This window comes from Streptomyces winkii (assembly GCF_032248595.1).
Classification (GTDB): Bacteria; Actinomycetota; Actinomycetes; order Streptomycetales; family Streptomycetaceae; genus Streptomyces; species Streptomyces winkii.
Genome location: NZ_JASTTH010000002.1, coordinates 288,358 through 344,625, shown reverse-complemented (window position 1 = coordinate 344,625; position 56,268 = coordinate 288,358). Strand labels below are relative to the sequence as shown.

The window sequence follows — 56,268 nt, the reverse complement described above, 5'->3', positions numbered from 1 at the left end:
ACGGCGCCGAGTTGTTCGCCCCGGTGCAGGACGACGACGCGGTCGCCCTACCGCTGCTGATCCCGATGACGCAGCAGAGCTTCGACGAGGAGGGCATCTTCGTCACCCGCGTCGAACCGGGCGAGCCGTGGCCCGGTGTGAAGCCGTCGTGGGAGATCGCGGCCGAAGTCGTCGCCGGCGCCGCTGCGTTGGCGGTCCTGGCCGCGCTCGCGCCGTGGCCCGGGGACGCGGCGGAGACGGCCTGCTTCGACGGTACGCGGGTGAAGGGGACCCACGTCCCGCGTCCGCTGCCCGCGCACGCGACGGAGAAGAACACGGCGCGCACGCAGTACGAAAGCGTCGTGGAGCACATCCGCAGGCTCAACGACGAGGCCGTGAAGTCGGAGCGCAAGGCCGACGAGCAGACCCGCAGCACGGTGCGCAGGGTCGTCTATCTGGGTGCGACGGTGCCGTCCGACCCGGAGGAGGCCATCGACAACGGCGCGGTCCCCGAGCTGCGTGGGCTGCTGCTGGCCCAGCGCAGGCTGAACGAGGAGGCGGTCGAGGACCGCGAGAACCGCGTGCGCCTGTACGTCGACGTCCGCGACACCGGGCGGAACTTCGCGGACGCGGAGGCCGAGGCCCGCCGCGTCGTGAAGGAGGCGGAGCGGTACAAGGACAGCGAGGACCACAGGACGGTCGTCGGTGCCGTCGGCTTCACCGAGAGCCGCAGCGAGACGCGCAGGGCCGCGGCCGTGCTCGACGAGGGACAGGTACCGGTCATCGGCACGACCGCCACCGCCGACGCGATGCGGCGCGCCCCGGAGAGCGGCAAGGCGCTGACGTACTACCGGCCCATGTCCCCGAGCAACAGCCGGGAATCGCGGATCGCCGCGTCCTTCGCGCGCTCCGAGCGGGTCGTCGCCGACGACGGCGGACGCTGCGACTACGCACGGCGCGCGCTGGTGATCGAGGAGCCCGGCGACCTGTTCAGCTCCGAGCTGAGCGGGAAGTTCGCCCGGGAGTTCGGCCCGGGCGCGGAGCGCCTGCCCCTTTCGGAGAGCGGAGGAGGAGGCGGCTACACCCCCGTCGGACTGGCCAAGACCGTCTGCGAACGGATCGAGCGGGAGCCGCGCACGATCGTCTACTGGGCGGCGCGCGTACGGAACTTCTCCGCGTTCGTGAACGCCTACGGCCCCGACTCCGGCTGCGGCGGACTCCCGGAGAAGCTCACGGTGCTCGGCAGCAATGAACTCACCAGCACGGCGCTGCGCGGCAAGTACAAGGAGCCGTGGCTGCGTCTGTATCACAGCGTGCACGTGCTGCCGGAGAAGCACCCGGACTCGGGCGGCCAGGCGGACCGGCTCTTCCGCGACTACGTCGACAACTACACGGCGCAGGACCCCTGGCTCAACGACGGCCATGTGGCCCTCGCACACGACGCGTTGAAGGTGCTCTCGACGGCGGCCGACGACGCGTACTCCTCGACCGGCACCGCCTACACGGACCTAGTGAAGTCCAAACTGGACGAGGAGATCACATTCCAGGGCGCGAGCGGCGCGATCCGCTTCCCCGAACTGCACGGGTCGCGGCCGCCGCTCGACAAGGCCCTCACGATCCTCCACGTCACCGCGAAGGGGCCCGAAGTGGCCCTGCACTGCGGCGCGTTCAAGGAGAACGAGCCCCCGGTGACCCGCTGGGGCCCGAACGGCGAACACACCTGCCCGACGGACGGCTGACCGGCCGGGCACGCCTATCCGCCGCTCAACCCGCCCCCTGGAGCGCGGCGTTGGCGAGCATCGCGCGAAGGCCCGCGGTGTCGAAGGCGGTGAGCCTCCCGGCGCCGTACTGCGTCGTGAAGCCGCCGTTGGGTGAGCACATCACCGGTTTGACGCCGCCGGGCCCCGCGACGCACTCGTACCGCCCGACGGTGCCGTCGCCGTCGAGATCGCGGTTCGGGTGGTCGAGTCCGAGCGTGTGCAGCATCTCGTGCACGAACGTGTTGCGGAGTTTGTGCGCGGGGATGTGCCAGGTGCCGTCGAAGTACTCGCTGTCCATCGTCACGACGCCGCCCGCCGCGACGCCGTCCTCGGGGTACGGGCAGGGCATGCCGCGGCTGTAACCGCCGCGCCCCATGGGGCGGTACGTCTGCGTGTACTGGATGTGGCCCCACGACGGGCATCCGGCAGGGTCGACGCTCTCGACGCCGCCGACGGTGATCCGCACCCCGGCCGCCCTCAACTGCGCGACGGCGCCCGTCAGATGCGGGGTGTAGCGCCTCTTCAGCTCCGCCGAGGCGAACGTGACCGTGTACGGGCGCGAGGGGCTGACCGAGGTCACCCCGAGGCGCGCGGCCACCTGGAATCCGGTGCCCCTGACAGTCAGCCGGGCGGCGTGGGCGGGGGTCACGCCGAACGCACAGGTGACGACGAGTGCGGCGCCGACGGCTATGCCGGTCCTCAGCATGTGACTCCTGTGAAGTTGTACGGGAGGCTTTTCGCCTGGTTTCATCCCGATCGGTTGATTGCTGCCCACCAGGGGTGCGGCCCATGCGCGTACGGCTGCGGACGCGGGCCCCGTGCGGACGCCGACGGCCCGCGCCGTACCCGCGGACAGCCGTGCATGGCGGGTGGGATGCCGGGTACATCCGTATATTCGAAGCAATGACCGGCAGGGGGAAACGGCAGGGGCCAGTGACGGGATCGGAGATCGACTACGCCGCTCTCTTCGCAGCCATGCCCAGCCCGAAGCTGGTGCTCGACCCGAAGCTGACCATCCGGGACGCCAACCGCGCGTATCTGCGGGCGACCGGGCGGTCCCGGGACGACCTCGTCGGCAAGTACCTCTTCGACGCCTTTCCGCCCAACCCCTCGGACCCGGAGAACGACGGCCCCGAGAAGCTGGCCTCGTCGCTGTGCAGGGTGCTGGAGCTGCGAAGAACCGACACGATGGCGCTGCTGAAGTACGACATCCCCGTCGCCGGCCGCCCCGGCACGTTCCAGGAGCGGTGGTGGTCGCCGCTCAACACACCGGTCCTGGCACCGGACGGTTCGGTCGCCTGGATCATTCACCGGGCCGAGGACGTGACGGCGTTCATCCACGAGCGGGGTTCGCTCGGGACCCTCGACGAGGAGAGGAACGTCCGGCACCGCAGCGCGGAGGCGGAGCTCTACGCCCGCAGCCAGGAGCTCCAGAAGCTCAACGACGAGCTGCGGCTCGCGCACGCCCGCGAGAGCCGGGTCGCGCTCACGCTCCAGGAGGCGATGCTCCACTCCCCCGACCTTCCCCGCCCCGGAGTGGCGGTGCGCTATCTGCCAGCCGTGGGGACGCTCAACGTCTGCGGCGACTGGTACGACGTCACCGACGTGCCCGACGCGGGGTTCACGGCCGCGGTCGGAGACGTCGTCGGCCACGGCCTGGAGGCGGCCGGTGTGATGGGCATGCTGCGCAGCGCCCTGAGCGCCGCCATGCGCGCCACGGCCAGTCCCGCCACGGCACTTCAGATCCTGGGGCTCTACGCGAACTCCGTGCAGGGAGCGCAGTCCGCGACCGCCGTCAAGGTCAGGGTCGACACGGACGAGCAGACGATCACCTACAGCAGCGCCGGGCACCTGCCTCCCGTCCTGCTGCACTCCGCGGGCGACTGCGAGCTGCTCGACCAGGCGACCGACCCGCCGCTGGCCACGCGCTCCGAGAACGAACCCCGGCCGGAGGCTCGGGTGCGCTACGGCGCCGGGGACTGCCTCGTGCTCTACACGGACGGCCTGGTGGAGCGTCGGTACGAGGACATCGACGAGGGCATCGCGCGCCTGACCTCGACACTCGTACGCAGCGCGGGCCGCGGCGCGGAGCAGGTCGCCGACGACGTACTGTCCGGGCTCGGCGTCAGCGAGGGCGCCGCGGACGACATCGCGCTGGTCGTCGTCGACCTCTGAGCGCGGTTCGGGATTCCGTGGCGCTCGCCCGGTCCTCAGCGGGTCGGCCGCTCCAGCAGTGCCGGAGCGGATCCGGCGGGCAGGCCGACCAGTGCCTCGGCCTCTCCGGGCGGGTACGGGGTGGGGCCGTGCCATTCGAGGACGAGCACCGTGGCGTCGTCGCTCAGGCGGCCCCGGTGGTAGTCGAGGTGGTGGCGGATGAGGCGCCGCAGCGTCTCGGGGACGGGCAGGCCGTCGGCGTGATGCCTGATGAGGAAGTCCGTGAAGCGCTCGAGGCCGAACTCCTCGCCGTCGGGGTTGCGTGCCTCGGTGATGCCGTCCGTGTAGAGCAGCAGCCGGTCGCCGGGCTCCAGTTGCTCGCGGCAGAGCGCCGGGGCGATGCCCAGCCCCGTACCCATGGGAGGCGCGGGTGAGCATGCGAGGGGGACGGCGAAGCGGCCGCCGCGGATGACGACGGGCGGGTAGTGGCCGCGGCTGATCCAGGTGAGCCGCCCGGTGCCGACGTCGAGGTCGGCGAAGATGCCCGTGGCGTAGCGGCTGTGCTCGAACTGGTCGATGAGCGCCTTCTCGACCCCGTTCGCCGTCTCCACGAGGTCGCTGCCCTGACGGCGGTGGTTGCGGCACGCGGCGACCGCGAGGTTCGCCGTCAGCCCGGCGGCGGTGTCGTGACCCATCGCGTCGATGATGCACAGGTGGGCGATGTCGTCGGCGAAGGCGTAGTCGAAGGCATCGCCGCTGACCTGGTACGCGGGCTCCATGAGCGCGCTGACGACGAGCCTGTCCGTCGCGAAGGTGCGCGGCGGCATCAGGCGCCACTCCATCTCGGCGGCGACGTTCATGCGGCGCCGCCGCACCAGGCGTGCGTACGCGTCGCTCGTGCCGCGCTTGGTGACCAGCAGCAGCGCGACCAGACCGGCCAGATCACGCATGTCCTGGAAGTCGGCCTCTTCCGCGTCCGGGTCGCGGCCAGCGCCGGGGCCCGGACCGCCGTCGGAGCGGGAGCGCGAGCCGGAACCGGTCTCCGGGCCCGAGCCGGAACCTGAGTCCGGGCCCGGGGCGCTGTCCGAATCCGGACCGGAATCCGGGCCCGAACCCGAACCGGCATCCGAACCCGCACCGGAGCCAGGCCCGGCACCCGAGCCGGGACCGCCGGTCGTGATCCGCATCAGCCCGACCCGCTCGGTGCCGTTCAGCACCGGAACCCACCACTGGCCGCCGCTCGCGGAGGTGGGCAGGATCTCGCCGAGCTGGAACGCGCGCCCGGGAGCCGTACCGTCGATCTGCAACTCTGCGGGGCGGTCGCCGGGCAGCCTGCCGCCGTCGGCTCCCTCGCCGGTCATCAGCGTCAGCACCGTCTGCTGGATGTCGGACAGGTACAGCAGCACCTCCGACCAGCCGTAGCGCCTGGCCTGCTCGCTCAGCACGCCCGGTACCTGCGTCAGCGTGCTCAGATGGCTGGCGGAGATGAGCCCGCCGAGCATCTTGGCCCGGTCGGATGCCCTGGCCATAGCACATCCTCCTTCGGCCGCCCGCGCCGTGAGAGACCGGCGAGGCCCGGCGAGGCCGGACGACTCGCCTCCGTCGGTTCCGGATCTGCTCGGTGCGAGCGTTCGCCTCCGCGCGAGCGCGGCCTTTCCTCAAGGCTGCACCTCTCCCCCGGGGTCCGCCAACGCGGACCGGGTCCCATGTGTCCCCGGGGAGCCCCGAGGCCCCGTGTGCGCCCTGCCCCTCGTACGCCATACGCTGCTCGGCGTCGGTTCCGCTCGCGAACCGGCTCGCCCGCCCCGTCCGTGCGTTCCGACGGCCCGACCGCGTCACCAGGAGATCCGCCGTGCTTGTGCTGCTGCCACCGTCCGAGGGGAAGGCCGACGGAGGCAGGGGGCGCCCCTTCGACCCCGGCGCGCTGTCGCTGCCCGGCCTCGGCCCGGCACGGGAGGAAGTGCTGGAGGAGCTCGTCGGTCTCTGCTGCGCCGACGAGGAGAAGGCCCGTGACGTCCTGGGCCTGAGCGAGGGGCTGCGCGGCGAGGTCGCCAGGAACGCCCGGCTGCGCTCGGCCCCCGCGCGCCCCGCCGGCGAGATCTACACCGGCGTCCTCTACGACGCACTCGGCCTGGCCACGCTCAGCCCGGCGGCGAAGCGGCGGGCCGCGAGGTCGCTGCTCGTCTTCTCCGGACTGTGGGGCGCGGTCGGGATCAAGGACCGCATCCCGTCGTACCGCTGCCCGGGCGGGGTGCGGCTGCCGGGCCTCGGCGCGCTCAGCACGCACTGGCGGGAGCCGCTGGCGGCCGTACTCCCGGAGGCGGCGGGAACGGGACCGGTGCTCGACCTGCGCTCGACGGCGTACGCGCAGATGTGGCGCCCCAAGGGCGAGTTGGCCGAACGTACGGTCACGGTGCGGGTGCTCCAGTCGGCCGTCGTGGACGGCGTCGAGAAGCGCACCGTCGTCAGCCACTTCAACAAGGCGACGAAGGGACGGATCGTGCGCGCCCTGCTGGAGGACGGCGCGGCGCCGGGCACTCCGGCGGCGCTGGTGGAGGCGGTGCGCGGGCTCGGCTACGTCGTGGAGGAGCCCGCCGCCGGGCGGAAGCCGGGGAAGCCGCGGGCGCTGGACGTGGTGGTCTCGGAGCTGTAGCCGCGCGCACGGGCCTCCTCCGAGTCGAATTGCGGCGTCTGCAACGTGCGTTGCGTACGGCGGTCGGACGAGGAGAGGATGCGCGCATGGCTCCCGCACGCCCCGCCTCCCCGTCGCCCTCGTCCTCCCCCTCGCCGTCGCCCTCGTCCTCGCCGTCCCCATCTCCGTCGACGCCGTCGCAGCAGACGCCCGGCGGCTCGCTGCTCGGTCTGGCTCCCGTGATCCCCGTCGTCGTGCTCGACGACCCCGCGGACGCGGTGCCCCTCGCCCGTGCCCTGGTCGCGGGCGGGCTGCCCGTCGTCGAGGTGACGCTGCGGACCTCGGCGGCCCGCGAGGCGATCCGGGCCGTCGCCGCCGAGGTGCCCGAGGCGGTGGTCGGTGCGGGCACGGTGCTCACGCCCGAGCAGGCGGAGGAGGCCGTGGACGCGGGCGCCCGCTTTCTGGTCAGCCCCGGGTGGACGGACCGTCTGCTGGAGGCGATGCTCGGCTGCGACGTGCCCGTGCTGCCGGGCGTCTCGACGGCGTCGGAGGTGATCGCCCTGCTGGAACGCGGGATCACGGAGATGAAGTTCTTCCCCGCGGAGGCGGCGGGCGGCATCCCGTACCTCAAGGCCCTCGCCTCGCCGCTCCCGCGGGCGCGCTTCTGCCCGACGGGCGGCATCGACGAGGCCAGGGCGCCGGGCTATCTGGCCCTGCCCAACGTCGGCTGTGTGGGCGGCACTTGGATGGTGCCGGGCGACGCGATCGCCGAGCGGGACTGGCCCCGCGTCCAGCGCCTCGCCGAAGGCGCCGCCGCGCTGGGGCACTGAGGGCGCTGAGGCCACTGAGGCGTCCAGGCACCGGGGGCCGTGCGGCAGTCCGGACGACGGACGCCGGACCGGGCCCGGACCGGACACCACACGCTCGCCGGGCGGACGCCCACTTCACGGGTGGCACGGCCTATGCCGGGCGGCCCGCTGTGCCTGGCCGCGGCCGGCGCCGGGTCACCACCGGGCGACGAGGGGCGTGTCCGGTCCGCGCTGCCGCCAGGCTTCGGCGAGACGGCCGAGGCGGGCCGCCGCCGCGATGCCGCGCACAGTCGCGATCTTGCCGCCGGCGATGTCGAAGGTCACGGCGCCGACGACCTGGTCGCCGACCACGAAGAGGACGGCGGGGGCACCGTTGACGAGCGCGTAGTGGAGGGCGGGCGTGCCCCCGGCGAGCCGCCGTTTAGCGGGTGTGGGCTTGAAGCCGGCCCGCGCGACGGCGGCGATGCGCTGCGGGGTGTCGAACTGAAGCAGCTTCTCCCTCCGGCCGGCGCCGTCGGAGATCGCGATCGCGTCGTCGGTGAGCAGCGCCACCAGCCGTTCGGTGCGGCCCGAGGAGGCCGCGGCGAGGAACTCCTCGACGATCCTGCGCGCGGAAGCGACGTCGACTTCGCCGCCGCGGCGGCCCGCGGCGGTGATGCGGCGCCGGGCCCGGTGGAGGTGCTGCTGGCTCGCGGCCTCGGTGATGTCGAGTATCCCGGCGATCTCGGCGTGGCCGTACGAGAACGCTTCACGCAGGACATAGACGGCCCGCTCGACGGGTGACAGGCGCTCCATGAGAGTCAGCACGGCCAGGGAGACCGATTCGCGCTGCTCGATGGTGTCGGCCGGATCGAGCATCGGGTCGCCGTCGAGGAGCGGTTCGGGCAGCCAGGCGCCGGCGGAGCGTTCGCGGCGGGCCTGTGCCGAGCGGAGCCGGTCCAGGCACAGGTTGGTGACGACCTTGGTCAGCCATGCTTCCGGAACCCTGATCCGCTGCCGGTCGGCGGCCTGCCAGTGCAGGAACGCGTCCTGCACGGCGTCTTCCGCGTCGGCGGCGGAGCCCGTCAGCCGGTACGCCAGCGAGGCCAGCCGGTTCCGGCTGGCCTCGAACCGGCTGGTGTCGAAGCCGTCGGTGGCGGTGCCGTCCACGCGGATCACCCTAGGCGGACTCTGGGCGCCTACGCGACGGCCTGCTCGGCGACGGCTTCCTCCAGGGACCCGGGCCCGGCGGCGGTCAGGCGGCGCCGGCGCTTCGGCAGGCCGAAGGTCGGGTGCGAGCAGGCCCACAGCGACGTCCTGAGGATGCCCGCCTTGAGCCGCGCGGCCTTCCGGCCGCCCGTGTACATCGGCTTTGCCTGCCCTTCTCCATCGACCACCTGCAAGATCCCGTCCCGCCGCCCGAGGCTGATGTGGTTGCCCAGGTACGCCAGCTTGGTGTTCGCGGTCCTGCGGCCGGTCAGGCGTCCCACGATCGCGGCCGTGGCCTGCCTTCCGGTGCAGCCGGCCGAAGCACAGGACATCGGCAGCGGCCGGCCGCTGTCGCCGACGGCCCAGGCGCTGTCGCCGACGGCGTAGACGTCCGGGTGCGAGACCGACCTCATGGTGCGATCGACGACGATCCGGCCGTCCCCGGTGACCTCCAGCCCGCCGGCGGCGGCGATGGGGCTGACCGCGAACCCGGCCGTCCACACGGTCGCGTCGGACGCCAGGACGGTGCCGTCGGCGCACAGCACCCTCGCCGCCTCGACGGCTTCGACCTCGGTGTGCTCCACGACCGTGACGCCCAGCCGGTCGCAGGCCCGGCGCAGGTGACCGCGGGCTCCGGCGGAGAGCCGGGCGCCCAGCTCTCCGCGGGCGACCAGCGTCACCGACAGGCCGGGCCGGGACTCGGCGATCTCGGTGGCGGTCTCGGTGCCGGTCAAGCCGTCGCCGACGACCAGCACACTGCCGCCCTCGCCCAGACTGTCCAGGCGCTCGCGCAGGCGCAGAGCCGAGGGCCGGCCGGTGACGTCGAAGGCCTGCTCGGCGACGCCGGGGACGCCGTGGTCGGCGACGTGGCTGCCGAGCGCGTAGACAAGCGTGTCGTAGCGGAGTTCGCCGCCCCCGTCGGCGTCGGCCACGGCGACGACCCGGCGTTCCGGGTCGACGGCGGTGACCCGGGCCAGGCGCAGCCGTATCCCCGTGCCCGCGAAGACATCGGCGAGCTGTGGAGCCTCGATCTCCTGACCGGCCGCCAACTGGTGCAGCCGCAGCCGCTGGACGAAGTCCGGCTCGGCGTTGACCACGGTGATCCTGGTGTCCGCCGGGGACAGCCGGCGGGCCAGGGTTCCGGCCACGTGGGCCCCGGCATAGCCGGCGCCGAGGACGACGATGTGGTGCTTCATGTGACGCTCCCGTCGAGTCGCTTGCTCCCGGTGACTGAGCGGAACAGCGACCCGATTGCTGACAGGAACCGCATGTGACGTGGGTCACGGAGCGCTGGGAGCGTCGCCGGAGGCGTCAGGCATCGCGCCCGCCGATCCGCGCCGTGCTGAAGACGGGCCCCGGCCCGGCGTCAGCGCGTCAACGCAGATGCCCCGTGTCGTTCAGCAGCCGCAGCGACGCGTTGCCGTCCGCGTAGTACGCGATCGCCGAGAGGCAGGCCGCCGACAGCTCCATCCGGAAGAGCGCGACGGGCGGTGCTTCGAGCGCCAGCCGTACGAGCGTCTTGACGGGCGTGACGTGGGTGACGAGCAGCACCGTCCTGCCCGGGTAGCGGGCCAGCAGCCTGTCCCGCGTCACGGCGACGCGATCGGCGACCGTCGCGAAGCTCTCGCCGCCGCCGGTCGGCCGGGCCTCGGTCGAGTCGAGCCACTTCTCCAGGTCGTCGGGGAAGCGCTCGCGCACCTCGGCGAAGGTGAGGCCCTCCCAGGCGCCGAAGTCGGCCTCCCGCAGGCCCGCGTCGACGCGGACCTTCAGCCCGGTGCGTTCCGCGACGGCCGACGCCGTCTCCTGGCAGCGGCGCATCGGGGAGCTGACGACGGCCTGGAGCGTTCCGCGCGCGGCCAGCGCCTCCGCCGCCGCGTACGCCTGGCGCCAGCCCGCCGGGGAGAGTTCGGGGTCGGTGCCGCCGCTCCCCGAGAAGCGCTTCTCCGGGGTGAGCGCGGTCTCGCCGTGCCGCAGCAGTACGAAGGTGGTGGGCGCGCCGAGGTCCGGGCCCCAACCGCTGTGCGGCGCGGCCAGTTCGGCGGCGTTGTCGCTGACGGGCACTCCCGTGCCGGAGCCGCCATCCGCACCCGGCCCGGCCGCACGGGCCGCCTCTGCGGACTGCGCGTCAAGCTCGGCCGTCGAGGCGCCGGCCGACCACGCCTCGCCCCGTTTGCCCGCGTCCATCGCCTCGTTGGCGAGCCGGTCGGCGTGCTTGTTCTCGGCGCGGGGGATCCACTCGTAACCCCGCACGGCACCCGGCGGGAAGACCGCCTGCGCCTCCGCGGCGAGCGGCCGCATGTCCGGGTGCTTGATCTTCCAGCGCCCCGACATCTGCTCCACGACGAGCTTGGAGTCCATGCGCACCCGGACCGACGCGTGCGGGTCCAGCTCGTACGCCGCGCGCAGCCCCGCGATCAGGCCCCTGTACTCGGCGACGTTGTTCGTCGCGATGCCGATGAACTCGGCCGTCTCCCGCAGGACTTCGCCGCTTCCGGCGTCCCGCACGACCGCGCCGTACCCGGCCGGTCCCGGGTTGCCGCGCGAGCCGCCGTCCGCCTCGACGACGAAGCCGCGACCGCCCCGTCCGCCGCCCCCGGCCCCCATCAGAGCCCGGACTCGGGCGTACGGACCAGGACGCGGCGGCAGTTCTCGCAGCGCAGTACGGCGTCCTCCGGGGCCGAACGCACGTCGTTGAGCTCGGTGATGTTCAGCTCCAACTGGCAGCCCTCGCAACGCCGTTGGTACAGCCGCGCGGCGCCGACGCCGCCCTGCTGCTCGCGGATCTTCTCGTACAGCTTCAGCAGTTCCGCGGGCACAGCCGCGGCCGCGGACTCGCGCTCCGCGCGCACCGTGCCCGCCTCGCTGTCGAGTTCGCTCAGCGCCGCGTCCCGCCGTACGACCGCGTCCTCGGCCTTCGCCTGTACGGCGTCGACGCGCTGGGCCAGCTCGGCCGCCCGCTCGGTGGCGGCCTCGTGCCGCTCCATGACCTCCAGGACCACGTCCTCGAGGTCTCCCTGCCGCCTCGCGAGCGAGGCGATCTCGCTCTGGAGGTTCTCCAGGTCCTTCGGGTTGGTGACCTGACCGGAGTCGAGGCGCTTCTGGTCGCGGGCGGCACGCTGGCGCACCTGGTCGACGTCCGACTCGGCCTTGGTCTGCTCGCGAGCGGTGTCGCTCTCCTCCGTGCGGGAGGCGACGAGCAGATCGCGCAGCTGCGCGAGATCAGCCTCCAGCGACTGGATCTCCTCGTGCTCGGGCAGGTTCTTGCGCTTGTGTGCGAGCTGATTCAGTCGCGTGTCCAGTGCCTGGACGTCCAGCAGTCGGATCTGATCGGCGGGCGCGGCGTTCAGTTGGGGGCTCCCGTGGTGATGTCGTTGACGGCGCTGCGGTGGGAATCGGACGGAGCTGGACCGCGGCCGGTTGCCGAACCGTACCCGGCCGCTTCCGCGGTGGCACCGCCACCTCCGGGGTCGGCGTCGTGCGACGCGGCGTGTGCGGTCCAGGGATCGGTGACCGTACGCGAGACGTGCGTGCGCAGGCCCCAGCCGTGCCGGTCGGAGATCTCGTCGAGCTGTGCGGCGGCCTGCTCGCACCACGGCCACTCGGTGGCGAAGTGCGCGGCGTCCAGCAGCGCGAGCGGCGAGTGCTCGCGCGCCTCGGAGGCCGGGTGGTGGCGCAGATCGGCTGTCAGATACGCGTCTGCGCCGGCGGCGCGCACCTCGTCGAAGAGCCCGTCGCCGGAGCCTCCGCAGACGGCGACCGTACGGATCGTACGGTCCGGGTCGCCGGCCGCACGGATGCCCTGAGCCGTCACCGGCAGCCGGGCCGCGGCCCACTCCGTCAGCTCCGACAGCCGCATGGGGCGCGGCGGTTCGCAGACGCGGCCCAGCCCGCGGCGGCCCCCGGAGTCGGACGGATCCGGCACCAGCGGCCGGAGCACCCGCAGATCGAGCGCGCCGGCGAGGGCGTCGGAGACGCCGGGATCGGCGGTGTCGGCGTTGGTGTGCGCGACGTGCAGGGCGACGCCGTGCCGGATGAGCGTGTGCACCACGCGGCCCTTGAAGGTGTCGGCCGCGACGGTCGTCGTGCCCCGCAGATACAGCGGGTGGTGCGTGACGAGCAGTTGGGCTCCAAGCGCCACGGCCTCGTCCGCGATCTCCTGCACGGGGTCGACGGCGAAGAGGACACGGTCGACGCGGGCCTCCGGGCTGCCGACGTCACCGCAGACGGTGCCGACGGCGTCCCACTGCTCCGCCCGCTCGCGCGGCCAGAGGGCGTCGAGCGCGGCGATGACTTCGGAGAGGGCTGGCACGGATGAAAGGCTACCTTCCGCGCCGGGCGGGCCGCCCGGTCACCGTCCCGCCGCCGCGCGAGGGCCCCACGGCGGGCGTCGCACGACTCCTCTGCACGCGCCGCGCGGTGCGCGTTCGGGCCGGATTCCGGCCCCGCCGCAATGCGTGTCCAGCACACGCACTCGGGGTCGCGCAGGCAATTCGCACATCCGCCACTCATCCGCGTGAAGGGTCCGAACTCGCATTGTTCGGGCGGCAGTCGACACCTAGGTTCCTCACTGGAGGTGATCGACCCATGACTGCCTGTGCCCCCGAGACCATCGTGGCGGACAGCCGGACGGCAAGGCACTCCACGTTCACGATCGCGGCCGACGGCGCCTACGCGGCACGGCTCAACGCGTCCGCGGAGGACGGCTGGTTCCCCGAGCGCTGGACTCTCGACGGCCCCGAGCCGTATGCGGTCCCGCTCCCCGGCGCCCGCCCGGAGCAGACCGACAGCCAGGTGCTGCCGCTGACCGACGGAAGGGTCCTGATCGCCCGCCGCGAGAGCGGCAGCCACAAGCTCGCCCTGCTCTACCCGACGGGGCCGGGCACCGGCGAACTCTGCCTGGGCGCGGTCGAGTCCGAGCGGCTCACGCTGCTGCCTCCCGCTCCGTGCGGGCGGCGGGCGTACGCGCTCACGGTGGGCGAACACTCCACGGGCGTATGGCTGGTGGCGGGCAGCGGCGACGGATCGCCGCAGCTCGTCGCCGAGGTTCCGGGCCGCTGCGGGGGCGGTGCCTGGCTGGACCGCGAGGGCAGGCTGCTCGCCGTCGACCGTACGGACACGGGGGGCACCGGCCGCACCAAGACCGTCGCCGTCGACCTGGGCCGCGGGGGCGAGGTGAGCCCGCTGCTCCAGATCACCGACGAGAGCGACGACCGGCTGCTGCTCGCCGATGCCGACAGCGGCCTGCTGATCGTGCGGTCGAACGCGCCCGGTGAATTCCGGCTGGGCTGGGGGGTGCTGGGCTCCCACCGGCCGGTGCGCTTCCCCGAGTCGCTGCATCCCGAGGGGGCGCTGCTCACGCCCTTCGCCGTGCAGCCGGGGCAGATGCTGCTGCCCGAGAGCTGCGCGGTCGCCCTGCACGGGCAGACGACGGGCGCGCGGGCGGGCGGTGCCTGGCTGGGCGTATGGCGGCCGATGCAGCGGGAGTTGCGGCGCTTCCGTGCTCCCGGCGGCTGGCTGCCCGGCAAGGGCGTCTGGACGCGCGAGGGCGAGCTGCGGCTGCCCTGCGCCACCGCGCATGCGCCGTGCGGGCTGGCGCGGCTGCGGATGCGCGGGAAACAGCCGGACGCCGAGGCGGGCGCGACGGTCACCGGCACCGGCACGGGCGAAAGCCTCGGCGCCGGCGTGGACTTCGGCGCGGCCGTGGGGGCTCGTTCGGGCGCGGAGGCGCACTCCGGCGCGGAAGCCGCCGCCGCGGCGGAAGGCCGTACGGCGGAGACGGGCGCGGGTGCGGGCTCCGGCGCCGCGCCCGGGGATGCGGACGGCTCGGCCGCGGAGCGGCAGGCCGGTCCGGAGGCCGCGCATGCCCCGGTCGAGCCGCGGCGCGAGGCCGGGCGGTCCGGCAGTGCAGGGAAAGGCGAAGGCGAGGCTCCGTCGCACGTAGACGGTTCGCCCGCGCTGCCGCCCGGGGCCGCACCCTCCCCGGGCCTCCCGCCGGGGGCCGCCGCTACGGGCGGTGTTCCGGCGAACGGCGCCGCACCGGAGGGGCTTCAGGGCGACCGGGTTCCGGCGGAGGGAGCCGTGCGGGAGCCCCAAGAAGCCGCTGCCGCACGGGCGTTGCCGCCCACGCTTCCGGAGGGCGCCGCACCCGCCGTGCCGCCGGGGGCGCTGCCCGCCGAGGTTCCGCCCGCGCGGGAGGCGGCCCTTCGGCTGCCCGCACAGGTGCCGGCCGCGCGGGCCCAGGCACAAGGAAGCGCCCGGCCCGACCCAGCCACCGCAGAAGCAGCGGCCGTTGGGAGCGCCCCGGTCGCCGTGGACCCGGCGGCGACCACCGCAGAGCCGCGGCAGCCCTCCGCCGACGTCCCGTCAACTCCCGCGCCACGCCCGCCTGTCGGGGTCACCGAACCATGCGTGCGGCGCAAGCCGGTGCCGCTCCAGGACGCCCCGCTCGCCACCGCGCTGCATGACGCCGCGGTTCGCGCGAGGCCGGCATGAGCGGGCCGACATCGGGCAGGAGACCGCATCGAGCAGGCCAAGTACCCGTCATGAGACTCTGATCGGGTACCAAGCAGCGAAGTGATCCACGGAGTTCCCCGCGATGTCCGAGACCAAGACCGGGACAGAAACGCGAAGCAGCCAGGCGTCGAACGGCTCAGGCAGGCACAGAGGGCAGGCCGCCGGTTCGGACGAGTCCGGTCAGCACGCCCACGGCCGTCACCGGCGCCCCGCTCAGCAGAGCGAGTCGGAGTGACCGTGAGCTGAAGGCGGCGGGGCGCCGTCAGACGTGTGCGACGACGGCGTCGGTCAGCACCGGGGCGTCGCCCCGTTCCACTGCGGAGACGGACAGCCGCACACGCCCCTCCCCCTCCTGCTCTCGCTCTGACCACATCCGTACGCGCAGCGTCTCGCCGGGGAAGACGACCCCCGCGAAGCGTGTGCTGTACCGCGTCACGCGCGTCACGTCCCCGCCGAGCACCGTGTCGACGACGGCCTTGAGCACCATCCCGTACGAGCAGAGCCCGTGCAGGATCGGCCTGTCGAAGCCCGCGAGCGCCGCGAACTCGGGATCGGCGTGCAGCGGATTCCAGTCGCCGGAGAGCCGGTAGAGCAGCGCCTGGTCCTCGCGCACGCCGACGCGCACCTCGTGGTCGGCGGCCCGCTCCGGGGTCCCGTGTGCCGGCGACGGGCCGCGGTCGCCGCCGAAGCCGCCCTCGCCCCGCACATACAGCTGGGCCTCCGACGTCCACAACGGGCCGTCCCCGTCCGCCGCTTCGGTGCGCAGCACGATGACGGCCGCCTTCCCCTTGTCGTGGACCGCGGCGACCGAGGACGTCTGCGTCGCGCTGCCGTCGACGGGAACGGGCCTGTGTACCTCGATGCTCTGACCGCCGTGCAGCACGGCGGCGAGATCCACGTCGATGCCGGGCGCCGACAGGCCGTCCAGCACCCCGGCCCCGCCGCCCGCCACGGTCGCGAAGCTCGGCAGCACGTGCAGCCTGCTCTCCAGCGTGTAGCGCAGCTCCTGCGGGTCGGTCGCGGGGACGCCCGCCCCGATCCCGAGGTGGTACAGCTGAACGTCCTTGTGTCCCCAGGTGATCCGGGTGCTGCTGGGCTCGGCGGACAGCGCCCGCCCGACGTCGATCGGCATCGCTCGTCAGCTCCTTCCCACCCGGGGGAGGATAGCCACCGGCTGCCGCGTGGCCGCGTACGACGCCGGGCCGGTACGTGCGGCGGCCCGGCACCCGCGTTCCAGGCGCCCCTACACAATCGTGGCCGAAGGGTGAAGACTGCGGTGTCCAGGGGAAGTTGGGAATCGGCCCGTACGGGAACCGGCCCGTACTACGGCCCGCACTCAGGGGGAGTCATGGACGGTGAGGGAGCCCGCCCGCACGGCAGGGGCGAGATCGACACGAGCGTCCCGCACTCGGCACGCATCTGGAACTACTGGCTCGGAGGCAAGGACAACTACCCGGCCGACCGCGAGGCCGGGGAGCAGTACCGCCTGGCGTTCCCGGGCATCGACCAACTCGCGCGCGCCTCCCGCTACTTCCTCGTCCGCACCATCCGCCATCTGACGAGGGAGGCCGGAGTCCGGCAGTTCCTCGACGTCGGTACGGGCCTGCCCACCGTCGACAACACGCACGAGGTCGCGCAGCGGGAGGCGCCGGACGCCCGCATCGTCTACGTCGACAACGACCCGCTCGTGCTCGTGCACGCCCATGCGCTGCTCACGAGTTCGCCCGAGGGCAGGACGGCCTATATCGAGGCCGATCTCCGCGACCCCGCGACGGTGATCGCCGGTGCACGCGAGACGCTCGACTTCACCCGCCCGGTCGCGCTCATCCTCAGCGGCGTGCTCGGCCACGTCGGCGACCACGCGGAAGCGTGCGGGATCATCACGAGCCTCATGTCGCAGCTCCCGTCCGGCAGTTATCTCTCCCACAACGACGGCGTCGACGAGAACCCGGACACCAACGCGGCGCAGGACGACTACAACGACTCCGGCGCGGTGCCCTACGTCCTGCGCTCGCCCGAGCAGATCCGCGCCTACTTCGACGGGCTGGAGCTCGTGCCTCCCGGCGTGGTGCGCATCAACCGCTGGCGTCCAGACGTCGGCGGGGACGCGGGCCCGGACGCGGCGGCCTTCGGGGGCGTCGGCCGCAAGCCGTGAGACCCCGCCGGTGCGGCGGATCGTGAGCAGTGGCGGTCGACGGCCGCCTTCCGTACGGGGAACCGAACCCGCGGTGTCCTTGATTTCGTGATCTGTCCGATGGGTCCGTCGGCTGCGGCGCGGCGTACTCTTCGCCCGTGGAACTCCGCTTCGAGACACGCCGGTCCGGCTCGCCGTGGGTCGATTCCGTGTGGACCTGCACGAGCGAGCAGGTCACGGCGATGACGTCCGTCGCCGGGGTGCGCTGGGGCCTGGTGTTCTGGGAGCAGGACGGCCGGGCGTACGCCGGCGTCACCGGTCCCGAGACCCGGACCGGCAGGGCGCCGGTGCCGGAGGGCGCGACCTTCACAGGCATCGAGTTCGCGCTCGGCACCTCGTTGCGGGCCATGCCCACGCCGACGCTGGTGGACGGCGGTGTGGAGCTGCCCGACACCACGCGCCGGTCGTTCCGGCTGGCCGGCAGGCGCTGGGAGACGCCCGGCGCCGACGACGCCGAGGCTCTCGTCGGGCGTCTCGTCCGGGCCGGGACCGTGGTCCGCGATCCGCTCGTCGCCGAGGTGCTGCGTGGCCGTCGCCCGGACGTCTCGGGGCGCACGGTCGAACGCCGGTTCCGCGCCGCGACCGGGCTGACGCGGGGCGCCGTCCGGCAGATCGAGCGGGCCCGCACCGCGGCGGAGCTGCTGGCGGCCGGCCGCCCGGCCGCCGAAGTCGTCGCCGGGCTCGGCTACTTCGACGAGCCGCACCTGGCCCGGGCGCTGCGCTCGTACGTCGGACGGACCGCCGGGCAGCTGTCCGAGGGCGCCGGTGGCGCGATCGCCCTCGACGTGGATCAGCGCCTGACGTCGTAGACGAGCTTCAGGATCCCGTTGGCATAGCTCTCCGACTCCCGCAGCGTCAGCATCTGCTTGTCGCGGTCGGCCCGGCCGAACAGGCTCTTCCCGGCGCCGAGCAGCACGGGGAAGACGAGCAGGTTGTACTGGTCGATCAGACCCGCGCCCGACAGCCGCCGGGCCAGCTCCGCGCTCCCGTGGATGAAGATCGCGCCGCCCTCGCCCTCCTTGAGCGCGGCGACGTCCTCGGCCGAGCGCAGGATCGCCGTCGGCCCCCACCCGTCGACGAGGGCGTCGTCGGGCAACGTCGTCGACACCACGTACTTGGGCAACTCCTTGTAGGCGGCGTGGTCTTCCGAGCCGGGCCAGACCGGCGCGAACGCCTCGTAGCTGCGGCGGCCGAACATCAGCGCCGTCGTGTCGGCGAGTTCGTCGCCCTTCAGCGACCAGGCTTCCGGGACGAACTCGAGGTCCTCGACCACCCAGCCGCCGCTGCGGTGCTCCTCCCCCGGCCCGCCGCCGGGCGAGTCCACGACGCCGTCGAGCGACATGAAGCCGGTGTAGACCAGGTCACGCATGGTGCTGTCTCCTCGCGATCGGCCAAGCTGCCGGGCTCACGCTAGATCTCGGCCGGGACGGCCGTCTTGGACGGAAACGACACCGGGTTCACGACGCGTACCGGAACAACCCCGCGTCCGGCGACGTCCGGTGCGCCCGCCGAGGGCGGCGTCCTCGCGTCAGCTCTCCCCCGGTGTGCCCTCCCGCTCGGGGCGCGGGAGGACGAAGAGCACGAGCGCCGCGCACAGCACCAGCACCACGGCGGCGCTGAGGAACGCCAGCCCGTAGCCCGAGGCCAGCGTGCGCGGGTCGCCGCCCTCCCCGATGCGGGCGGCGGCGATCGTGGAGAACACGGCGAGCCCGAGTGAACCGCCCATGGTCCGCGCGGTGTTGAAGAGTCCGGAGACCAGCCCCGCGTCGCCGTGCGGCGCCCCCGACATGGCCACCGAGGCCAGCGGCGTACTGACCATTCCGCCGCCCAGCGCCATCAGCGTTCCCGGGCCCATGACTGTCTCCAGAAAGCCGCCCCCGGCGTGCATGCCGCTCTCCCACACGCAGCCGGCACCGGCCAGCACGACCCCCGCCAGCGCCACGCCGCGCGCCCCGAACCGTGCCATCAGCCGTGGCGCGGCCTTGGAGCCGAGCACGATGCTGAGCGACTGCGGGAGGAAGCCGAGCCCTGCCTGGAGGGGCGTGTAGTGGAGCACGTTCTGCATGTAGAGCGACATGAAGTACCACATGCAGAACAGGGCGCCGCCGCACACGAACATCGCGCCGTTCGCCGCGGCGACGGCCCGGCTGCGGAAGAGCCGCAGCGGTACGAGCGGCGCCTCCGTACGCGCCTCGACGGCCACGAACAGCGCCAGCAGGACGCCTCCCGCGGCCAGCGGCCACAGCACGGACGCCGCGGTCCAGCCCACGGCCTCCGTCCGTACGATTCCCCACGCCAGCGAGCTCAGCCCGAGCGTGACCAGCAGCGCGCCCGGCACGTCCAGGCGGCGCCGGGCCCCGGCGTCCCGTCCCTCGGGGACCCACACGGCGGCGGCCAGCAGAACCAGCGCACCGACGGGGATGTTGATCAGCAGCACCCAGCGCCACGACAGCGCGTCCGTCAGCACGCCGCCGACGAGGCCGCCCGCCGCTCCCCCGCCCGCGCCGACGGCGCTCCACGTGGCGATCGCCCGCGTACGTGCGCGGCCGGGCGGAAAGGCGGTGGTGAGGATCGTCAGCGTGGCCGGGGCCAGTACGGCGGCTCCCGCGCCCTGCACGACGCGTGCGGCCAGCAGCTGCCACGGCTCGTGTGCGATGCCGCCGAGGAGGCTGGCCGCGGTGAACAGGGCGAGACCGAGCAGGAACGTCCGCTTGCGGCCGAAGATGTCCGCGGCGCGGCCGCCGAGCAGCATCAGCCCCGCGAAGGCCAGGGTGTAGCCGTTGACGACCCATTGGAGCCCGGAGGCGTCCATGCCGAGACCGGCCCGCATGGACGGCAGCGCCACCGTGACCACGGAGACGTCGAGTACGACGAGGAACTGCCCGGCGCACGCGGCGAGCACCACCGCCCACAGGCGCACGGACGGTCCGGAGCCGGAGCCGGTGTCGCCGCCGCCGTCACCGGAGCGGTCGGCGCCGGCTGCCGGGTCGCCGGACGGAGCGGAGAGAGCCTTGTCTGTCATCGCCCGTCATCCTCGCAGCCGCTCCCAAGGACGCCCACAGGCTGTTCCGGTATCCAGGACGGCCACTGACCTCAGCGTTGTCCGTGGCCGTTCTTCTCCTCCGGGTTCTCCTCCTGCGGCTCCCAGAGCGCGTGTTCGCGGCGGGCCCACGCCCGGTCGGCCCTGCCGGTGCGCATGGCGCGGCGTGCCTCGGGATGCGCGGCCGCCATCCCCACATGGGCGGCGAGCACGAGGCCGACAGCCAGGGCGAGCCAGTCGTGCACGAACGTCGCGCTCGTACGCCACACCAGCGGTGCGAGCCCGGTGAACCACATGAGCAGCCCCGTCCCCGCCATGACCAGTACGGCGCCCGCGATCCAGGCGGCGAAGACCTTCTGGCCCGCGTTGAACTTGCCCGCGTCCCGGCCCCAGTCCTCGCCCAGCGGCGGGTACGGGCGGCGCGCGCGCCTTGCCCGCCGCAGCCAGCGGCGGTCGTGCGGCCCGAAGCGGTTGAGGCGGCGCAGGTCGGCGCGGAGCGCGCGCGAGGCGAGGCCCAGCAGGACCGGCGCCGGCAGCAGCAGCCCGGACCACTCGTGCAGCGTCACCAACAGGGCGCGGCGTCCCGCGAGTTGGGCGAGGCCCGGTAGGTAGAGGCAGAGGGCGGTGCCCACGCACACCACCATCAGCGCGGCCGTGGCCTGGTGGCACCAGCGCACGGCACGCGCGAAGCGCGTCACGTCCGCGGACGGCGTCTCCCGCTCGGTCCGGCCCGCGGTCTCCGCGCGCTCAGGCGGCTGTCGGAGCATCGTCACGTCCGTTCGACCTGCCGACCCAGCCGTCGACGGAGTAGCCGCGCTTCTCCCAGTAGCCGGGCTCCACTTCACGGGTGAGCTCGATGCCGGAGAGCCACTTCGCGGACTTGTAGAAGTACATGGGGGCGACGTACAGCCGCACGGGCCCGCCGTGGTCGTGGGTGACGGGCTTGTCCTGCATGCGCAGCGCCACCAGCACGTCGTCGCGCCTGGCCTGCTTCAGCGTGAGGCTCTCGCTGTAGACGCCGTCGAAGCAGGTGAAGCGGACGGCGGTGGCCTCCGGACGCACACCCGCCAGGTCGAGCAGATGGGACAGGCGCACACCTTCGAAGGGCGTGCTGGGCACCCGCCAGCCCGTCACGCACTGCACGTCGCGGACCATGCGCGTCTGCGGCATCTCGCGCAGCTCGTCGAGGCCGTAGCGGGCGGAGTGTTCGACCAGCCCGCCGACGGTGAGTCCGTAGCCGCTCCGGTCGCGGTGCGGGACGGACGCGGCCACCGAGTAGTAGCGGAAACCGCCTCCGTTGGGCAGCAGCCCGGTGACGCCCGTCGGGTCCTTGCCGGAGACGGCGCTCAGGACGCTCTCGGTGCCGCTCTGCACATACGGCGCCGCCGCGAGCCCCGCGGCGCCCAGACCGAGCATGCCGAGGACGACCCGCCTGCCGACCGGCGAGCCCTCGCCGTCTGCGGACGAGCCGGTTCCGGCGGATGCTCCGGCTCTGCCGGACGCCCCGGCCGGGTCTGCTGAATCGGCTGTCTCCACAAGACGATTCGAGCACCGTCGCCCGCGCGGCGCCAGGGTCCGCGGAGAACCGTCAGACTTCCGTCATCTGGCGGGCGCTCGCCGCCGTGCCCGCCCGAGGCGCCTCGTACGTACGGGCCGGGAGCCCCGCACGCGCGCTGCCGGGAGCCGTGCGGCAGCATGAACCGCCACGTCACGCCGCCTTCCCGAGGCCGAAGGAGCACGGAGCCCGATGAGCCAGCCCACCGCGGGGCAGCAGCCGCAGCCCGCCCCGCAGACGTTCGCCGCGTTCGAGGCGGCGAAGGGCTTCATGCCCGCCGACGAGGGCCTGGCCCTGTACGCGGCCGCCGCCGAGGCCGCACGCCTCGGGTTGCCGCTGCTGGAGGTCGGCACGTACTGCGGCCGGTCCACGCTCCTCCTCGCCGACGCCGCCCGCGCCGCGGGCGTGGTCGCGGTCACCGTCGACCACCACCGCGGCAGCGAGGAGCAGCAGCCGGGCTGGGAGTACCACGACCCGGACGTCGTCGATCCGCATACCGGCCTCATGGACACGCTGCCCGCCTTCCGGCGCACGCTGCACGCCGCGGGGCTGGAGGAGCACGCCGTCGCCGTCGTCGGACGCTCGCCGCGCGTCGCCGCGCTGTGGGGCCGTCCGCTGGGCCTCGTCTTCATCGACGGGGGTCATACCGACGAGCACGCCACCGCCGACTACGAGGGCTGGGTGCCCCATCTCACGCCCGGCGGGCTGCTGGTCGTCCACGACGTCTTCCCCGACCCGGCGGACGGCGGTCAGGCCCCGTACCGCATCTACCGGCGTGCGCTCGATTCCGGTGCGTTCAGGGAGGTTTCGGCGACGAGGTCGCTGCGGGTTCTGCGGCGTACGGGCACGGCGGTGTGATCGGACGGCTAGCATCCTGGGCGTGTCCAACGGAAGCCCGCATCCGCACGATCCGTCCAGCACCGAGCCCGGCGCACAGCCGGAGACTCAGCGGTCCCCGGAGCCGCGGCGGTCCCGGCGGCTCGGCATGCGGCTGCTGATCGCGCTGGGTGTGCTGGTTCCGACGTCGTTCGCGGGCTGGCTGGTGTGGCAGTCCGCGGACCAGTCGTCCGGGGCGGGGAAGGCCGGGCCGACGCTGATGCCGCTGCCGGACGACTCACGTCCGGATTCCGGCGCGGGGCTGCCGGGGGGCGACTCGGGCGGCGGCGGTGAGCAGGCAGGGTCCGGCGGACGGCCGCTGAGCGGCATGACGGTCGTGATCGATCCGGGCCACAACCCCAACAACCGCCGGCACGCCGCCGAGATCAATCAGAGCGTGGACATCGGCACGGACCGCAAGGAGTGCGACACCACCGGGACGGCTGCCGAATCCGGCTACTCCGAGGCGGAGTTCACCCTCGACCTCGCGCGGCGCGTGGAGGCGGGGCTGCGCAAGCGGGGCGCGACGGTGGAGCTCACCCACGAGGGCCGCAGGCCGTGGGGGCCCTGCGTGGACTCCCGTGCGCAGGCGGGCAATCGGGCGGACGCCGACGCCGTGGTGTCGCTGCACGCCGACGGCGCACCGGCGAGCGCGCGCGGCTTCCATGTGATCCTCCCGGAGTCCGTCAACGAGGGGAAGGCCGACACCCGCGCCATCGTCGGCCCGTCCCGCGACCTTGGGCGTGAACTGGCCGACGCCTTCCGCAAGTTCACGGACTCGAAGCCCGCGGCCTACGCGGGGGACGGCGAAGGCACCGACACACGTGGGGACTTGGGCGGGCTCAACCTGACGCGCGTCCCCAAGGTCTTCCTGGAGTGCGGCAACATGCGCAATCCGCGGGACGCCGCCGATCTGTCCGACCGCGAATGGCGTGGTCGCGCCGCACGCGGAGTGGTGGAGGGGATCGCGGCGTTCCTCGCGGAAAAGCGCTGAAAGCGGCGTCGTGCGCCGAGGTCGCCCCGCCGGTCCGGTCCCGGCACCGATCCGTACGATGGGGTGCTACCCCGGCAGAGTCCACAGACCGTATGAAACCTACTAAGGACGCTAAGTGAACATCCGCTCGCTCACACGAGGCGATGGTGCGGTGATCGGGACAGCTCTGCTGCTGCTGATCGCTTCCTTCTTCCCGTTCTTCGACTTCGATGGCGACTGCCCCATCGACTCCTGCGCCGTGTCCGCCTGGTCCCGCTCGACTCTTCCGATGCTGCCGTCCGTGCATCTGCTCGGCGTCGTGGCCGCGGCTCTGATCGTCGCCGCCCGGCTGCTGCCGGAAGGGCGCAAGCTGCTGGGGCTGGCGCTGGACCAGTGGGGTCTGGTGCTCTGCCTGGTCGTCGGCTGGGCGGGCATCTGGTCGCTGGTCGCGGTCGTCTTCCCGGACCTGGAGCAGCCGGGTGCCGCCGGCGGCGATCCGAACGAGAAGTGGACCCTGGCCGCCGGTGCTTTTCTGACGCTCGTCCTCTCCCTCGCCCTCGCGGCGGCCGGGGCTCTGAGCACGACGGTCCCGGCGCTGAAGGCCCCGCTGCTGCCCGCGCCGAAGCCCACTCCGTACGGCGGCCAGCCGCAGGGCGCCTACGGCTACCCGGGCGGGCCCCAGCCGGGACAGCCGGGCCCGTACGGCGGCCAGCCGCAGGGCGGTTACGGCTACCCCGGCGGACCCCAGACCGGTCAGCCCGGACAGCCGGGTCAGCCCGGCCCGGCGCAGGCGGCACAGCCCGGTCAGCCGGGAGCGCAGCAGGCACAGCAGCCCGGTGGTCCGGCGGCAGGCGGGGGCGCCCCGGACCCGAACTTCCAGCCGTTCTGGTTCGCCGTGCCCGTGACCCGTCCGCTCTTCGGTGAGGACGGCACGCCGCAGCCCGTCGCCGAACTGGCCCCCGGCACCTGGTACTTGGCGGTGGAGCAGCGCGGCCCGGCGCTCATCGCCCAGACCCAGGACGGCCGCCGGGGCATACTCCAGGACACCTCCGGCATACAGCGCGGCTGACCCGGCCCTCCGGTCGGCCTCCGGCCCGTCCGTTCCGCTCGTACGTCTGCGGCCCCTCCCCCGGTTCTCCGGGCGGAGGGGCCGTTTCCGTTGCCGCACCCCGATCAGCAGACGCAGGCGTAAACGATCACTGCGCCGGTCCGGGGTTCTTGCGCTGGTTGGCAAGGAAGCGCGCCTTCTTCTGGCGATTCCCGCAGGTGTTCATGTCGCACCATTTGCGGGTGCGGCTCTGGCTGGTGTCGAAGAACGCGGCCTGGCAGGTCGGTGATGCGCACAAGGCCAGCCTTCCGTCTCGTTCACCCGCGATGATGCTGATCGCGTCGGCGGCGATCACGCTGAGGGCGTCTTCCACGCAGGAAGCCGGGCTGAGCCGCCATCGCCGCTTGCCCTCGGCCGTCAGGATCGCCGCGGCCCGGCCCTGAGCGCTGCGGTCATTGATGACTTGGACAGCGGACGCAGGGAGAGGGTCCTGCATCGCGGCCGCTGTCGCGGCGGCGTGAATCGACTCCCTCAACTCCCGTGCGAGGTCGAGCTGGGCGGCGGTGCAGGAGTCCACGGCGAGGCCGTTCACCGCCAGCCAGTCGACGAGCCGCTCCGGCGTGGGAATGCGCTCCACCTCGTCGCCATGACGCTCCGACAGAGTGCCCGTGAAGCTGGTCGCCAGCACGCTGCCGAGGCGGAAGTCAGGGAAGCCCGCACGCATGGAACCACCTTAGCCGGTTGCGCGCCGACATGGAGACACGGTAGAACCGTCTAAGCCGGTTCGCGATAGGTCGTAGCCGGTCCACGACGGCCAGGAGGTCTCATGCCGCGTCCAGCCACCGACGTGCAAGCGTTTGAAGCCCACGCAAGCGACGCCGACCTCGACGATCTGCGCGCGCGGCTGGCCGCGGCGCGACTGCCGGAGGCCGAGACGGTCCATAGCGCCGCGCCCGGAACTCGCCGCTGGGAACAGGGCGTTCCTCTCGCCGACCTCGTCGGCCTCGTGAACTACTGGCGCACCGCGTACGACTGGCGGTCCTTCGAAGAGCGCCTCAACCGGATCGGCCAGTTCCGCACGACCATCGATGATCTGGGAATCCACTTCCTGCACCGCCGGTCCGGGCGCGCAGACGCCACACCTCTGATCCTGACGCACGGCTGGCCGGACAGCGTTGCCCGGTTCATCGATGTGGTGGACGAGTTGGCAGACCCGGAAGACGCAGACGCGCCGGCCTTCCACGTCGTCGTCCCGTCGCTGCCGGGCTTCGGTTACAGCGACAGGCCGGCCACCACCGGGTGGGGAACCGAGAAGATCGCGGCCGCATGGGTGGAGCTGATGGAAAGGCTCGGCTACGGCAAGTTCGCAGCCCACGGCGGCGACTGGGGAGGCAATATCACCACGGTTCTCGGCGGCAGGTTCCCGGCGCACGTTCTGGGCATCCACACGACGTTCGCGGAGGGACCACCCGGGCTGACGACGGACGGGCTGACGGCGGCCGAGCGCGAGTGGACCGAGGAAACCCGCGATTTCTGGGGCGGCCCCCGTGCGGCGTACGCGAAGCAGCAGGCGACCCGGCCGCAGACCATCGGCTACTCGCTCGTCGACTCACCGGTCGGGCTTCTCGCCTGGATCCTCGACAAGTTCGCCGAGTGGTCGGACACCGAAGACAGCCCGTTCGAGACGATTTCCAGAGACAGGGTTCTCGACGACGTCACGCTGTACTGGCTGACGCGGACGGGCGCATCGGCGGCCCGCATCTACTACGAGAGCCACAACTCGCTCGACCCCGAACTCCGGGTCGACGTCCCGTCGGCGATCAGCATGTATCCCCGCGACATCGAGAAGTGTCCGCGCCCCTGGGCACAGGAGCGGTACCGGCAGATCGTCCGATGGAGGTCGCCCGAAGCCGGGGGACATTTCCCGTCGCTGGAGGTTCCCGAGTACTTCGTCAAGGACGTGCAAGAGGGCCTCGCGGCAGTGCTGGCCGCTGGTCGGTGAACACGGCTGGGTGCGGAACGGCCGCGGGCGCGACGCGGAGCGCCGAGGAGCCGGACCCCCGAACGGCGGCCGGTGGGCCGGGAGTTGGGCGCCGGCCGACTCCCGTGAGGGCGGGTCCGGAGGGAGCCCGGCAGTGAGCCCGGCCAGTTCAGGAAGGTTTCCTAACGAATCGCTTGTAGTGACCATGCCGAGTCACTAGGTTCACTCGTCGAACGGCAGTTGTGTCGACTCCCCGGAAGGGTGTGCCCCCCACATGCGCAAAAGCCTCATGGCCGCCGTCGGTGCGTCCGGCGTCTTCGTCGCGGCAGCGTTCCTGATCCCCGCGGCAGGTGCGTCGCCCGGCGGCACGGCCGCTCACGACCGCGCCGATCACGCCGCCGCCAAGGACGCCAAGGACGCCAAGAAACCCGAGAAGGCCAACTCCAAGGACACCAGGGAGGGTTCGGTCAGCGCGGCAGACCTGCTGGCCAAGGTCAAGGACTGCGACCAGATCTCGAACGGCGAGTACAAGACCGACGAGGAGGGCTCGCCCTCGATTCCGGTCTGCGACACCGAGAGCGCCGTGTTCTGGAAGGGAGACCTGGACATCGACTGCGACGGCCAGGAGTCCGAGCAGTGCAACGCGCAGACCGACCCGTCCTACCAGGACGACACCGCGTTCCACACCTCCGACGGCCGGCCGCTCGACGCCGCGAAGATGCCCTACGTCGTCGTGCCCAGCAAGAGCGACATATGGAACTTCGCCGACTCCGGAATAGAGGGCGGCGGCATCGTGGCCGTCATCAGCGGCGACAAGGTCGTCTACACCGCCGTCGGCGACACCGGCCCCGAGGAGATCATCGGCGAGGCCTCCTACGCCACCGCCGAAGGACTCGGCATCGACCCCGACCCGGCCACCGGCGGCGCGGAGTCCGGCGTCACCTACATCGCGTTCAAGAACTCCAAGACGGACGCGATCGAGGACCACGACAAGACGGTCGAGTTGGGCGACAAGCTGGCCAAGGAGTTCGTCGGCAAGAACTAGAGCTCCGGGCGAACTGCGGCCGCAGGCCCAGGTCTTGCGCTCGTGGCCGGTCCCCCTGACCGGTCGCGTACGTCCACGGCTCCTCTTCCCGGAACGGCGGGAAGAGGAGCCGTTCCGGAGTCAACCGAGTCGTGTCCACACGCTCATTACGCGGCTGCCGCCGTTCCCTGTCCAGCTCAATGAGAACTCGTTCTGCGAGTGGTGAGTGATGTTGGCCGACCTGTCGAGACGGGAGAGCACGCCCCTCTTCTGCTCGGGCTGACCTAAGAGGATGCTGGCGAAGCCCAGAGCGGGACTGTCGACGTCTGTGGCGACGAATTCGATCCACGGATGTGCCGGGTCTTCCATGGAGACGCGCCATTCGCCGTACCACTTCTTGGCCAGCAGGCGCATCTTCTGGGAGTTCCATGTCGGCCGCCTCGAACAATGGGCGGAGAAGCTGCCGTTGAGTCTGAGATTCCAGACGAGCAGGTCCGAATGATCGATCTCCTCCTGCCAGTGTCCCGCGAACCGGGAATCGATCCCCTGCTCGCCGCCCTGAAAGGAGACGCTGCCTATGTTCTGACCCTGTACGACGTTCTTCGCCTGCCCGGAGAAGTTGTTGGTCCCGCCGCCCGCACGCTCGCCTCGCTCATCCATGGCCGGAGTGTACGTATGCCAATGTGGCTGCACGAGTCAGGATGCAAAGTCCATGCAGTGGTGAACACTCGGCGAGCGGACTTCTCGGGTCTGCTTCCTTCCTCTGGCATTTTCCATTGATCCGTCGCGCCGCGGTGACTGCCAGCGAAAAGGTCCTGTGCAAACCCCTGAAATGGTCTCGAACTCGCGCGAGCATATGACTTACCTGGCCGCCGTCCCGGCAAGGCCTCAACCACCGGACCGGTCGACGGCGTTCCGCTCCCGGACGGACGAAGGCGGTCACCATGGCCGCCGTCAGGACCTCGCCGGGCGGCAGTGGTCAGCAGCAGTCCGGCGGCAGGCCCTGCGGCAGGCGTTCGCCGCCGAAGACCTCGACCGTGGCCTCGTCTCCGCCCAGAGCCGCGACGGCCAGCAGCATCGAGCCGGCCGTCCAGCTCGTCAGCTCCTCCGGCCAGATCGCGTCGTCCTCGAAGACGTAACCGGTCCAGTAGAGGCCGTCCTCGGCGCGCAGATGCCGCACCCACTCAAGGATGAGCCGGGCTCGGTCGCGGTCCCCCAACGCCCAGAGCGCCAGGGCCAGTTCGGCGCTCTCGCCACCGGTGACCCACGGGTTGGGCAGCACGCAGCGCGCCCCCAGGCCGGGCACGACGAAGCGGTCCCAGCCCTCCTCGATGCGCGCCCTCGCCTCCTCGCCGCGCAGCGCGCCGCCGAGGACGGGGTAGTACCAGTCCATCGAGTAGCGGCCCTTGTCGAGGAAGCGCTCCGGGTGGCGGCGCACGGCGTGGCCCAGCAGGCCGAGCGCCAACTCCCAGTCCGGCTGCGGCTCTTCACGGTGCTCGGCCATCGCCAGCGCGCAGCGCAGCGCCTGGTGCACCGACGAGGAGCCGGTGAGCAGCGCGTCCCCGGAGGCGGTGCCGTCGGCCTCGCGCTTCCAGGCGATCTGGCCGCCGGGCAGCTGGAGCCGCAGCACGAACTCCACGGCGGCGGCGACCACGGGCCACATCCGTTCCAGAAACGCCTCGTCGCGCGTGGTGAGGAAGTGGTGCCAGGCGCCGACGGCGACGTACGCGCAGAAGTTGCTCTCGCGGGCGCGGTCGGTGGGCTCCTGTATCTCCCCGTCGGCGTAGGCCGAGTACCAGGAGCCGTCCGGCAGTTGGTGCTCGGCGAGCCACCGGTAGGCGGCCTCGGCCGCCGCGTGCTCGCCGGCCGCGTCGAGCGCCATGGCGGCCTCGGTGTGGTCCCACGGGTCGAGGTGGCCGCCTCGGAACCACGGGACGGCGCCGTCCGGACGCTGGATCGCCAGCAGCGCGTTCACGGTCTGCCTCGCCTGCGCGGCCGTCAGGACGCCGTCGAGTACGAGCCGTTCCGTGCGCTCCGGGCTCGTCACGCCTGCCCCTGGGCCGCGCCCGCCGCACCGGTCTCCTCGGGCGTCCCGGGCATCCCGGGTGAAATCCCCTCCGGGAGACGGGGTTTGGTCGCGTACGCCACGAAGCTCTTGCCGATGAGGGGGTCGAGCGCCTTCTCGGCGAGGCGGGTGGCCAGGGGCTTCTTCATGATGTCCCAGACCAGCAGCCGGTGGTAGGCGCGCACCGGGAGGGCGGCGTCGTCGCCGTCGCGCTCGACGCCGAAGGCGCACTTGAGCCACCAGTACGGGGAGTGCAGTCCGTGCGCGTGGTGCGTGCCGTACGGGCGCAGCCCCGCCTCCCGCATCTTTCCGAGCAGTTCGTCCCCGCGGTAGATGCGGATATGGCCGCCCTCGACCTCGTGGTACGCGTCGCTCAGCGCCCAGCAGACCTTCTCCGGCCCGTAGCGCGGCACGGTCACCGCGAGCCGGCCGCCCGGCCGCAGCACCCGGACCATCTCGGCGAGCACGCCCTTGTCGTCGTGGATGTGCTCCATCACCTCGGAGATGATCACGACGTCGAAGCTGTCGTCGGGGAAGGGCAGGGCGAGCGCGTCGCCCTCCATGGCCGTCGCCGTGGCCCCGGCGGGCGCCTCGCCCGCCTCGTCCATCGCCGCGAACCAGCGCGCCACTTCGCGGATCTCCTCGGCGTTCCGGTCGAGCGCGACGACGCGTGCTCCGCGCCGGTAGCACTCGAAGGCGTGCCGGCCGGCGCCGCAGCCCAGGTCGAGCACGCGGTCGCCCGGTGCGAGCGGGAAGCGGGAGAAGTCGACGGTCAGCACGGGTCTGCCTCTGCTTTCGGCGGGTCGGCGACGGGTGATGTGACGGGTGGGGCGGCAGGTGAGGCGGCGAGCGGGACGGAGGGCGGGGTGACGGAGCCGCCCCGGGCCCGGCCGCGTGCTCCCGCGCGGCCGGAGCGATGCGGCCGGAACGACCCGGCGCTCAGTGCGGCGCGCACACGGCTCTCGGCGAACCGCTCGGCGAACCGCCTGCCCCGCGCGGCCGTTCGGCCATCGCGGCCCGATAGTGCGCCACGGTCCCGCGTGCCGCCTGCTCCCAGGTGAAGTCGCGCAGCACGCGTTCGCGCCCGGCGGCGCCGAGGCGGGCGCGCAGCCCGGCGTCGCCCAGCAGACGTACGAGCGCGGCGGCGAGGGCGCCCGCGTCGCCGGGCGGCACGGCGAGGCACGTCTCGCCGTCCTTGCCCGCGACTTCGGGGATGGCACCGCCCGTCGTGGCCACGAGCGGCGTGCCGGTGGCCATGGCCTCGGCGGCGGGCAGCGAGAACCCCTCGTAGAGGGACGGCACGCATGCGACCTGCGCCCCGCGCACCAGAGCGGCCAGTTCGGCGTCGGTGATGCCCTTGACGAACTCCACTGCCGACCGCAGCCCGTAGCGCGCGAGTGCGTCCGCCACGGGCCCTTCCTCGGGACGTTTGCCGACGACCACCAGATGCGCCTCGGGGACTTCCGTACGCACCTTCGCCAGCGCCTCGACGAGATGCACCAGCCCCTTGAGCGGGACGTCCGCGCTCGACGTCGTGACGATCCGTCCGGGCACCTGGACGGTCGCCGGATCGGGCGAGAAGAGGTCGGTGTCGGCGCCGATGTGGACGACGTGGATGCGCTCCGGCCGCACGCCGAGCTGGTCGGTGATCTCCTGTCGTGACGAGCCGGAGACCGTCAGCACGGACGGCAGCCGCCGCGCGACGCGCCCCTGCATCCGCGTGAAGCCGTACCAGCGGCGCACGGAGGCACGGGCGCCGCGGGTCTTCGCCGCGTCCAGGTCCAGCTGCCGGTCGACGGTGATGGGGTGGTGGACGGTCGTGACGAGCGGGGCGCCGAGGTCGCCCAGGAGCCCGTAGCCGAGCGTCTGGTTGTCGTGGACGATGTCGAACTCGCCCCGGCGCGCGGCCAGATGGCGGCGCGCGCGCAGCGAGAAGGTGAGCGGTTCGGGGAAGCCGCCGGTCCACATCGTGGCGACTTCCAGCATGTCCACCCAGTCCCGGTACTCGCCGCGCCGCGGTGTACGGAACGGGTCCGGCTGCCGGTACAGATCCAGGCTGGGCAGCTCGGTGAGGGTGACGCCCTCGTCGAGAACGGGGTAGGGCTGGGCGCCGAGCACCTCGACGGTGTGGCCGAGGCGGGCCAGTTCGCGCGAGAGGTGGCGTACGTAGACGCCCTGGCCGCCGCAGAACGGGTTGCCCTTGTACGTCAGCAGGGCGATCCGCAGGGGTCTTTCGCCGTGGCCGCCGCCGTACGCCACCGCCGGGGCGGGTGTGCCGGGCAGGGTCGCGGGTCCGGCCGGCTCGCCGCCGCCCGTCGCGAGGGTGTCCCGTACGGCCTCTGCGGTCACTCACGGCCCCCTTCATCACGGCGCTTCCACCGGGATCGGAGACACCGGCGCTGTTCCTGGACGCGTCCGTTCCCGGGCGCGTTCGGGAAGTCGGTCCCGGCCGGGACCGTCAACCTTCGGACCAAGAATTTACCGGCCAGTCACTTATCCCGAGCAGCCGAGGCAGGTGATTCGCGCCACCCGTCGCCCACCTGCGCCAACGCCCGCGCGGGGAGGGGCGGCGCACGGAAGGGTTCGCCGCGGGCACGGGCGGATTCGCCACGGAAGAGGGCAGCCGCGGCGAAACGGGCCACGGGGCGCCCTGCGGGCGACCGCGCGAATCCAGCGCGCGGAATGGGAGTTGACCCGCGCTCTACGAGCTCGGCCTCACGGTCCTCCTCGACGGCGTCGCGGGGCCGTCGGTGCAGCCGAACGCGAGGCACAGGCCGAGGCGCACCGGCCGCTCGGACGAGATGTGGATCGCGGCCCAGGCGCCCGTAGGGACAGCGTGGGCGAGCGCGAGGGCGAAGGCGGGAACGGGAGCGGGAGCGAAGGCCGGAGCGGAAGCGGAGGCCGGAGCGGCGGCCGGAGCGGAAGCGGAAGCGGCAGCCAGAGCCGCAACGGCGGCGGCGCCACGCCGGGACGGGCGTGAAGCCGTCCTACCCCGAGACGGGCGTGAAGCGCACCGGCGTGCCGGGGACGGCCTGCGCCGCGGCGGCCAGCGCCTCCCTCGGCACGACGCCGATCACCGGATAGCCGCCGGTGACGGGGTGGTCCGCGAGGAAGACGACGGGGCGGCCCTCCGGCGGCACCTGGAGGGCGCCCAACGCGATGCCCTCGCTGGGCAGTTCACCGTCCCGTGCACGCTCCAGCACCGGGCCTTCGAGGCGCAGGCCGATGCGGTTGCTGGCGGAGGAGACGCGGTAGGCGCCGGTGACGAGAGTCCGCAGCGCGGCGTCCGTGAACCAGTCCGCGCGCGGCCCGTACACGACCGGCAGCAGCAGTTCGCCGGGCGGGGCCGCCCACGGCGCCGCGTCCGGAACGGCAGCGGCGCGCGGAGCGGTGGCGGTGGCGCCGCCGAGGCTCAACCGGACGCCGGCGCGCAGTGGTTCGGGGCCGAGGCCGGAGAGCAGGTCGGTCGCGCGGCTGCCGAGCACCACGTCCGCGTCGACGCCGCCGGAGAAGCCGATGTAGCTGCGCAGGCCCCGTTCGGCGCGGCCGGTCTCCAGTACGGAGCCCACCGGCACGCGGAACGGGACGCCCCAGGGGGCGGGCCGCCCGTCGACGGTCACCGCGCACGGGGCGCCCGTGACGACCGCCTCGGTCGCGGTGGGGGTCGCGGTGCAGGTCGCGGTGGGGGTCACGGTGGCGATCCCGGTTCCGGTCGTGGCACCGGCTCCGGTCGTGGCTCCGGCTCCGGTCGTGGCACCGGCTCCGGTCGTCGTCCCGATCCCGGTCGTGGTCGCGGCCCTCGTCGTGGCCGTGGTCGTGTGTGCGGCCGTGGCCCCGGTCTCCGTCGTGTTCCCGGTCGTTCGTACGTCGTCGGTCACGGCCGTGGCCCCGGTTCCGGTCTCGTCCTCGGCCTCGGTCGCGTACGCGACCTCGTTCTCGTCCTCGTTCCCGTCCCCGTTCTCGTCCGCTTTCCCGTTCCCGTCCGCGTTCCCGTCCGCGTCGTCCCCACGGCCGCCCGCCGTGACCCGCACCGCGCAGCCGTCCACCGTCGTCTCCAGGGTCGCGGCGCTCTCCGGGTTGCCGAGGAGCCGGTTGGCGAGGCGGTGCGCGGGCTCGTCCAGCGCTCCCGAGCGCGGCACACCGAGGTGGGCGTGGCCCGGCCGCCCCAGGTCCTGCACGGTCGTGAGCGCTCCGGCCCGTACGACGAGAAGCCCGAGCGCGGCGCGGGCCGGGACGCGCGGGCCCGGGGAACCCGCTACGGACGGCGTCATTCCGCTCCGCCCTCCGGCACGAAGCGGACGCGCGTCCCGGGCGCGAAGAGAGCCGCGGGCTCGCGTGCGGCGTCCCACAGCACCGTGCGCACGGCGGTGCCGATGAGCTGCCAGCCGCCGGGCGAGGAGCGCGGATACACGCCGGTGTACGCGCCGGCCAGCCCGACCGCGCCGGCCGGGACCTTCGTACGGGGATCGGAGCGGCGCGGCACGTGGTACTGCTCGGGCAGCCCCGTGAGATAGCCGAACCCGGGCGCGAAGCCGCAGAAGGCCACGCGGAACGAAGTCGCGGCGTGCAGCCGGCCCACCTCCTCAGGCGTGACTCCCCACATGGCCGCGACGTCCGCCAGGTCCGGACCGTCGTAGCGGACGGGGATCTCCACGGCGGACTCGCTGCCGCGTTCCAGCGGCGGTATCCGCCACTCCCCCACCTCGGCAGCGAGCCGCCGCGGCTCGGCCAGCCCGTCCAGCAGCACGGTGCGGGCACCCGGCACGATCTCCGTGATCCCCGGGAGCAGTCCGGCGGAGCGGCGGCGCAGCACCTCCGCGTGGAACGCCTCGGCGGCCTCGGCGCCGGGCAGTTCGATCAGCAGCGCGTCCCGCCCGACAGGCAGTACGACGGGACGCGGGCCTCCGGAGCCGCCGCCCTCTCTGGGACCGGGAACAGCAGCAGAGCCCGGCACGCCGAGCGCCCCGCGCGGAGTCCCCGAGCCCGTCACCGCCCCCGTATCGCCGTGCCCCGCGGGAGCCGCCTCGCCGCTCATGCGAACGCCCGCACCGTGATCCCGGCGCCGGTCAGCTCGTCCCGTATCCGCCGGGCGAGGCGGGCGGCGTCGGGGGTGTCGCCGTGCAGGCAGAGGGAGCGGGCGGAGAGCCGGAGCGGGCTGCCGTCGGAGGCCGCCACGTCCTTGCCCTCGGCGATGGCGAGCGAGCGTGCCACGACCTGGCCGTCGTCGGTGAGTACGTCGCCCGGTTCGCCGCGCGGCACCAGCGTGCCGTCGGGCCGGTAGCCGCGGTCGGCGAAGGCCTCGTTCACGACGGGCAGTCCGACGGCCGCGGCGGCGCTGTGCAGCTCGGAGCCGGGCAGGCCCAGCACCGGCAGGGGCGTGCCCGCCATCCGTATGCCGTCGACGACGGCGGCGGCCTGGACGCTGTCGCGCACGCAGCGGTTGTAGAGCGCACCGTGCGGCTTGACGTACGCGACGGCGGAGCCCGCGGCGCGCGCGAAGATCTCCAGCGCGCCTATCTGGTACGCGACTTCGGCGGCGAGGTCCTCGGCTGGCACGTCCATGCTGCGGCGGCCGAATCCCGCCAGGTCGCGGTAGGAGACCTGCGCTCCGATCCGCACCCCGCCCGCCGCCGCCAGCTCGCAGACGCGGCGCATGGTGGACGGGTCGCCCGCGTGGAAGCCGCAGGCGACGTTGGCGCTCGTGACGGAGGTGAGCAGGGCGTCGTCGTCGGTGAGGCTCCACCGGCCGAAGCCCTCTCCCAGGTCGGCATTGAGGTCGATCATCGGAGCCAACCTAGAGGATTGTTGAACAATGCGGCAAGGGGGATGTTGTCCTGTGGAGCTTTGTGGGTTTCACTGGGGCGGACCACCTGCCTGAGGAAAGATCACCATGACCGCCGACACCGACCCCGGCCTTGAGCTGTCCGAACTCGCCGCTGATCGCGCCCTGTTGGGCCGCACCAGCACGGCCGAGCGAGTCGCCGGCATCTTGCGCGAACGTATCGCACAGGGCTTCTTCCTGCCCGGGGTCCGCCTCTCCGAGGAGCGCATCGGCAGCGCCCTGGGTGTCTCGCGCAACACGCTGCGCGAGGCGTTCCGGCTGCTGACGCACGAGCGGCTGCTCGTCCACCGGCTCAACAAGGGGGCGTTCGTACGGGTCCTGTCGGCGGCGGACATCGCGGACATCTACCGCGTACGCAACCTCGTCGAATGCGCCGCCGTCCGCGGCCTCGGCGACCCTCCGTACCCACTGGAGCAGGTAGCCGCCGCGGTGGCGGCGGGCGAGCGCGCCGCCGAGCAGAACGAGTGGACCGACTGCGGCACCGCCAACATCCACTTCCACCAGGCGGTCGCGGGGCTCGCGGGCAGCGAGCGCACGGACGACCTGATGCGCGGCGTACTGGCGGAACTGCGGCTGGCGTTCCACGTCATGGACGACCCACGCCGCTTCTACGAGCCGTACCTCTCCCGAAACCGCGAGATCCTCACCACGCTTGAGGACGGCGACGCGGAGGGCGCCGAGCGGATGCTCGGCTTCTACCTGGAGGACTCACGCCGCCAGGTCATCGAGGCCTATCCGGAGCGGGGCGACTGAACTCCCCCTGCTGCTCCGGTCGTTCCCGATCGTTGAACGATCAGTACGGGGCTCGCGCCCGTCCGCGTGCCGGTACGTACGCCGGGTCAGCTGCCAGAGGCGTACGAGACGAAGCGGCGCCAGGCCGCGGGTCCCAGCGCGAGCTGGGGGCCGTCCTTGTCCTTGGAGTCCCGGACGTGGACGGTGCCGGGGCAGGCGGCGATCTCCACGCAGTCGTCTCCAGAGCTGCTGCTGTAGCTGGACTTATGCCAGGAGAGAGCGACTTCGAGGCAGTCGTCGCCGGACCCGCCGCTGTAGCTGCTCTTGAACCAGGTCAGTTCACCGGTACTCATAGCGCTCCTCGCGTCCGCCGCAGCAGGCTCAGGGAATCCTCCAGGGAGAGAGCCTGTGAGCGCATCCTGGCATACCTCATCTGATGCATGCTGACCACCTTGGGGTCGGAGACGAACTGCCCGGTCTCCTGCCCTTCGCAGTAGCTGAAGCACTGGTTCTCCGGGGTCTCCAGCAGCCGGATCGGCCCGTCCAACCCCGCGTGGGTCTCCCGCACCAACGGCATGACCTGGATCTCCACGTTCCGCAACTCCGCGACGCCCAGTACATGGTCGATGAGTTCGCGAGTGATCTCCGTCCCGCCCGTGCGGCGCAGGAAGAGATGCTCTTCCAGGATGAAGCTGTAGGAGGTGTTGGGGCGTTCGGTGAGCAGTCGTTTGCGTTCCGCTCGCGCGACCCACTGGGCCTCGATCTGGGCGTCGTCCAGCGGAGGAAGCTGGTTGACGAAGAGGTTCCGCGCGTACGCCTCCGTCTGCAACAGCCCCGGGATCAGGCGGCATTCGTACGTACTGAGCGTGATGGCCTCTGCTTCGAGCCGTGCCCACTGGCGGAACCAGCTGGCCAGTCCGGGGCTTCGGGACAGATGTCGTGCGGCTCCGCGCAACGCGCCGAAGGCGTCGAGGACTTCCTCGGCGCGTTCGACGAACTCCGGGGTGGGGAAACGGCGTCCCTGTTCCACCGAGGCGATCGTCGGCTGTGAGTAGCGCAAGCGCGGCGCCAACTCCTCCTGGGTGAGCCCGGCGCGTTTGCGGAACGCCTTGAGGACCGCGCCGAACGCCTTGAGGCTGTCGGAGGTCTCCGGTTCGCCGCCGCATCCCGTGCCCACACCGCCCGTGCCGTCCGTCATGTCCGGCCGCCTTTCCGCCCGTTCGCCTCGTGCACCCCGAATCGACTCATCCTCACGGACAGTTACGAACACTGTCCATCTGCGAACCCGTACTCCTGCCGGGCGTACTGGTTTTGGGGGTGCCCCGTACCGATTCGCCCTCGTCGAGGAAGGGCCCCGCAGGGCGGCGGCTAGAGTGAAGGGGCGTACAACGCTTCCGACCGAGGGAAGCCGGTGAGAATCCGGCGCTGACCCGCAACCGTGAGCGACGCCGTACGGGGTGAACTGCCGCCCCGCGCGGGCGTCGTGAGCCGGAGCACCGGGCCGGAGGCGAGGCTCTCGGAGTTGTGTCTGCCGCCGCCCGGCGGCGAACACCGCTCCCAACCGTCGAGGTTCACGGAGCTGAGCCGGGTGTGCCGCCCGCCAGGCGCGTGCTGCGCGAGCATGCGGCTGTGCGGTCGGGGCGGCCGTGCAGAGCTGCGGACCGCTCACCGAAAGGCACCCACATGTTCCTGCGCCGGAGCATCACGGTCGTCGCCGCGGCCACCGCACTCTGCGCCGCCACCGCGCCCGCCGCGTCCGCCGCCCCCTGGATATCGGCCGGTTCGATATCCGCCTCCTCGAAGTCCGCTCCGGCGAAGGGCGGGAAGACGCCGGAAGCGCTGTACGGCAAGGCCGATCCGAAGTACGACGGGGTGTGGAGACAGTCGATGGCCCTGCTGGCCCTCGACGCCGCCGGCGCGGACCCGGCCCGCAAGGCGGTGGACTGGCTCGTCCGGCAGCAGTGCGACGACGGCTCGTTCACCGCGTACCGCGCGGACCCGGGCGCCGCGTGCGACGAGAAGAAGACCCCCGGCGACACCAACGCGACCGGCCTCGCGGTGCAGGCGCTCTCGGCCGTGGGCGGCGAGGGCGCAGCGGTGCGCAAGGCGCTCGCGTGGCTGCGTACCGTGCAGAACAAGGACGGAGGCTGGGGCTACAACCCCGGCGGCCCGAGCGACGCGAACTCGGTGTCCGTGGTCGTCGGTGCGTACGCCGCCGCAGGCAAGTCGCCCGAGAAGATCGCGAAGAGCGGCAAGTCGCCCTATGACGCGCTCACTTCGCTCCAGCTCGGCTGCGATGCGCAGGCGGCCTCGCGCGGCGCCTTCGCGTACCAGCCCGGCAACGGCGGCAAGCTGGCCGCCAACGACGACGCGACGGCCGCGGCCGTACTGGCGGCGTCCGGCTCGGGGCTGCTGGTCGAGCGGCGGCCCAACCGTCCGCTCGCGCCGCTGAGTTGCGGCAAGGGGGACGGCGGCGAGGGCAAGCCGCGAACTCGCGACGAGGCGGGTGACGCGGGCGCCGCGTACCTCGCGTCCGTACTCGCGAAGAACGGGAACCATCTGCGTGCGGTGACGCCCGGCGCCAAGGGCACGCCGGACTACGCCAACACGGCGGACGCCGTCGTCGCGCTCGCGGCGGGCGGGCACCGCGCCCAGGCGGAGAAGTCGCTCAACTGGCTGGCGGCGAAGCTCGGTTCGTGGGACAAGGCCGAACGCGACCCGGCGGCGATCTCCGGTGTCATGCTCGCCGTACACGCCACGGGGGGCGACGCGGCGAAGCTGAAGGGCACGGATCTGCTCGGCCGACTCGTCGCCACCGGCCCGGAGCCCGCCCGTATGCCCGACGAGAAGAGCGCGACCGGCGGCGTGACGGACGAGGACGGCGACGGCGGCGCGGTGCTTCGCTGGTCCCTGCTGGGCGCGGGGCTGGCCGCGGGCGCGGGCATCGGATTCCTGATCAGCGCCCGCAGAAAGCGGCGCGGGCTGTGAGGGCGCGGAGAGCGGCGGCCGCGATCGGGCCGGTCCTGCTCGCGGTCGCGGCGGTGCAGACACCCGCGGGCGCCGCCGGTGCGTCCGAGGCGGGGTCCGCGTCCGCTCGGCTCTCGGACTCCGGCAGCTACCGCTACTGGTCCTTCTGGGAGCAGAACGGCAAGGACGGCGGCTGGAAGTACGCCACGCAGGGGCCGTCGGTGCTGCGTCCCGGCGACGGCGACGTCCTCGGGTTCCGCTTCGCGCTCAGCGAGGACTCAAAGGACGCCGCCCAGCCACGCGGCCGGGCGGAGTTCGCGGACATCTGCGGTGACACGGACCCGAAGCCGGGGCGCCAACGGATCGCGCTGAGCATCGACTTCGGCACCCCGGCGGACGCACCCCGCGGCGAGAAACCGCCCGGGCGCCGTACGGCCTGCGCGCAAGTCGACGCCGACGCCACCGCGGCCGACGCGCTCGCGGGCGTCGCCGAGCCGCTGCGCTACAACTCGGCGGCGCTGCTGTGCGCCGTCGACGGCTATCCGAGGCGCGGCTGCGGCGAGCGCGTCCCGGGCTCGGGCTCGGGCGGCGACTCGGGCAACGGCGCCGACAAGGGTGAAGGATCGGGCGGCGGCTCCGGCACCGCCCTGGGCCCGGCGACGGGCGTCGCCGCGGGCCTCGCCGCCGTCGCCACCCTCGCCCTCGCGGCGGCCCGCCGCTCGCGCCGCCGCCGCGACAGCTGAGGGGCGGCGACATGACCGGAGAGTGGCTGCGCGCACCCGAGGCCAGGCGAGGCCTCGATCTGCACCCGGGCGCCTGGTGGCTGTGGGCGCTGGGGCTGGCGACCGCCGCGTCCCGCACCACGAACCCGCTGCTGCTGATGCTGCTCTGCGCCGTCGCCGGTTACGTCGTCGCCGCGCGCCGTACGAACGCCCCCTGGGCGCGCTCGTACGGGGTGTTCCTGAAGCTCGGGCTCGCGGTGCTCGTCATCCGGCTCTTCTTCGCCTTCCTCCTCGGCTCGCCCGTCCCCGGCAGCCATGTGCTCGTGACGCTCCCCGAACTGCCGCTGCCCGCTTGGGCGAAGGGTGTGCGCGTCGGTGGCCGCGTCACCGCCGAGGGGCTGGTGTTCGCGCTGTACGACGGGATGAAGCTGGCGACGCTGCTGGTGTGCGTCGGCGCCGCCAACGCCCTCGCGAACCCCGCGCGGCTGCTGAAGTCCCTTCCGGGGGCGCTCTACGAGGCGGGCGTGGCCGTCGTCGTCGCGATGACGTTCGCGCCGAACCTGGTCGCGGACGTACGGCGGCTGCGCGCCGCACGCCGGCTGCGCGGCCGTGCCGACAAGGGGCTGCGGTCCGTGCTCCAGGTCGGACTGCCGGTGCTGGAGGGGGCGTTGGAGCGTTCGGTGGCGCTGGCCGCCGCGATGGACGCGCGCGGTTACGGGCGCAGCGCCGCGGTGCCGCGCGGCGTGCGCCGTACCACGGCGGTGCTCACGCTCGGCGGGCTGCTGGGCGTGTGCGCCGGTTCGTACGCGCTGCTGGCGGCGCAGGGCGGGCAGTACGGGCTGCCGGTGCTGCTCGCGGGCGGGGCGCTGGCGCTCGCCGGGCTGCGGCTGGGCGGGCGCCGTGCCGTCCGTACCCGCTACCGGCCCGAACTCTTCGGCGCACGGGCCTGGTTGACGGCCCTGTCGGGTGCGGCGGCCGGGGCGCTGATGGTGGCGGCGGGCAGTGCGTTCCCGGAGGCGCTGAATCCGCCGGCGGTGCCGCTGAGCGCGCCGGAGCTTCCGCTGTGGCCCGCGGCAGGGCTCCTCGTGGGCCTGCTGCCCGCGTACGTCGCCCCGGTTCCGACGGCGTCCCGGGCGGGGAGTCCGGTCCCGGAGTCCTCCGCAGGCAAGGAGCCAGCACAGTGATCCGCTTCGAGCAGGTCTCGGTCCGCTACGACGGCACGACCCGACTCGCCCTGCGCGGCGTGGACTTGGAGGTCCCCGAGGGCGAACTGTGCCTGCTCGTCGGCCCGTCGGGCGTCGGCAAGTCCACGCTGCTGGGCACCGTCTCCGGGCTCGTGCCGCACTTCACGGGCGGCACCCTGCACGGCCGCGTCACGGTCGCCGGGCGCGACACCCGCACGCACAAGCCGCGTGAACTGGCCGACGTCGTCGGCACGGTGGGCCAGGACCCACTCGCGCACTTCGTCACCGACACCGTGGAGGACGAACTCGCCTACGGAATGGAGTCGTTGGGCCTGCCCCCGGCCACGATGCGCCGCCGCGTCGAGGAGACCCTCGACCTCCTCGGCCTCAACGAGCTGCGCGACCGCCCCATCGCGACCCTGTCGGGAGGCCAGCAGCAGCGCGTCGCGATCGGCTCCGTACTCACGCCGCATCCGCGCGTACTCGTCCTCGACGAGCCGACGTCGGCGCTGGATCCGGCCGCGGCGGAGGAGGTGCTCGCCGTCCTCCAGCGCCTCGTCCACGATCTCGGAACGACGGTGCTGATGGCCGAGCACCGTCTGGAGCGCGTGGTGCACTACGCGGACCAGGTACTGCTGCTGCCCGCCCCCGGCGCACCGGCCCAACTGGGCGCCCCTGCCGCACTGATGGCGGTCTCCCCGGTCCAGCCCCCGGTCGTCGCGCTGGGCCGCCTGGCGGGCTGGTCCCCACTGCCGCTCTCGGTACGGGACGCGCGCCGCGCGGCGGGACCGCTGCGGGCGAGGCTCGCGGAGGCGCGCGGGGCCGGAGACGGCCCCGAGGAACGAGACAGACCGGAGGGGCCGGACCGCCCGGCAGGGCAGGCAGGCACCGACACTGAACGCGGGGCGGACCCGGCAGACGCCGAACACCCGGACCGCGCCGAGGTCGGGGACGGCGCCGCATCCGCAACCCGCGAGCCCCGACACCCCAGCCGGAGCGGGCCGTTGAGCCGGCTCCGGGCACGCATGCGCATTCCCGTACCGCCGCGGACCCCCGCGGCACCGCGGACCCCCGTACCTGCGCGGACTCCCGAACCGCCGCGGAGGCGACCCGCACGTCCCGCCGCCGGTCCGTCCGCGGAGATCTCCCGGCTCACCCTCCGCCGGGGCGACGTCACCGCGCTCCACGGCGTGGATCTCACCCTCCGTCCCGGAGAGACCGTCGCTGTGATGGGCCGCAACGGAGCAGGGAAGTCAACCCTGTTGGGCACGCTCATGGGCGTCCACGTGCCGACGTCGGGGTCGGTGACGGTCGGCGGGCAGGAGCGCCTCGTCCCGTCCCGTACGCATCCCCGGCAACTCCTGCGCCACGCGGGCCTCGTACCGCAGGAGCCTCGCGACCTGCTCTACGCGGACACGGTCGCCGCCGAGTGCGCGGCGGCGGACGGCGACGCCGGAACCGACGCGGACACCTGCCGCGCCCTGGTCGCGGAGCTGCTGCCCGGAGTCGACGGCGGCACGCACCCGCGCGACCTGTCGGAGGGCCAGCGTCTCGTGCTCGCCCTCGCCGTCGTGCTCACCGCCCGTCCGGAGCTGATCCTGCTGGACGAGCCGACCCGCGGCCTGGACTACGCCGCCAAGTCCCGCCTCGTCGGCATCCTGCGCACCCTCGCGGGCGAGGGGCACGCGATCGTACTGGCAACGCACGACGTCGAGTTGGCAGCGGAGGTCGCACACCGCGTGGTGATACTGGCGCAGGGAGAGATCGTCGCGGACGGCCCGACGGCCGAGGTGGTCACCTCCTCCCCCGCGTATCAGCCGCAGGTCGCCAAGGTGCTGGCCCCGGCACGGTGGCTCACCGTCCCCCAGGTCCGCGCCGCGCTCGGCGCCCCCGAAGGGACCGCCGAGTGAACACCCGCAGACCCCGCCACACTTCCCGCGGATATCCGGAATACCGCGCTCCCCGCGCCCTCCGCCTCGGCCCGCGCTCCGTCGCGGCGCTGGCGCTGACGAGCGCCACCGGCGTCGTCGCCTTCGGCTGGCCGCTCCTCGCCGACTCCGCCTCGGGGCTGGCGCATTCACGTGACGCGCCGTGGCTCTTCTCCGCGCTGCTGCCGCTGCTGCTGGCCGTCGTCGTCGCGACGATCGCCGACACCGGCATGGACGCGAAGGCCGTGGCGATGCTCGGCGTACTGGCCGCGGCGGGTGCGGCGCTGCGGCCGCTGGGCGCGGGAACGGCGGGCCTGGAGCCGATGTTCTTCCTGATCGTGCTCTCGGGACGGGCCCTCGGTCCCGGCTTCGGCTTCGTGCTGGGCGCCCTCTCGATGTTCGCCGGGGCGCTGCTCACCGGCGGCGCCGGGCCGTGGATGCCGTTCCAGATGCTCACCATGGGCTGGGTCGCCATGGGCGCTGGGCTGCTGCCCGGTGCCGAACGGCTGCGGGGCAGACGGGAGTTGCTGCTGCTCGCCCTCTACGGCGCGGCCTCGGCGCTGCTGTACGGGCTGGTGATGAACCTCCAGGGCTGGCCGTACATCGCCGGCCTCGGCTCGGGCATCTCCTTCGTCCCCGGCGACCCGCTGCCGGAGAACCTCACGCGCTTCGTCACGTACGTACTGGCCACGTCCCTCGGCTGGGACATCCCCCGGGCGACCCTCACGGTCGTCCTGATCCTCACCCTCGGTGCCCCGGTCCTGCGCGCCCTGCGCCGAGCCACCCGCCGCGCGTCCTTCGACGCCGAGGCTGCCTTCGTCGCCGCGGCAACGCACGCGGCCCCGTCCGCACCCCGGCCGGAGCACGGACGACCGGAGCACGGACGGCCGGAAGCGGTGCGGCAGGATGTGGAGCATGAGCGTCGTGAAGATCAACGTGCTGAACGTCCCGGCTGAGCAGCGGGAGACCCTCGAAAAGCGCTTCGCCTCCCGCGCGGGCGCCGTGGAGGGCTCGGACGGCTTCGAGTGGTTCGAGCTCCTCCGCCCCGTCGAGGGCACCGACAACTACCTGGTGTACACGCGGTGGCGTGACGAGGAGTCCTTCCAGGCATGGATGGAGGGCCCGATGAGGTCGTCCCACCAGGGCGGCGCCGACCGCCCCAGGCCCGTCTCCGACAGCTCCGGCGTCTGGACCTTCGAGGTCGTCCAGCAGGCCGCCCCGAAGGGCGATCAGCACGGCGGCGATTGAGGATGCCCGGCCACGGCGCCGAGCCCCCGCCGACGACCGCCGTGACCCGAATGACGCCAACTGGCGATGTCCCATGACCGCCTGACACATCCGCGCACCGCCGCACGCGACCATCCGAGCATGTCGGACATGACTGGTGAAGCGAAGGCGGCGAGGGAGTGCTCGGTATGCGCCATGTTGCTCGGGCTGGTGGAGAAGGCCGCCAGGGAGTACGACCGGAGCGCGGAGACCGACGCACGGGTGAGGCTGCGCAGGCACGCGCGGGCGGAGCACGGACGGGAGCTTCCGCTTCCGTGGTGACGTCCGTGGCGAACCCGCCGCCGTGCCCGTTCCCGTGCGAGGTCTGCCGTCGTAAGGGGCGCCAGTGAGGCGGCGCGGACCCGGCTCCGGCCGGCCGCGGGCCGGAGCCGCCCGATCGCACCACCCGGCCGTACGCCGCACATAGGATCATCCGGGGCACAGAGGGGGAGCCACGGATGGACCGGAACATTCGCAGCGTCGAGGACGTACTCAGGCTGCTGGACGGCCTGTTCGAGCCGGACGCGGACCGCTGGACGGACGGTGCGTCCTCCTGGTGGGACGACTTCTACACGGACCGCTCGAAGCCGGTCCCGTTCTTCAGGGCCCGGCCCGACGAGAACCTCGTCTCGTACGTCGATCGCGGTCTCATCACCCCGGGCCGCGCCCTCGACCTGGGCTGCGGCCCCGGACGCAACGCGCTCCATCTCGCCGCGCTGGGCTTCGAGGTGGACGCCGTCGATCTCTCGCCGACCGCGATCGCCTGGGCCGAGGACCGCGCGCGAGGCGGGCGCGGAGGTGCGCTTCCACTGCGGTGACGCGTTCGCGCTCTCCGCGGGGTCCGGGCGGTGTGAATCCGGCGAATCCGGCGACCGGTCATCCGGCGCGACCGGGCACGGTTCCGGGGCCGGAACGGGCGGCGCGCTCGGCGGCCCGTACGACCTGATCTACGACTCCGGCTGCTTCCACCATCTGCCGCCGCACCGCCGCATCAGCTATCTCGCGCTGCTCGACCGCGTCCTCGCACCCGGCGGCCACCTCGGCATGACCTGCTTCGCGTCCGGTGAGATGGGGTCCGAGATCGCGGACGCGGAGCTGTACCGCCGGGCCCGGCTCGACGGCGGTCTCGCCTACAGCGCGCAGTCCCTGCGCTGGATCTTCTCCGGTCTGACGGAGATCGAGCTGCGCCGCATGCGCGACGAGCCGCCGGAGTCCCCGTACTTCGGCGAACCCTTCCTCTGGACCGCGCTGTTCCGCCGCGAGCGCGACGCCGATCAGAACGCCGAGCAGGACGCCGATCAGAACGCCTGAGGCCGGCCCGACCTCGGCCTCAGGCGGTGAAGTGGAGGCGGACGCCGCCGTCCGGCTGCGGCTCGGCCGTGAGCCGGGTCAGGTCGGCGATATGGACGGTCGGCTCGTGCGCCGCCGCACGCGCCCCCACACCCACGACCCGCATGCCCGCCGCCCTTGCCGCCGTGATGCCCGCACCGGAGTCCTCGAAGGCCACGCACTCCTCCGGCGGGAGGCCGAGTTCGGCCGCGCCCTTGAGGAAACCCTCCGGGTCCGGCTTGCTCGCGCTCACGTGCTCGGCGGTGATGCGCACGTCCGGCATCCGTACGCCCGCCGCGCGCATGCGCGCCGTCGCCAGGCCGATGTCCGCGGACGTGACGAGCGCATGCGGCACGCGCACGACGGATGCCATGAAGACGAGAGCTCCGGGGACCGGCACGATGCCGTCCAGTTCGCGCGTCTCGCGGGCCAGGAGCTCCTCGTTCTCCGCGTGGTTGACCTCCATGGGGCGGTCGGGGAAGACGTCGGCCATCGTCATATGGCCCTGCCGCCCGTGCGAGATGCGCAGCACCATCTCCGGGTCGACGCCCTTCGCGGCGGCCCAGTCGCGCCAGACCCGTTCGACGACGGCGTCGGAGTTCACCAGGGTGCCGTCCATGTCGAGCAGCAGTCCGCGGGCGGTGAGAGGCGGTTGCGGTGTCGGCATGGTGCGGGGCTCCCTCGCGTGTGTACGGAGACAGAACCAAGGTGGTTCCGCCCGCCGGTCAGGGGACCCGCGGGCCAGGCAGCCTGGCGCAGGGGGAACGGGCGGAACCACTTTGTTTCATCACGATACAAAGAGAGCGCCGCGAGCGCCAGCCCAGACCGTCCGCGCGAGGTCGTCCGCACGAGGTCATCCCTATGAGGTCGTCCGCGCGAGGTCGTCCCTACGAGATCGTCCGCGCGAGGTCGTCAGTGCGAGTCCGCGGGGCCGCGGGGTCGCGGGGCCGCCGGCGCGCAGGACCCCGGTCCGGTGGACCGGGGTCGCGAGGTCGCCGAGCCGCGAACTCCGGCTCGCAAGCCTTGAGTTCGCGAGTCCGGCCTTCGCAAGTCCGGGGTTCGCGAGTCCGGGGTTCGCGCCGCCGGACATCCGGGCGCGCGGGAAGGCCGCCCGGACGCGCCCCCGTGGGCACGCTCAGCCCGAGGTCTCGGACTCCAGGGCGCGGCGGGTGTTGGGCCCGTACTCGCCGAAGTCGTCCCCGCGCACGTTGTTCTGCGCCTGGTAACGGGTCACCGCCTGCTGGACCTGCTGCGAGTAGACGCCGTCCTCGGCCGCGTCCTCGTCGAGCGCGCCGACCTGCTTGAGGCGCCGCTGCAACTCGGCGACCTCGGGGCCGCTGTCGCCACGACGGAGCGTCTCGCCGCCGGGCTGTGTCGACTCCTGCGGGGGACGGGGGCGGTGCCCGTCGCCGTTGCCTCCGCCACGGCCCGGGTCGCGGCCCTGGCTTTCCGAACCGCTCGGGGTGCCGGGCTCCGTGGAGGGGGACGTGGGTTCCGGGGCGGGAGCCTCGCCGGTGTGCCTGCCGCTGTCCCGGTCGGCCCGGGTACCGGCGGAGCCGTTGCGCGAAGTCGGCTCCCCGGAGGGCTTCTTGTCGCCCTTGTGCTCCTGCGTACGGGTCGGGTCCTCCGTCGGGCCGCCGCTGATGTCCGGAAGGGCGGTGTCGTCGGTGCTCAGGCCGCGGTCGTCGCCCGCGCCGCCGTCGGCGAGCGACTGCGCCGTCAGCAGCCCGGCGCCGAGCGCGGCGACGACGCCTGCCGCCGCGATGACGGCCTTGGCCGGCTTGCGGCGCCTGCCCGCACCCGCGCCCTCGTCGCGTCCGTAGGCGTACGAGCCCCTCCCCTTCCTGCGACGATGGCCGCCGCCGCGCGAGACGGGCCGGACCTCCAGGTCCCCTTCGTAGCCGTCGGCGTAGGGGTGGCCGTAGGCGTGCGCGTGGTCGTAGTCGTAGGCGTGGGCGTCAGCGGCCGCAGCAGGAGCGGCGGCAGGCGTCGCGGTCAACTCGTCCGCGCCATACGTCTCTTGTCCGTACGGGCGCAGCACGGGAAGCTCGGCGGTCTCCGCCTGACCGCAGCGGGCGAACGGTTCGAGGTCGGGCGTCCGCGTCCCCTCGTCCTCGGGTTCCGGGAGGTCGACGTACGGGCGTATGTGCATCGGGTCGACGTGCTCAGCCGCGAACGGGCCTACGCAGCCACAGAACTTCCCCCCGTCGACGGTCAACTCCGCACCGCACTCCGGGCAGCATCTATGCGCCGTCATCCCGGCCCCTCCCCTGGGTCTTGCCGCCGCGCCCTTTACGCGGCGACGCCACCCGAATCGCCAGTGACTGTCCAGCCGTGCACCTTACGTGGTCCGTAGCCCGCTGGGGCCTCCGCGGTCCGAAATGACATGCCTAGGGTGACGAGGGTCATTCCGAACACCTTCCGCCGTCACTTCGCGTGCTCCGAACGGCTCCTGCTCGTCACTTCACGTGCACGCCGCCCGGACGGTGGGCGGTTGGCGCCCGGCAGTCCACAACCACCGGTTGGCAGCTGGCAGTCGGCGGCGAGAAAGAGGACGAAAAAGGCGCGAAAGAGGCAGGGAAGAGACGGGAAATCGCCCCGGTCCCGGCTCACCCCACCGCGGCCTCGTACAGGCTGAACGCCGCGAGACCCACCATGAGCAGCGCCGCGACCCGGGTGATCAGCCGAAGCGGTACGAAGCGCATGAGCGCACGTCCACCCAGAATTCCGATGGCCGCCACCGACCACAGCGCGAGCACCGCACCGAGACCCACCGAGAGCGGATCGTCGTACCGTGCCGCGAGGTTGGCGGTCATGATCTGGGTCAGGTCCCCGAACTCCGCGACCAGGATGAGCATGAAGCCGCTGGACGCCACCTTCCAGAAGGACTGGGCGGCCGGCTTCCTCGACTTCCCCTTCTCGCCTTGTCCACCGCCTTGTTCCCCGTCGTCCTCCCCGCCTTCCTCCCCATCGTCCTCCTCGTCGTCCTTCTCGTCGTCCTTCTTGAACAGCAGTACGGCGGCGCCCGCGAGGAACAGCACGCCGACCACGGCCTGGACGAGGCGGTGCGGAAGCAGCGTCAGCACGCTTCCCGCGGCGACGGCGAGGATGACGTGCAGGACGAAGGCGGCGGCGACGCCCGCGAAGACGTACGAGGCGCGGTAACGGGTGCCGAGCACCAGCCCGGCCAGGGCTGTCTTGTCGGGCAGTTCGGCGAGGAAGACGACGCCGAAGACGACGGCTGCGACGGAGATGCTGAACACTGAACGGGCCTCCGGGAGGGCTGCCGCACCGGCGCGGAGCACGCTTCGGCACGGCAGCGTCGTACAGACATGACGGACACTGCTCGGCCGAAGGTCTCGCTGGCGCCGCAGACCCGAACCGGCCGCGCACTGCTGCCTGTTCGGGGTGCCGCGCTCCGGGCGCCGGGGCGGACCGCACGGCCTCGGCGCACCGCGAACGGCGGTGGCCGCAGACCGGAGGCCGCCCAGTATGTCGACGGTCCGGCGAAGAGCTACTCCCCTTCTGCTGGGAGCAAGGCTATGCGATGCATCCGCCCGAGCGCGATCAGCTCCAGCACAGCCGCCACCGCGATCACCTGGACCAACAGCAGCGTGACGAGCACGAACAGCTGCACCGCGCCCGCCATCACCGGCGAGGCCCCGCCCAGCAGCATCCCGACGAAGGCACCGGGAAGTGTGACGAGACCCACTGTCCGCGTCTGGTCCAGCCCGGGCAGCAGGGCCCCGGCGGCGGCACGGCGCGCGATCTCCAACCGGGCCTCGCGCAGCGGCAGCCCGATCGCAAGCGCCGCCTCCACCTCTCCGTGGCGGGTCTCCAGCTCCTCCATCGCACGCCGTCCCGCGAGGACGGTCGCCGTGAGCGCGCCGCCGGTGAGAATGCCCGCGATCGGTATCAGGACGACACCGCGCAGCGGCACGAGCCCCGTGAGCAGCAGCAGCGCCAGTACGGGCAGCACGCCCGCGCCGATGGGCGCGGCCGCCCACCACCAGGTGGCGTTGGTGGTTATCCGGCGCCCGGCGGTGCGCACCGCCACCGCGAACATGAGCGCGACGAAGGCCAGCAGCGACGGCACGGCGCCGACGACCCAGCCGATCGCCACCGAGACGGCGGCGAGCTGAACGGCCGCCCGCAGCCCGGCGGTCAGGATCGCGTGGGCGTAGGGACGGCCGTCGTCGCGGGCGAGGCGCGCGAGTGCGGCTATGGCGACGGCGGCGAGGAGCAGGGCGGTCAGGACCACGCAGAGTGTCCGGTTGACCGGGAGGAGGGCTTGTGAGGCGAGAAGCATGGGAACCCCCGGGCGTACTGCCCCGGAAGGGGCTCGTGCGGTGGGACGGAAGAGAGGGGCGGGTAAGGAGAGACGGAAGCGCGGAGGCACGGGGACGAGGGGAAAAGGCCGCGGTCAGAGGGGAGTTGTGACCGAGGTCTTGATGTGACGTGAACACGTCGTCACGCTGTTACCTGACGCCTGCCTCGCGGCAACGTGTCATCGGCACCATCAGTTCACACGAGGCCTACACCTCGCAATATCCCCCCACACCGAGGGAGTTCGTATGCAGAAGCGCATACGCACCGAGCTCTACGCGCGTCGCCGCAAGTCGGTCATTACCGCCGCAATCGCCGCACCCTGCGCGGGGCTGCTGCTGTTCACGACCGGCATCGGCACCGCGCAGGCCGAACCGCCCGCGCCCCCCAGCGCCTCCGAGGCGAAGACCATGCTGGACGGGCTGAAGGAGCAGGCAGAGGGCTCCATGGACGGCTATGACCGCGAGAAGTTCCCGCACTGGATCGACCAGGGCGACGGATGCGACACGCGCGAAGCCGTTCTCAAGCGGGACGGCGAGGGTGTGGAGACGGGGAGCGACTGCTACCCGACGAGCGGGACCTGGACCAGCCCGTACGACGGCGGGAAGTGGACCGACCCCTCGGATGTGGACATCGACCACATGGTGCCGCTCGCCGAGGCATGGACCTCGGGTGCCAGCGACTGGACGCAGGACAAGCGCCAGGAGCTCGCCAACGACTTGAAGATCTCGCAGCTGCTCGCGGTCACGGACAACGTGAACCAGTCGAAGAGCGACCAGGACCCGGCGGAGTGGATGCCCCCGGAGACCGGCTTCCACTGCACCTACGCCCGGATGTGGATCTGGGTGAAGGACACGTACGGCCTGACCGCCGACTCCGCCGAGAAGAGCGCGCTGAGCGAGGCGCTCGGCACCTGCTGACCCGTCGCCGATACCGGCCGCACCGGATTCGGGATGCCGGAGCGCCGGAGACCGGCTCCCCGGACCCCCGGGCCCCGGGGAGCCGACCGCCGCTCACGATGTAGAGCACTGCTCCGGAATGCACCCTTCCAAGCGGGAAGGGGATCAGGGCAATCCCGGAGCAGTGCTCTCTGCCTTCGGTCGCGCGCACCCGCCCCTGCCGATCGCCTCGCTCGTGCGCGACGTGAGCAGCGCTCTCGGTTTGCCGGTGTGAGCAGTGCTCGCGACGTGAGCAGTGCTCTCGTAAGCAGCGCGCGAGAGCAGCGCTCTCGCCACGGAGCACCCCTCCCACCCCTGAACTGGTGCCGGCCTTGCGAACACCGCACCGCCCCGTGAGCACCGCTCTCGCCCCGGAGCACCCCTCCCGAAAGCCGAGCCCCGAACCCCCTGAAGCCCAGCCCCCCGGCCGCCCTCCGGCTAGCACGCGAGCACCACTCTCGGCACAGTCCGCGCAGGAAACTCGCCGATTGCCCTGGTCGTTCCGTACCGTGCGGGGCGACGGAGGGAGAACTTCCATGGGCAGGCTGCGTCTCGGACCGCTGCTGCGTTACGTCGACGAGGACACGGCGACGATCTGGATAGAGACCGACGGGCCTTGCGAGGCCGAGGTCCGCTGCTCCCCCGGGAGCGCCGGCGGCAGCGCCCGCACGTGGCAGGTCGCGGGCCACCACTACGCGCTGATCACCGTCGTCGGCCTCGAACCCGGCACCGAGACCGCCTACAGCCTCCTCCTCGACGGCACCGAGGTCTGGCCGCGCCCCGGCTCCTCCCTCCCCCCGAGCACCATCCGCACGCCCGCCCCCGTCACGGACAGCGTCGACGTCGCCTTCGGCTCGTGCCGCTGGGCCGCCCGCCCCTCCGCCAGCTCCCACGACCCCGTCGGCCCCGACGCCCTTGACGCCCTCGCCCAGCGCGCCATCGCCGGAGGCGAGCGCCCGGACGTGCTCCTGCTCCTCGGCGACCAGGTCTACGCGGACGAGACCTCCGAGGCCGTACGGGAGAAGCTCGCCGCACGGCGCGACGTATCCAAGGCACCGTGGAGCCAGGTCGCGGACTTCGACGAGTACACGCTCCTCTACGACGAGTCCTGGACGGACCCGGAGGTGCGATGGCTGCTCTCGACCGTCCCCAGCTGCATGATCTTCGACGACCACGACGTGATCGACGACTGGAACACCAGTGAGTCGTGGCGCACCGAGATGCGCGCGACGGGCTGGTGGCGCGAACGGATACTGAGCGGGCTGGCGTCGTACTGGGTCTACCAGCACCTGGGCAATCTCTCGCCCGGCGAGCTCGCGGAGGACCCGGTCTTCGCCGCCGTACGAGAGGCCGGGGACGGCACGGAGGTGCTCCGCGAGTTCGCGGAGCACGCCGACACCCAGCCGGACGCCGTCCGCTGGAGCTACCGTCGCGACTTCGGCCGGGTGCGCATGCTGATGGTCGACACACGTGCCGCCCGCGTGCTGGACGAGCAGCGGCGCGCGATGCTCGGCAAGCAGGAGATGGCATGGCTGCGCGAGCAGATGCTGACGGGAACGGATCCCGACGAAGGGCTGTACACGGACGCGGGCCGCCCGCAGGGGCCGTACGCCGACGAGGGCCCGCACCCGAACCCGGACCACGCGCGGCCCGGGACCCCTGACCCCGGCGGGCGCGGCGGCTACGACCATCTCCTCCTCGGCACGTCCCTGCCGTGGCTGCTGCCGCCCGCGATCCACGACGCCGAGGCGTGGAACGCCGCCCTCTGCCGCGGCGTGCGCGGCGACCGCTGGTCGCGCCTCGGCGAACGGATGCGGCGCGCCGCCGACTTGGAGCACTGGGCCGCCTATCCACGCTCGTTCGACGCGCTGAGCGGACTTCTCGAAGAGGTCGCGGGCGCGCGCGGAGCGCCCGCCTCGGTGTGCGTCCTGTCGGGGGACGTGCATCACGCGTACATCGCCGAACCCCGCTTCGACCGCCCCGTCAACTCCCGCGTGGTGCAACTGACCTGCTCCCCCATGCACAACAGCGTTCCGGCGGTGCTGCGCGCGGGCTTCCGCTTCGGCTGGAGCCGCGCCGGGCGCGGCCTGGGACGGGTGCTGGCCCGCCACGGACGTACGGGCCGTCCGATCGTCCAGTGGCGCCGCTCCGGCGGCCCCTGGTTCGGGAACCAGCTCATGACGCTGCGGCTGCGCGGCCGTTCGGCGGAGCTGACGCTGGAGCAGGCCCGAGCGGTCCCCGAGGGGGCGAACAGCCCGGGCGGCGTACCCGGCGCGGGCCGCGGCATCCGCTCCCGTCTGGAACAGGTGCTCCACCGGGAACTCGTCCCGGCCCAGTCCCCTCCTCCGGCGGCCTCCAACGATCCCCAGCCCACCGGAAGTTGATCTTCCAGGCGAACCGGCCCGCGTCGTGCCGCAACGAGCCACCCCGGGCCACGAAGATCCGTTACCGCCCTGAAACCGGACCGAGATCGATCCCGCACGTCCCAGCCGTCCCCGCCGTCACCCACGGGCGTACGCTGGAGCGACTCTTGACTTAACGACACTCATACTGGCGCGAAACACACGGGGCGACGCAGCGACCGGGGAAGGTACGGGGAACGGTGCTGGAGATCCTGGGGTCTGTGACCGGATCCCCATGGCTGTACGGGATGATCGCGGCCTCCGTCCTGATGGACGTCTTCGTTCCCCTGCTGCCGAGCGGCGTCCTCGTCGTCGCCGCCGGGACGGCCGTGGCGGGCACCACCGCCGCCGACGCCGCCGGACTCCCCGCCCACGCACGGCGCGCCGCCGAGTCGGCCCACCTTCCCGAGATCGTCGCGCTGGTGCTGTGCGCGGCCACCGCCTCGGTGCTCGGCGACCTCGTCGCGTACCGCATGGCCAGACGCGGCGGCCACCGCTTCGACCGCGCCCTCTCCCGCTCGCGCCGTCTGACGCTGGCTCAGGAGAAGCTCGGCCAGGCGCTCGCGGGCGGCGGGGGCGCACTGGTGGTGCTGGCGCGGTTCGCACCCGCCGGGCGCTCCCTGGTCAGCCTGACCGCGGGGGCGGCACACCGTCGGGCGAAGGAGTTCGTGCCGTGGTCGGCGCTGGCGGGCCTCACCTGGGCCGCGTACAGCGTGAGCCTCGGGTACTTCGGAGGGCGCTGGCTGGGAGCGACGTGGCTCGGCACGGCCGTCTCGGTGCTGGCGCTCTTCGCGTTCGGCGCGCTGGCGGCGTACACGCTGCGGCGCAAGGCGGACACGGACCCTCGTACCGACTGAGGCACGACGCGTATCGTCCAGGCATGGACACCACTGCCTCACCCCGCGTCCTCGTCATCGGGCTCGATCCGTACCGGGTGCCCGGGCCGTGGGATCCCGAGCCGGTAGCCAAGGCGATCGAGGCGGGAATGGCCAAGTTCGCCGAACACGGCGTGGGCGCCGAGACCTGCCTGATCGGCCTCGACGGGAGTGACGACGTGGAAGCGCTCGTCGGGAATGCGCTGCGAGCCCATCCGTGGGAGTGCGTCACCATCGGCGGTGGCCTGCGGCACTCAGACGATCAGGTCGAACTCATGGAGCAAGTGATCAATCTGGTGCGGCGGCACGCACCGGATGCGGCCATCGCGTTCAACAGCACGCCGACCACGACGTACGAGGCCGCTGCCCGCTGGATCGAGTGACCTCAGCAAACGGCGCGGCTCGGGCGCCCTCCCGGATGATCTCGCCGACCAGAGCGGAGCCGTCGTCGGCGGTCGTGCCGACTGACACGCGTCCTGACTCGCGTACGTACCGGCTGACGCGTCCGGCGCTCAACGCCCGTGCTGCGCCAGCACCTTCGTGTACTCCCAGGCCTTCTGCCGCACGCCCGAGCACGAGTCCTCCGCCGGATACGGGCGTCCGCCGCAGGGCCGGTCGCGGTTGACGGACCAGAAGGCGATCCGGCCGAGCCCGTGCTTGCGCGCGTGCCCGGCGATGGTGCGGAAGTCCTCCACCGTGATCGTCTCCCCCTCTCCCGTGATCCCGTTCATCGAGGAGATGCCGCTGCGCTTGTACGCCTCGCGCTGCGTGTAGCCGTACGCGCTCACGAGCCTGTCCCGCAACCCGTCCACCGCGCGCGTGCTGATGCGCCCCATGTCCTCGCCCTTCGCGGACGGCACGAAGGAGAACGGCATGACGCTCCACACGTCCGGCTCCACACCCATCTCCGCGGCCCGGTCGATGAGCGAACTGTCCGGCCCCGAACGGTGACTCGGCAGCGTGACGTACGTGACCAGGCCCGGGTTGGCCTTCGCGACGCGGTCGAGCGCGCCGAGTGTCCTGCGCTGCGCCTCCGCGCTCCGGTAGGCGCTCATCTCGATGTCGACGTCGATCGCCTTGAGGCCGTACGCGTCGATCACCTTCTGGTACGCGGCCGCCAGCGACTCGGCGTCCGGGCAGCTCTCCTCCAGCTTGTGCCCGGATCCGCCGCCGAAGGACGGGACGACGTCGCCGCCCGCCTTCCGCACCGCCCGGACCGTACGGGCGTCGGCTCCGCCCGTCAGCGGCCGCTCGCCGTCCCAACGCGGCTCGCACGTACCCCTGCTGAGGATGAAGGCGAGCGAGAACCAGCGGACCCCGGACGCCTTCATCACCGTGGCCGGAGCGGGAGGATCTCCCCAGCCGAGCGACAGATACGGCGCGACGCCCATCGGGGCGGGCGGCAGCGGGGCGGATGCGGGGCGCGGGGCGGATGCGGGCTTCGGTGCGGCGGGAGCTGCCGTGCCCACCGCGGCCAGGGCCAGCACGAGGACGCCGCTCGCGCGGGCGAGGCCGGGACGGGCCCTGGAGCGGCCGGGCCGCGCGGCCACGAGCCGGCAGGTGCGGCGGCGGCCGTGGCATGTGAGGACGCGAAGGCGGGCGAGTGCTCTCATGCGGTCCCTCGTCTCTCGGCCGGCGGCCCCGTCATACGTCACGCGTCATAGGTCACGCGTCATACGTGACACGTCGTGCGTCATGACGAGGCCCGGGTCATGCCGAGATGGTGGACACGCCGCCCGCCCCCGTCCCGGCATCCGGGCCCCGGCGTGTCCTGCGCCCGTACGGACGCTCCCGCCGCGCGGTACGCAGCCCGACTCCCCCTGCCGTGCGGGGAGTTGAGGAACGCTCCGGTCACTCGCCGGGGGTCAGTCCCCGGGGCGGTCGATCTCCGAGAACCCCTCACTCTGCTCCCAGCGGAGGGAGTACAGACCGGAGTCGCTGTCGTAGAGGAAGACGACCCTGCTGC

Annotated in this window: 52 protein-coding genes, 2 pseudogenes and 1 riboswitch (2 of these 55 cut by a window edge); of the genes and pseudogenes, 25 read left to right on the top strand and 29 right to left on the bottom strand. The window is 72.8% G+C overall.

Annotated features, from left to right (window positions below):
* Positions 1 to 1,718: the 3' portion of a type 1 periplasmic-binding domain-containing protein gene (locus QQM67_RS05895; RefSeq protein WP_314172518.1), read on the top strand. It extends 1,105 nt beyond the left edge of the window; the window shows 1,718 of its 2,823 coding nt (coding positions 1,106-2,823); its start codon lies beyond the left edge, outside the window; the stop codon is at positions 1,716 to 1,718.
* Positions 1,719 to 1,743: 25 nt separating this feature from the next.
* On the opposite strand, the gene QQM67_RS05890 is transcribed toward QQM67_RS05895, so the two are convergent.
* A complete protein-coding gene (locus tag QQM67_RS05890) occupies positions 1,744 to 2,445 on the bottom strand; it encodes a zinc metalloprotease (protein ID WP_314172517.1) in 702 nt (233 codons plus the stop codon).
* A gap of 197 nt (positions 2,446 to 2,642) precedes the next feature.
* Between QQM67_RS05890 and QQM67_RS05885 the strand changes: the two genes are divergently transcribed.
* Positions 2,643 to 3,914 carry a PP2C family protein-serine/threonine phosphatase gene (locus tag QQM67_RS05885; RefSeq protein ID WP_314172516.1) on the top strand — a complete coding sequence of 424 codons (1,272 nt, stop codon included), beginning with the start codon at positions 2,643 to 2,645 and terminating at the stop codon, positions 3,912 to 3,914.
* 35 nt (positions 3,915 to 3,949) lie between these two features.
* Here QQM67_RS05885 and QQM67_RS05880 read toward each other — a convergent pair whose 3' ends face one another.
* A complete protein-coding gene (locus QQM67_RS05880) occupies positions 3,950 to 5,422 on the bottom strand; it encodes a PP2C family protein-serine/threonine phosphatase (RefSeq protein WP_314172515.1) in 1,473 nt (490 codons plus the stop codon).
* Between the two features lie 323 nt (positions 5,423 to 5,745).
* Here QQM67_RS05880 and yaaA point away from each other — a divergent pair, with 323 nt between their 5' ends.
* Positions 5,746 to 6,546: a peroxide stress protein YaaA gene (gene yaaA, locus QQM67_RS05875; protein WP_314172514.1), complete on the top strand. Its 801-nt coding sequence runs from the start codon at positions 5,746 to 5,748 to the stop codon at positions 6,544 to 6,546.
* An 86-nt stretch (positions 6,547 to 6,632) separates the two neighbouring features.
* Entirely contained in the window at positions 6,633 to 7,355 is a 723-nt protein-coding gene (gene eda, locus QQM67_RS05870) for a bifunctional 4-hydroxy-2-oxoglutarate aldolase/2-dehydro-3-deoxy-phosphogluconate aldolase (protein WP_314172513.1), read from the top strand.
* Between the two features lie 174 nt (positions 7,356 to 7,529).
* On the opposite strand, the gene QQM67_RS05865 is transcribed toward eda, so the two are convergent.
* From QQM67_RS05865 to QQM67_RS05845, 5 genes are all read right to left on the bottom strand, one after another.
* Positions 7,530 to 8,483: a sigma-70 family RNA polymerase sigma factor gene (locus tag QQM67_RS05865; RefSeq protein ID WP_314172512.1), complete on the bottom strand. Its 954-nt coding sequence runs from the start codon at positions 8,481 to 8,483 to the stop codon at positions 7,530 to 7,532.
* Between the two features lie 29 nt (positions 8,484 to 8,512).
* Positions 8,513 to 9,718 (bottom strand): NAD(P)/FAD-dependent oxidoreductase, encoded by a 1,206-nt coding sequence (locus QQM67_RS05860; protein ID WP_314172511.1) that lies wholly within the window; start codon positions 9,716 to 9,718, stop codon positions 8,513 to 8,515.
* A gap of 178 nt (positions 9,719 to 9,896) precedes the next feature.
* Entirely contained in the window at positions 9,897 to 11,126 is a 1,230-nt protein-coding gene (locus tag QQM67_RS05855; protein ID WP_314172510.1) for a bifunctional RNase H/acid phosphatase, read from the bottom strand.
* Positions 11,126 to 11,869 carry a zinc ribbon domain-containing protein gene (locus QQM67_RS05850; RefSeq protein ID WP_314172990.1) on the bottom strand — a complete coding sequence of 248 codons (744 nt, stop codon included), beginning with the start codon at positions 11,867 to 11,869 and terminating at the stop codon, positions 11,126 to 11,128. Before QQM67_RS05850 ends, QQM67_RS05855 begins: the two co-directional genes overlap by 1 nt.
* Positions 11,866 to 12,831: a Nif3-like dinuclear metal center hexameric protein gene (locus QQM67_RS05845; RefSeq protein WP_314172509.1), complete on the bottom strand. Its 966-nt coding sequence runs from the start codon at positions 12,829 to 12,831 to the stop codon at positions 11,866 to 11,868. The genes QQM67_RS05850 and QQM67_RS05845 overlap by 4 nt, the downstream gene beginning before the upstream one ends.
* Positions 12,832 to 13,106: 275 nt before the next feature.
* On the opposite strand from QQM67_RS05845, the gene QQM67_RS05840 reads away from it, so the two are divergent.
* Positions 13,107 to 15,014, top strand: coding sequence for a hypothetical protein (locus QQM67_RS05840; protein ID WP_314172508.1), 1,908 nt, complete (start codon positions 13,107 to 13,109; stop codon positions 15,012 to 15,014).
* A gap of 283 nt (positions 15,015 to 15,297) precedes the next feature.
* On the opposite strand, the gene QQM67_RS05835 is transcribed toward QQM67_RS05840, so the two are convergent.
* Positions 15,298 to 16,167 carry a MaoC/PaaZ C-terminal domain-containing protein gene (locus QQM67_RS05835; protein WP_314172507.1) on the bottom strand — a complete coding sequence of 290 codons (870 nt, stop codon included), beginning with the start codon at positions 16,165 to 16,167 and terminating at the stop codon, positions 15,298 to 15,300.
* Between the two features lie 216 nt (positions 16,168 to 16,383).
* Between QQM67_RS05835 and QQM67_RS05830 the strand changes: the two genes are divergently transcribed.
* A complete protein-coding gene (locus QQM67_RS05830; protein ID WP_314172506.1) occupies positions 16,384 to 17,190 on the top strand; it encodes an SAM-dependent methyltransferase in 807 nt (268 codons plus the stop codon).
* A 137-nt stretch (positions 17,191 to 17,327) separates the two neighbouring features.
* Entirely contained in the window at positions 17,328 to 18,038 is a 711-nt protein-coding gene (locus QQM67_RS05825; RefSeq protein WP_314172505.1) for a helix-turn-helix domain-containing protein, read from the top strand.
* Here QQM67_RS05825 and QQM67_RS05820 read toward each other — a convergent pair.
* From QQM67_RS05820 to QQM67_RS05805, 4 genes are all read right to left on the bottom strand, one after another.
* Positions 18,020 to 18,598 (bottom strand): dihydrofolate reductase family protein, encoded by a 579-nt coding sequence (locus QQM67_RS05820; RefSeq protein WP_314172504.1) that lies wholly within the window; start codon positions 18,596 to 18,598, stop codon positions 18,020 to 18,022. The genes QQM67_RS05825 and QQM67_RS05820 overlap by 19 nt on opposite strands.
* Before the next feature lie 159 nt (positions 18,599 to 18,757).
* On the bottom strand, positions 18,758 to 20,251 hold the full coding sequence (locus QQM67_RS05815) for a DHA2 family efflux MFS transporter permease subunit (protein ID WP_314172503.1): 1,494 nt from the start codon (positions 20,249 to 20,251) through the stop codon (positions 18,758 to 18,760).
* Positions 20,252 to 20,322: 71 nt separating this feature from the next.
* Positions 20,323 to 21,036, bottom strand: a complete 714-nt coding sequence (locus QQM67_RS05810) for a cytochrome b/b6 domain-containing protein (protein ID WP_399065789.1) — start codon at positions 21,034 to 21,036, stop codon at positions 20,323 to 20,325.
* Entirely contained in the window at positions 21,017 to 21,685 is a 669-nt protein-coding gene (locus tag QQM67_RS05805) for a molybdopterin-dependent oxidoreductase (protein WP_314172988.1), read from the bottom strand. Before QQM67_RS05805 ends, QQM67_RS05810 begins: the two co-directional genes overlap by 20 nt.
* 331 nt (positions 21,686 to 22,016) lie before the next feature.
* Between QQM67_RS05805 and QQM67_RS05800 the strand changes: the two genes are divergently transcribed.
* The 3 genes from QQM67_RS05800 (at position 22,017) to QQM67_RS05790 (ending at position 24,742) form a co-directional block, all read left to right on the top strand.
* Entirely contained in the window at positions 22,017 to 22,682 is a 666-nt protein-coding gene (locus QQM67_RS05800; protein WP_314172502.1) for a class I SAM-dependent methyltransferase, read from the top strand.
* A 22-nt stretch (positions 22,683 to 22,704) separates the two neighbouring features.
* The gene (locus QQM67_RS05795; protein ID WP_314172501.1) at positions 22,705 to 23,694 is read left to right on the top strand and encodes an N-acetylmuramoyl-L-alanine amidase; all 990 of its coding nucleotides are present in this window, start codon (positions 22,705 to 22,707) and stop codon (positions 23,692 to 23,694) included.
* A gap of 115 nt (positions 23,695 to 23,809) precedes the next feature.
* Complete coding sequence (locus QQM67_RS05790) at positions 23,810 to 24,742, top strand: hypothetical protein (protein WP_314172500.1); 933 nt, start codon at positions 23,810 to 23,812, stop codon at positions 24,740 to 24,742.
* A 127-nt stretch (positions 24,743 to 24,869) separates the two neighbouring features.
* On the opposite strand, the gene QQM67_RS05785 is transcribed toward QQM67_RS05790, so the two are convergent.
* Positions 24,870 to 25,445, bottom strand: a complete 576-nt coding sequence (locus tag QQM67_RS05785; protein ID WP_314172499.1) for a CGNR zinc finger domain-containing protein — start codon at positions 25,443 to 25,445, stop codon at positions 24,870 to 24,872.
* Between the two features lie 102 nt (positions 25,446 to 25,547).
* Between QQM67_RS05785 and QQM67_RS05780 the strand changes: the two genes are divergently transcribed.
* Positions 25,548 to 26,723 carry an epoxide hydrolase family protein gene (locus QQM67_RS05780; protein WP_314172498.1) on the top strand — a complete coding sequence of 392 codons (1,176 nt, stop codon included), beginning with the start codon at positions 25,548 to 25,550 and terminating at the stop codon, positions 26,721 to 26,723.
* 253 nt (positions 26,724 to 26,976) lie between these two features.
* A complete protein-coding gene (locus QQM67_RS05775) occupies positions 26,977 to 27,747 on the top strand; it encodes a glycoside hydrolase family 75 protein (RefSeq protein ID WP_314172497.1) in 771 nt (256 codons plus the stop codon).
* A 120-nt stretch (positions 27,748 to 27,867) separates the two neighbouring features.
* On the opposite strand, the gene QQM67_RS05770 is transcribed toward QQM67_RS05775, so the two are convergent.
* The 8 genes and pseudogenes from QQM67_RS05770 to QQM67_RS05735 form a co-directional block, all read right to left on the bottom strand.
* Positions 27,868 to 28,386, bottom strand: coding sequence for a hypothetical protein (locus QQM67_RS05770; protein ID WP_314172496.1), 519 nt, complete (start codon positions 28,384 to 28,386; stop codon positions 27,868 to 27,870).
* Between the two features lie 319 nt (positions 28,387 to 28,705).
* Positions 28,706 to 29,773: a prenyltransferase/squalene oxidase repeat-containing protein gene (locus tag QQM67_RS05765; RefSeq protein WP_314172495.1), complete on the bottom strand. Its 1,068-nt coding sequence runs from the start codon at positions 29,771 to 29,773 to the stop codon at positions 28,706 to 28,708.
* Entirely contained in the window at positions 29,770 to 30,570 is an 801-nt protein-coding gene (locus tag QQM67_RS05760; RefSeq protein ID WP_314172494.1) for a class I SAM-dependent methyltransferase, read from the bottom strand. The genes QQM67_RS05765 and QQM67_RS05760 overlap by 4 nt, the downstream gene beginning before the upstream one ends.
* A 160-nt stretch (positions 30,571 to 30,730) precedes the next feature.
* Positions 30,731 to 32,140, bottom strand: a complete 1,410-nt coding sequence (locus tag QQM67_RS05755; RefSeq protein ID WP_399065420.1) for a glycosyltransferase — start codon at positions 32,138 to 32,140, stop codon at positions 30,731 to 30,733.
* Between the two features lie 638 nt (positions 32,141 to 32,778).
* Complete coding sequence (locus QQM67_RS05750) at positions 32,779 to 33,570, bottom strand: 5-oxoprolinase subunit C family protein (RefSeq protein ID WP_449657449.1); 792 nt, start codon at positions 33,568 to 33,570, stop codon at positions 32,779 to 32,781.
* 243 nt (positions 33,571 to 33,813) lie between these two features.
* Positions 33,814 to 34,062 (bottom strand): annotated as a pseudogene (locus tag QQM67_RS05745) (hypothetical protein); the annotation flags it as partial.
* Complete coding sequence (locus QQM67_RS05740) at positions 34,059 to 34,826, bottom strand: 5-oxoprolinase subunit B family protein (RefSeq protein WP_314172493.1); 768 nt, start codon at positions 34,824 to 34,826, stop codon at positions 34,059 to 34,061. The gene QQM67_RS05740 and the pseudogene QQM67_RS05745, both read right to left, overlap by 4 nt.
* Positions 34,823 to 35,575, bottom strand: coding sequence for a LamB/YcsF family protein (locus QQM67_RS05735; protein ID WP_314172492.1), 753 nt, complete (start codon positions 35,573 to 35,575; stop codon positions 34,823 to 34,825). Before QQM67_RS05735 ends, QQM67_RS05740 begins: the two co-directional genes overlap by 4 nt.
* Before the next feature lie 106 nt (positions 35,576 to 35,681).
* Here QQM67_RS05735 and QQM67_RS05730 point away from each other — a divergent pair, with 106 nt between their 5' ends.
* Positions 35,682 to 36,386 (top strand): GntR family transcriptional regulator, encoded by a 705-nt coding sequence (locus QQM67_RS05730; RefSeq protein WP_314172491.1) that lies wholly within the window; start codon positions 35,682 to 35,684, stop codon positions 36,384 to 36,386.
* An 86-nt stretch (positions 36,387 to 36,472) separates the two neighbouring features.
* Here QQM67_RS05730 and QQM67_RS05725 read toward each other — a convergent pair whose 3' ends face one another.
* Positions 36,473 to 36,718, bottom strand: coding sequence for a DUF397 domain-containing protein (locus QQM67_RS05725; RefSeq protein ID WP_314172490.1), 246 nt, complete (start codon positions 36,716 to 36,718; stop codon positions 36,473 to 36,475).
* Positions 36,715 to 37,563 (bottom strand): helix-turn-helix domain-containing protein, encoded by an 849-nt coding sequence (locus QQM67_RS05720; RefSeq protein ID WP_314172489.1) that lies wholly within the window; start codon positions 37,561 to 37,563, stop codon positions 36,715 to 36,717. The genes QQM67_RS05725 and QQM67_RS05720 overlap by 4 nt, the downstream gene beginning before the upstream one ends.
* A gap of 204 nt (positions 37,564 to 37,767) precedes the next feature.
* Positions 37,768 to 37,863: riboswitch (cobalamin riboswitch) on the top strand.
* Positions 37,864 to 38,048: 185 nt separating this feature from the next.
* Here QQM67_RS05720 and QQM67_RS05715 point away from each other — a divergent pair.
* The 8 genes and pseudogenes from QQM67_RS05715 (at position 38,049) to QQM67_RS05680 (ending at position 45,743) form a co-directional block, all read left to right on the top strand.
* Positions 38,049 to 39,353 carry a prenyltransferase/squalene oxidase repeat-containing protein gene (locus QQM67_RS05715; protein ID WP_314172488.1) on the top strand — a complete coding sequence of 435 codons (1,305 nt, stop codon included), beginning with the start codon at positions 38,049 to 38,051 and terminating at the stop codon, positions 39,351 to 39,353.
* Positions 39,350 to 40,075: an SCO2322 family protein gene (locus QQM67_RS05710; protein ID WP_314172487.1), complete on the top strand. Its 726-nt coding sequence runs from the start codon at positions 39,350 to 39,352 to the stop codon at positions 40,073 to 40,075. The genes QQM67_RS05715 and QQM67_RS05710 overlap by 4 nt, the downstream gene beginning before the upstream one ends.
* 11 nt (positions 40,076 to 40,086) lie before the next feature.
* Positions 40,087 to 41,238: an energy-coupling factor transporter transmembrane component T gene (locus tag QQM67_RS05705; RefSeq protein WP_314172486.1), complete on the top strand. Its 1,152-nt coding sequence runs from the start codon at positions 40,087 to 40,089 to the stop codon at positions 41,236 to 41,238.
* Positions 41,235 to 43,148: an ABC transporter ATP-binding protein gene (locus QQM67_RS05700; RefSeq protein ID WP_314172485.1), complete on the top strand. Its 1,914-nt coding sequence runs from the start codon at positions 41,235 to 41,237 to the stop codon at positions 43,146 to 43,148. The genes QQM67_RS05705 and QQM67_RS05700 overlap by 4 nt, the downstream gene beginning before the upstream one ends.
* On the top strand, positions 43,145 to 44,122 hold the full coding sequence (locus tag QQM67_RS05695) for an ECF transporter S component (protein ID WP_314172484.1): 978 nt from the start codon (positions 43,145 to 43,147) through the stop codon (positions 44,120 to 44,122). Before QQM67_RS05700 ends, QQM67_RS05695 begins: the two co-directional genes overlap by 4 nt.
* Complete coding sequence (locus QQM67_RS05690; RefSeq protein ID WP_314172483.1) at positions 44,082 to 44,414, top strand: antibiotic biosynthesis monooxygenase family protein; 333 nt, start codon at positions 44,082 to 44,084, stop codon at positions 44,412 to 44,414. Before QQM67_RS05695 ends, QQM67_RS05690 begins: the two co-directional genes overlap by 41 nt.
* A 120-nt stretch (positions 44,415 to 44,534) precedes the next feature.
* Entirely contained in the window at positions 44,535 to 44,714 is a 180-nt protein-coding gene (locus tag QQM67_RS05685; RefSeq protein WP_314172482.1) for a hypothetical protein, read from the top strand.
* Between the two features lie 176 nt (positions 44,715 to 44,890).
* Positions 44,891 to 45,743 (top strand): annotated as a pseudogene (locus tag QQM67_RS05680) (class I SAM-dependent methyltransferase).
* 19 nt (positions 45,744 to 45,762) lie between these two features.
* On the opposite strand, the gene QQM67_RS05675 reads toward QQM67_RS05680, so the two are convergent.
* From QQM67_RS05675 to QQM67_RS05660, 4 genes are all read right to left on the bottom strand, one after another.
* On the bottom strand, positions 45,763 to 46,428 hold the full coding sequence (locus QQM67_RS05675) for an HAD-IA family hydrolase (RefSeq protein WP_314172481.1): 666 nt from the start codon (positions 46,426 to 46,428) through the stop codon (positions 45,763 to 45,765).
* A gap of 468 nt (positions 46,429 to 46,896) precedes the next feature.
* The gene (locus QQM67_RS05670; protein WP_314172480.1) at positions 46,897 to 48,018 is read right to left on the bottom strand and encodes a peptidoglycan-binding domain-containing protein; all 1,122 of its coding nucleotides are present in this window, start codon (positions 48,016 to 48,018) and stop codon (positions 46,897 to 46,899) included.
* Between the two features lie 352 nt (positions 48,019 to 48,370).
* A complete protein-coding gene (locus QQM67_RS05665) occupies positions 48,371 to 49,024 on the bottom strand; it encodes a TMEM165/GDT1 family protein (RefSeq protein ID WP_314172479.1) in 654 nt (217 codons plus the stop codon).
* Between the two features lie 251 nt (positions 49,025 to 49,275).
* On the bottom strand, positions 49,276 to 50,070 hold the full coding sequence (locus QQM67_RS05660; protein WP_314172478.1) for an ABC transporter permease: 795 nt from the start codon (positions 50,068 to 50,070) through the stop codon (positions 49,276 to 49,278).
* 265 nt (positions 50,071 to 50,335) lie between these two features.
* Between QQM67_RS05660 and QQM67_RS05655 the strand changes: the two genes are divergently transcribed.
* From QQM67_RS05655 to QQM67_RS05640, 4 genes are all read left to right on the top strand, one after another.
* Positions 50,336 to 51,007, top strand: a complete 672-nt coding sequence (locus tag QQM67_RS05655; RefSeq protein WP_314172477.1) for an HNH endonuclease family protein — start codon at positions 50,336 to 50,338, stop codon at positions 51,005 to 51,007.
* 554 nt (positions 51,008 to 51,561) lie between these two features.
* Positions 51,562 to 53,409, top strand: coding sequence for an alkaline phosphatase D family protein (locus tag QQM67_RS05650; RefSeq protein WP_314172476.1), 1,848 nt, complete (start codon positions 51,562 to 51,564; stop codon positions 53,407 to 53,409).
* 218 nt (positions 53,410 to 53,627) lie between these two features.
* Complete coding sequence (locus QQM67_RS05645) at positions 53,628 to 54,284, top strand: DedA family protein (RefSeq protein ID WP_314172475.1); 657 nt, start codon at positions 53,628 to 53,630, stop codon at positions 54,282 to 54,284.
* A 23-nt stretch (positions 54,285 to 54,307) separates the two neighbouring features.
* Complete coding sequence (locus QQM67_RS05640) at positions 54,308 to 54,685, top strand: hypothetical protein (protein ID WP_314172474.1); 378 nt, start codon at positions 54,308 to 54,310, stop codon at positions 54,683 to 54,685.
* Between the two features lie 129 nt (positions 54,686 to 54,814).
* Here the strand turns inward: QQM67_RS05640 and QQM67_RS05635 are convergent, their stop codons facing one another.
* Positions 54,815 to 55,915, bottom strand: coding sequence for a chitinase (locus QQM67_RS05635; protein ID WP_314172473.1), 1,101 nt, complete (start codon positions 55,913 to 55,915; stop codon positions 54,815 to 54,817).
* Between the two features lie 252 nt (positions 55,916 to 56,167).
* Positions 56,168 to 56,268, bottom strand: partial view of a hypothetical protein gene (locus QQM67_RS05630; protein WP_314172472.1) — the final stretch only. 523 nt of this gene lie beyond the right edge of the window; only the last 101 of its 624 coding nucleotides appear in the window; its start codon lies off the right edge, out of view; it ends in the stop codon at positions 56,168 to 56,170.

Coding starts and splice junctions, on each gene's coding strand:
- QQM67_RS05890 (WP_314172517.1), bottom strand. CDS start 2,445: ATGCTGAGGACCGGCATAGCCGTCGGCGCCGCACTCGTCGTCACCTGT.
- QQM67_RS05885 (WP_314172516.1), top strand. CDS start 2,643: ATGACCGGCAGGGGGAAACGGCAGGGGCCAGTGACGGGATCGGAGATC.
- QQM67_RS05880 (WP_314172515.1), bottom strand. CDS start 5,422: ATGGCCAGGGCATCCGACCGGGCCAAGATGCTCGGCGGGCTCATCTCC.
- eda (WP_314172513.1), top strand. CDS start 6,633: ATGGCTCCCGCACGCCCCGCCTCCCCGTCGCCCTCGTCCTCCCCCTCG.
- QQM67_RS05860 (WP_314172511.1), bottom strand. CDS start 9,718: ATGAAGCACCACATCGTCGTCCTCGGCGCCGGCTATGCCGGGGCCCAC.
- QQM67_RS05855 (WP_314172510.1), bottom strand. CDS start 11,126: ATGGGGGCCGGGGGCGGCGGACGGGGCGGTCGCGGCTTCGTCGTCGAG.
- QQM67_RS05840 (WP_314172508.1), top strand. CDS start 13,107: ATGACTGCCTGTGCCCCCGAGACCATCGTGGCGGACAGCCGGACGGCA.
- QQM67_RS05835 (WP_314172507.1), bottom strand. CDS start 16,167: ATGCCGATCGACGTCGGGCGGGCGCTGTCCGCCGAGCCCAGCAGCACC.
- QQM67_RS05830 (WP_314172506.1), top strand. CDS start 16,384: ATGGACGGTGAGGGAGCCCGCCCGCACGGCAGGGGCGAGATCGACACG.
- QQM67_RS05820 (WP_314172504.1), bottom strand. CDS start 18,598: ATGCGTGACCTGGTCTACACCGGCTTCATGTCGCTCGACGGCGTCGTG.
- QQM67_RS05815 (WP_314172503.1), bottom strand. CDS start 20,251: ATGACAGACAAGGCTCTCTCCGCTCCGTCCGGCGACCCGGCAGCCGGC.
- QQM67_RS05810 (WP_399065789.1), bottom strand. CDS start 21,036: ATGCTCCGACAGCCGCCTGAGCGCGCGGAGACCGCGGGCCGGACCGAG.
- QQM67_RS05805 (WP_314172988.1), bottom strand. CDS start 21,685: ATGCTCGGTCTGGGCGCCGCGGGGCTCGCGGCGGCGCCGTATGTGCAG.
- QQM67_RS05800 (WP_314172502.1), top strand. CDS start 22,017: ATGAGCCAGCCCACCGCGGGGCAGCAGCCGCAGCCCGCCCCGCAGACG.
- QQM67_RS05785 (WP_314172499.1), bottom strand. CDS start 25,445: ATGCGTGCGGGCTTCCCTGACTTCCGCCTCGGCAGCGTGCTGGCGACC.
- QQM67_RS05780 (WP_314172498.1), top strand. CDS start 25,548: ATGCCGCGTCCAGCCACCGACGTGCAAGCGTTTGAAGCCCACGCAAGC.
- QQM67_RS05775 (WP_314172497.1), top strand. CDS start 26,977: ATGCGCAAAAGCCTCATGGCCGCCGTCGGTGCGTCCGGCGTCTTCGTC.
- QQM67_RS05770 (WP_314172496.1), bottom strand. CDS start 28,386: ATGGATGAGCGAGGCGAGCGTGCGGGCGGCGGGACCAACAACTTCTCC.
- QQM67_RS05740 (WP_314172493.1), bottom strand. CDS start 34,826: ATGAGCGGCGAGGCGGCTCCCGCGGGGCACGGCGATACGGGGGCGGTG.
- QQM67_RS05735 (WP_314172492.1), bottom strand. CDS start 35,575: ATGATCGACCTCAATGCCGACCTGGGAGAGGGCTTCGGCCGGTGGAGC.
- QQM67_RS05730 (WP_314172491.1), top strand. CDS start 35,682: ATGACCGCCGACACCGACCCCGGCCTTGAGCTGTCCGAACTCGCCGCT.
- QQM67_RS05725 (WP_314172490.1), bottom strand. CDS start 36,718: ATGAGTACCGGTGAACTGACCTGGTTCAAGAGCAGCTACAGCGGCGGG.
- QQM67_RS05720 (WP_314172489.1), bottom strand. CDS start 37,563: ATGACGGACGGCACGGGCGGTGTGGGCACGGGATGCGGCGGCGAACCG.
- QQM67_RS05715 (WP_314172488.1), top strand. CDS start 38,049: ATGTTCCTGCGCCGGAGCATCACGGTCGTCGCCGCGGCCACCGCACTC.
- QQM67_RS05705 (WP_314172486.1), top strand. CDS start 40,087: ATGACCGGAGAGTGGCTGCGCGCACCCGAGGCCAGGCGAGGCCTCGAT.
- QQM67_RS05690 (WP_314172483.1), top strand. CDS start 44,082: ATGAGCGTCGTGAAGATCAACGTGCTGAACGTCCCGGCTGAGCAGCGG.
- QQM67_RS05685 (WP_314172482.1), top strand. CDS start 44,535: ATGTCGGACATGACTGGTGAAGCGAAGGCGGCGAGGGAGTGCTCGGTA.
- QQM67_RS05675 (WP_314172481.1), bottom strand. CDS start 46,428: ATGCCGACACCGCAACCGCCTCTCACCGCCCGCGGACTGCTGCTCGAC.
- QQM67_RS05670 (WP_314172480.1), bottom strand. CDS start 48,018: ATGACGGCGCATAGATGCTGCCCGGAGTGCGGTGCGGAGTTGACCGTC.
- QQM67_RS05660 (WP_314172478.1), bottom strand. CDS start 50,070: ATGCTTCTCGCCTCACAAGCCCTCCTCCCGGTCAACCGGACACTCTGC.
- QQM67_RS05655 (WP_314172477.1), top strand. CDS start 50,336: ATGCAGAAGCGCATACGCACCGAGCTCTACGCGCGTCGCCGCAAGTCG.
- QQM67_RS05650 (WP_314172476.1), top strand. CDS start 51,562: ATGGGCAGGCTGCGTCTCGGACCGCTGCTGCGTTACGTCGACGAGGAC.
- QQM67_RS05640 (WP_314172474.1), top strand. CDS start 54,308: ATGGACACCACTGCCTCACCCCGCGTCCTCGTCATCGGGCTCGATCCG.
- QQM67_RS05635 (WP_314172473.1), bottom strand. CDS start 55,915: ATGAGAGCACTCGCCCGCCTTCGCGTCCTCACATGCCACGGCCGCCGC.